The organism is Flagellimonas aurea (assembly GCF_017313785.1).
In the GTDB taxonomy this organism is placed as follows: Bacteria; Bacteroidota; Bacteroidia; order Flavobacteriales; family Flavobacteriaceae; genus Flagellimonas; species Flagellimonas aurea.
In genome coordinates, this window is record NZ_JAFLNL010000004.1 from 230,686 (window position 1) to 286,603 (window position 55,918).

60 protein-coding genes (2 of these 60 running past the window's edge) are annotated in these 55,918 nt (G+C 42.0%); 28 read left to right on the forward strand and 32 right to left on the reverse strand.

All coding sequences use genetic code 11. From position 1 onward, the window contains the following. On the forward strand, nucleotides 1-109 hold the end of the coding sequence (rplI, locus tag J0656_RS09315; RefSeq protein ID WP_207033086.1) for a 50S ribosomal protein L9. 344 nt of this gene lie to the left of the window's left edge; 109 of the gene's 453 nt are visible here — the last part of the coding sequence; its start codon lies off the left edge, out of view; it ends in the stop codon at nucleotides 107-109. 82 nt (nucleotides 110-191) lie between these two features. Here the strand turns inward: rplI and J0656_RS09320 are convergent, their stop codons facing one another. Further along, entirely contained in the window at nucleotides 192-656 is a 465-nt protein-coding gene (locus tag J0656_RS09320) for a DUF4168 domain-containing protein (RefSeq protein ID WP_207033088.1), read from the reverse strand. Between the two features lie 158 nt (nucleotides 657-814). Between J0656_RS09320 and J0656_RS09325 the strand changes: the two genes are divergently transcribed. Continuing rightward, nucleotides 815-1,285, forward strand: a complete 471-nt coding sequence (locus J0656_RS09325; protein ID WP_207033090.1) for a DUF6495 family protein — start codon at nucleotides 815-817, stop codon at nucleotides 1,283-1,285. 42 nt (nucleotides 1,286-1,327) lie between these two features. Here J0656_RS09325 and J0656_RS09330 read toward each other — a convergent pair whose 3' ends face one another. Continuing rightward, complete coding sequence (locus tag J0656_RS09330) at nucleotides 1,328-1,714, reverse strand: hypothetical protein (protein WP_207033092.1); 387 nt, start codon at nucleotides 1,712-1,714, stop codon at nucleotides 1,328-1,330. 5 nt (nucleotides 1,715-1,719) lie between these two features. Further along, nucleotides 1,720-1,929, reverse strand: coding sequence for a hypothetical protein (locus J0656_RS09335; RefSeq protein ID WP_207033094.1), 210 nt, complete (start codon nucleotides 1,927-1,929; stop codon nucleotides 1,720-1,722). Nucleotides 1,930-2,058: 129 nt separating this feature from the next. Between J0656_RS09335 and hisS the strand changes: the two genes are divergently transcribed. Beyond that, complete coding sequence (gene hisS / locus J0656_RS09340; protein ID WP_207033096.1) at nucleotides 2,059-3,447, forward strand: histidine--tRNA ligase; 1,389 nt, start codon at nucleotides 2,059-2,061, stop codon at nucleotides 3,445-3,447. Here hisS and J0656_RS09345 read toward each other — a convergent pair. Then, entirely contained in the window at nucleotides 3,431-3,979 is a 549-nt protein-coding gene (locus J0656_RS09345) for an NUDIX hydrolase (RefSeq protein ID WP_207033098.1), read from the reverse strand. The two genes, hisS and J0656_RS09345, sit on opposite strands and share 17 nt — an antisense overlap. An 82-nt stretch (nucleotides 3,980-4,061) precedes the next feature. Then, entirely contained in the window at nucleotides 4,062-5,150 is a 1,089-nt protein-coding gene (locus J0656_RS09350) for a M42 family metallopeptidase (protein ID WP_207033100.1), read from the reverse strand. A 102-nt stretch (nucleotides 5,151-5,252) separates the two neighbouring features. Between J0656_RS09350 and J0656_RS09355 the strand changes: the two genes are divergently transcribed. Next, nucleotides 5,253-5,972 carry a DUF4294 domain-containing protein gene (locus J0656_RS09355; RefSeq protein WP_207033102.1) on the forward strand — a complete coding sequence of 240 codons (720 nt, stop codon included), beginning with the start codon at nucleotides 5,253-5,255 and terminating at the stop codon, nucleotides 5,970-5,972. Here the strand turns inward: J0656_RS09355 and J0656_RS09360 are convergent. Continuing rightward, complete coding sequence (locus tag J0656_RS09360) at nucleotides 5,969-6,205, reverse strand: DUF6095 family protein (RefSeq protein WP_207033104.1); 237 nt, start codon at nucleotides 6,203-6,205, stop codon at nucleotides 5,969-5,971. The two genes, J0656_RS09355 and J0656_RS09360, sit on opposite strands and share 4 nt — an antisense overlap. Nucleotides 6,206-6,262: 57 nt before the next feature. Here J0656_RS09360 and J0656_RS09365 point away from each other — a divergent pair, with 57 nt between their 5' ends. After that, on the forward strand, nucleotides 6,263-7,582 hold the full coding sequence (locus J0656_RS09365; protein WP_207033106.1) for a GntP family permease: 1,320 nt from the start codon (nucleotides 6,263-6,265) through the stop codon (nucleotides 7,580-7,582). 6 nt (nucleotides 7,583-7,588) lie between these two features. Here J0656_RS09365 and J0656_RS09370 read toward each other — a convergent pair whose 3' ends face one another. From J0656_RS09370 to J0656_RS09405, 8 genes are all read right to left on the reverse strand, one after another. Continuing rightward, on the reverse strand, nucleotides 7,589-8,482 hold the full coding sequence (locus J0656_RS09370) for a DUF4249 family protein (protein WP_207033108.1): 894 nt from the start codon (nucleotides 8,480-8,482) through the stop codon (nucleotides 7,589-7,591). 4 nt (nucleotides 8,483-8,486) lie between these two features. After that, nucleotides 8,487-10,862 (reverse strand): TonB-dependent receptor, encoded by a 2,376-nt coding sequence (locus tag J0656_RS09375; RefSeq protein WP_207033110.1) that lies wholly within the window; start codon nucleotides 10,860-10,862, stop codon nucleotides 8,487-8,489. Nucleotides 10,863-11,008: 146 nt separating this feature from the next. Beyond that, complete coding sequence (locus J0656_RS09380) at nucleotides 11,009-13,228, reverse strand: NADP-dependent isocitrate dehydrogenase (RefSeq protein ID WP_207033113.1); 2,220 nt, start codon at nucleotides 13,226-13,228, stop codon at nucleotides 11,009-11,011. A gap of 621 nt (nucleotides 13,229-13,849) precedes the next feature. Next, nucleotides 13,850-14,200, reverse strand: a complete 351-nt coding sequence (rplS, locus tag J0656_RS09385) for a 50S ribosomal protein L19 (RefSeq protein WP_014031354.1) — start codon at nucleotides 14,198-14,200, stop codon at nucleotides 13,850-13,852. 121 nt (nucleotides 14,201-14,321) lie between these two features. Further along, entirely contained in the window at nucleotides 14,322-14,999 is a 678-nt protein-coding gene (trmD, locus tag J0656_RS09390) for a tRNA (guanosine(37)-N1)-methyltransferase TrmD (RefSeq protein WP_207033115.1), read from the reverse strand. Nucleotides 15,000-15,095: 96 nt separating this feature from the next. Beyond that, nucleotides 15,096-15,701, reverse strand: coding sequence for a tRNA (guanine-N1)-methyltransferase (locus J0656_RS09395; protein WP_176620214.1), 606 nt, complete (start codon nucleotides 15,699-15,701; stop codon nucleotides 15,096-15,098). 107 nt (nucleotides 15,702-15,808) lie between these two features. Then, nucleotides 15,809-17,257 (reverse strand): glyceraldehyde-3-phosphate dehydrogenase, encoded by a 1,449-nt coding sequence (locus J0656_RS09400; RefSeq protein WP_207033117.1) that lies wholly within the window; start codon nucleotides 17,255-17,257, stop codon nucleotides 15,809-15,811. Between the two features lie 129 nt (nucleotides 17,258-17,386). Further along, complete coding sequence (locus J0656_RS09405) at nucleotides 17,387-18,787, reverse strand: S1C family serine protease (RefSeq protein ID WP_207033119.1); 1,401 nt, start codon at nucleotides 18,785-18,787, stop codon at nucleotides 17,387-17,389. 134 nt (nucleotides 18,788-18,921) lie between these two features. Here J0656_RS09405 and dapF point away from each other — a divergent pair, with 134 nt between their 5' ends. The 4 genes from dapF to J0656_RS09425 all read left to right on the forward strand — a co-directional run bounded on the left by dapF (nucleotide 18,922) and on the right by J0656_RS09425 (nucleotide 22,063). Further along, nucleotides 18,922-19,704 (forward strand): diaminopimelate epimerase, encoded by a 783-nt coding sequence (gene dapF, locus J0656_RS09410; RefSeq protein WP_207033121.1) that lies wholly within the window; start codon nucleotides 18,922-18,924, stop codon nucleotides 19,702-19,704. Continuing rightward, on the forward strand, nucleotides 19,692-20,225 hold the full coding sequence (locus J0656_RS09415; protein ID WP_207033123.1) for a GNAT family N-acetyltransferase: 534 nt from the start codon (nucleotides 19,692-19,694) through the stop codon (nucleotides 20,223-20,225). Before dapF ends, J0656_RS09415 begins: the two co-directional genes overlap by 13 nt. Further along, complete coding sequence (mltG, locus tag J0656_RS09420; protein WP_207033125.1) at nucleotides 20,215-21,258, forward strand: endolytic transglycosylase MltG; 1,044 nt, start codon at nucleotides 20,215-20,217, stop codon at nucleotides 21,256-21,258. The genes J0656_RS09415 and mltG overlap by 11 nt, the downstream gene beginning before the upstream one ends. A 160-nt stretch (nucleotides 21,259-21,418) precedes the next feature. After that, nucleotides 21,419-22,063 carry a hypothetical protein gene (locus J0656_RS09425; RefSeq protein WP_207033127.1) on the forward strand — a complete coding sequence of 215 codons (645 nt, stop codon included), beginning with the start codon at nucleotides 21,419-21,421 and terminating at the stop codon, nucleotides 22,061-22,063. A gap of 47 nt (nucleotides 22,064-22,110) precedes the next feature. Here the strand turns inward: J0656_RS09425 and J0656_RS09430 are convergent, their stop codons facing one another. The 3 genes from J0656_RS09430 to dnaA are packed head-to-tail and all read right to left on the reverse strand — an operon-like array spanning nucleotide 22,111 to nucleotide 24,738. Beyond that, entirely contained in the window at nucleotides 22,111-22,839 is a 729-nt protein-coding gene (locus J0656_RS09430; protein ID WP_207033129.1) for an SAM-dependent methyltransferase, read from the reverse strand. A 4-nt stretch (nucleotides 22,840-22,843) separates the two neighbouring features. Next, nucleotides 22,844-23,296, reverse strand: coding sequence for a low molecular weight protein-tyrosine-phosphatase (locus J0656_RS09435; protein WP_207033131.1), 453 nt, complete (start codon nucleotides 23,294-23,296; stop codon nucleotides 22,844-22,846). Nucleotides 23,297-23,313: 17 nt separating this feature from the next. Next, nucleotides 23,314-24,738: a chromosomal replication initiator protein DnaA gene (dnaA, locus tag J0656_RS09440; RefSeq protein WP_108244696.1), complete on the reverse strand. Its 1,425-nt coding sequence runs from the start codon at nucleotides 24,736-24,738 to the stop codon at nucleotides 23,314-23,316. 202 nt (nucleotides 24,739-24,940) lie between these two features. Between dnaA and J0656_RS09445 the strand changes: the two genes are divergently transcribed. After that, nucleotides 24,941-25,339, forward strand: coding sequence for an acyl-CoA thioesterase (locus tag J0656_RS09445; protein ID WP_207033133.1), 399 nt, complete (start codon nucleotides 24,941-24,943; stop codon nucleotides 25,337-25,339). 191 nt (nucleotides 25,340-25,530) lie between these two features. Here J0656_RS09445 and J0656_RS09450 read toward each other — a convergent pair whose 3' ends face one another. Genes J0656_RS09450 through ribD form a run of 4 tightly spaced genes read right to left on the reverse strand, consistent with a single transcriptional unit; the run spans nucleotide 25,531 to nucleotide 28,656 of the window. Continuing rightward, nucleotides 25,531-26,145 (reverse strand): IMPACT family protein, encoded by a 615-nt coding sequence (locus tag J0656_RS09450; RefSeq protein WP_207033135.1) that lies wholly within the window; start codon nucleotides 26,143-26,145, stop codon nucleotides 25,531-25,533. Further along, nucleotides 26,145-27,008 carry an EamA family transporter gene (locus J0656_RS09455; RefSeq protein ID WP_207033137.1) on the reverse strand — a complete coding sequence of 288 codons (864 nt, stop codon included), beginning with the start codon at nucleotides 27,006-27,008 and terminating at the stop codon, nucleotides 26,145-26,147. The genes J0656_RS09450 and J0656_RS09455 overlap by 1 nt, the downstream gene beginning before the upstream one ends. Continuing rightward, on the reverse strand, nucleotides 27,009-27,611 hold the full coding sequence (locus J0656_RS09460) for an HAD family hydrolase (RefSeq protein WP_207033139.1): 603 nt from the start codon (nucleotides 27,609-27,611) through the stop codon (nucleotides 27,009-27,011). After that, a complete protein-coding gene (ribD, locus tag J0656_RS09465; protein WP_207033141.1) occupies nucleotides 27,604-28,656 on the reverse strand; it encodes a bifunctional diaminohydroxyphosphoribosylaminopyrimidine deaminase/5-amino-6-(5-phosphoribosylamino)uracil reductase RibD in 1,053 nt (350 codons plus the stop codon). The genes J0656_RS09460 and ribD overlap by 8 nt, the downstream gene beginning before the upstream one ends. A 31-nt stretch (nucleotides 28,657-28,687) precedes the next feature. Here ribD and J0656_RS09470 point away from each other — a divergent pair, with 31 nt between their 5' ends. The 4 genes from J0656_RS09470 to J0656_RS09485 all read left to right on the forward strand — a co-directional run bounded on the left by J0656_RS09470 (nucleotide 28,688) and on the right by J0656_RS09485 (nucleotide 32,626). After that, on the forward strand, nucleotides 28,688-29,173 hold the full coding sequence (locus tag J0656_RS09470) for a GNAT family N-acetyltransferase (protein ID WP_207033143.1): 486 nt from the start codon (nucleotides 28,688-28,690) through the stop codon (nucleotides 29,171-29,173). Beyond that, nucleotides 29,173-30,069, forward strand: coding sequence for a peptide chain release factor N(5)-glutamine methyltransferase (gene prmC / locus J0656_RS09475; RefSeq protein WP_207033145.1), 897 nt, complete (start codon nucleotides 29,173-29,175; stop codon nucleotides 30,067-30,069). Before J0656_RS09470 ends, prmC begins: the two co-directional genes overlap by 1 nt. Nucleotides 30,070-30,335: 266 nt before the next feature. Then, entirely contained in the window at nucleotides 30,336-32,336 is a 2,001-nt protein-coding gene (gene ligA, locus J0656_RS09480) for an NAD-dependent DNA ligase LigA (RefSeq protein WP_207033147.1), read from the forward strand. Continuing rightward, nucleotides 32,333-32,626 (forward strand): hypothetical protein, encoded by a 294-nt coding sequence (locus tag J0656_RS09485; protein ID WP_207033148.1) that lies wholly within the window; start codon nucleotides 32,333-32,335, stop codon nucleotides 32,624-32,626. The genes ligA and J0656_RS09485 overlap by 4 nt, the downstream gene beginning before the upstream one ends. A 361-nt stretch (nucleotides 32,627-32,987) precedes the next feature. On the opposite strand, the gene J0656_RS09490 is transcribed toward J0656_RS09485, so the two are convergent. Both J0656_RS09490 and J0656_RS09495 read right to left on the reverse strand, forming a co-directional pair. Continuing rightward, nucleotides 32,988-33,899 (reverse strand): metallophosphatase, encoded by a 912-nt coding sequence (locus J0656_RS09490; protein ID WP_207033150.1) that lies wholly within the window; start codon nucleotides 33,897-33,899, stop codon nucleotides 32,988-32,990. Next, nucleotides 33,896-34,612: a 5'-nucleotidase C-terminal domain-containing protein gene (locus J0656_RS09495; RefSeq protein WP_237688903.1), complete on the reverse strand. Its 717-nt coding sequence runs from the start codon at nucleotides 34,610-34,612 to the stop codon at nucleotides 33,896-33,898. The genes J0656_RS09490 and J0656_RS09495 overlap by 4 nt, the downstream gene beginning before the upstream one ends. Nucleotides 34,613-34,727: 115 nt before the next feature. On the opposite strand from J0656_RS09495, the gene J0656_RS09500 reads away from it, so the two are divergent. The 13 genes from J0656_RS09500 to J0656_RS09560 all read left to right on the forward strand — a co-directional run bounded on the left by J0656_RS09500 (nucleotide 34,728) and on the right by J0656_RS09560 (nucleotide 47,117). Next, nucleotides 34,728-35,261, forward strand: a complete 534-nt coding sequence (locus J0656_RS09500) for a DUF6913 domain-containing protein (protein ID WP_207033155.1) — start codon at nucleotides 34,728-34,730, stop codon at nucleotides 35,259-35,261. Between the two features lie 4 nt (nucleotides 35,262-35,265). Further along, nucleotides 35,266-36,156, forward strand: coding sequence for a 4-hydroxy-tetrahydrodipicolinate synthase (gene dapA / locus J0656_RS09505; RefSeq protein WP_207033157.1), 891 nt, complete (start codon nucleotides 35,266-35,268; stop codon nucleotides 36,154-36,156). A 107-nt stretch (nucleotides 36,157-36,263) separates the two neighbouring features. Further along, complete coding sequence (locus tag J0656_RS09510; RefSeq protein WP_207033159.1) at nucleotides 36,264-37,100, forward strand: outer membrane protein assembly factor BamD; 837 nt, start codon at nucleotides 36,264-36,266, stop codon at nucleotides 37,098-37,100. Between the two features lie 25 nt (nucleotides 37,101-37,125). After that, a complete protein-coding gene (locus J0656_RS09515) occupies nucleotides 37,126-37,452 on the forward strand; it encodes a DNA-directed RNA polymerase subunit omega (protein WP_108246241.1) in 327 nt (108 codons plus the stop codon). A 3-nt stretch (nucleotides 37,453-37,455) separates the two neighbouring features. Continuing rightward, nucleotides 37,456-38,661 carry a bifunctional phosphopantothenoylcysteine decarboxylase/phosphopantothenate--cysteine ligase CoaBC gene (coaBC, locus tag J0656_RS09520; protein WP_207033161.1) on the forward strand — a complete coding sequence of 402 codons (1,206 nt, stop codon included), beginning with the start codon at nucleotides 37,456-37,458 and terminating at the stop codon, nucleotides 38,659-38,661. Continuing rightward, complete coding sequence (porD, locus tag J0656_RS09525) at nucleotides 38,654-39,544, forward strand: type IX secretion system protein PorD (RefSeq protein WP_207033163.1); 891 nt, start codon at nucleotides 38,654-38,656, stop codon at nucleotides 39,542-39,544. The genes coaBC and porD overlap by 8 nt, the downstream gene beginning before the upstream one ends. Nucleotides 39,545-39,590: 46 nt before the next feature. Continuing rightward, on the forward strand, nucleotides 39,591-41,243 hold the full coding sequence (recN, locus tag J0656_RS09530) for a DNA repair protein RecN (protein WP_207033165.1): 1,653 nt from the start codon (nucleotides 39,591-39,593) through the stop codon (nucleotides 41,241-41,243). Between the two features lie 73 nt (nucleotides 41,244-41,316). Beyond that, nucleotides 41,317-42,129 (forward strand): enoyl-ACP reductase FabI, encoded by an 813-nt coding sequence (locus J0656_RS09535; protein WP_108246237.1) that lies wholly within the window; start codon nucleotides 41,317-41,319, stop codon nucleotides 42,127-42,129. A 55-nt stretch (nucleotides 42,130-42,184) separates the two neighbouring features. After that, complete coding sequence (locus tag J0656_RS09540; RefSeq protein WP_207033168.1) at nucleotides 42,185-43,192, forward strand: glycosyltransferase family 2 protein; 1,008 nt, start codon at nucleotides 42,185-42,187, stop codon at nucleotides 43,190-43,192. Between the two features lies 1 nt (nucleotide 43,193). Beyond that, nucleotides 43,194-44,150, forward strand: coding sequence for a CdaR family protein (locus tag J0656_RS09545; protein ID WP_207033169.1), 957 nt, complete (start codon nucleotides 43,194-43,196; stop codon nucleotides 44,148-44,150). Beyond that, entirely contained in the window at nucleotides 44,147-44,740 is a 594-nt protein-coding gene (gene coaE / locus J0656_RS09550) for a dephospho-CoA kinase (protein WP_207033172.1), read from the forward strand. The genes J0656_RS09545 and coaE overlap by 4 nt, the downstream gene beginning before the upstream one ends. Before the next feature lie 64 nt (nucleotides 44,741-44,804). Beyond that, a complete protein-coding gene (locus J0656_RS09555) occupies nucleotides 44,805-46,391 on the forward strand; it encodes a sensor histidine kinase (protein WP_207033173.1) in 1,587 nt (528 codons plus the stop codon). Between the two features lie 9 nt (nucleotides 46,392-46,400). Beyond that, nucleotides 46,401-47,117: a response regulator transcription factor gene (locus tag J0656_RS09560; protein ID WP_108246232.1), complete on the forward strand. Its 717-nt coding sequence runs from the start codon at nucleotides 46,401-46,403 to the stop codon at nucleotides 47,115-47,117. Nucleotides 47,118-47,189: 72 nt separating this feature from the next. Here J0656_RS09560 and J0656_RS09565 read toward each other — a convergent pair whose 3' ends face one another. From J0656_RS09565 to J0656_RS09600, 8 genes are all read right to left on the reverse strand, one after another. Next, complete coding sequence (locus J0656_RS09565) at nucleotides 47,190-47,687, reverse strand: gluconokinase (protein ID WP_207033175.1); 498 nt, start codon at nucleotides 47,685-47,687, stop codon at nucleotides 47,190-47,192. After that, nucleotides 47,680-48,603: a tRNA (adenosine(37)-N6)-dimethylallyltransferase MiaA gene (miaA, locus tag J0656_RS09570; protein ID WP_207033177.1), complete on the reverse strand. Its 924-nt coding sequence runs from the start codon at nucleotides 48,601-48,603 to the stop codon at nucleotides 47,680-47,682. The genes J0656_RS09565 and miaA overlap by 8 nt, the downstream gene beginning before the upstream one ends. Further along, nucleotides 48,600-49,448 carry an ion transporter gene (locus J0656_RS09575; RefSeq protein ID WP_207033178.1) on the reverse strand — a complete coding sequence of 283 codons (849 nt, stop codon included), beginning with the start codon at nucleotides 49,446-49,448 and terminating at the stop codon, nucleotides 48,600-48,602. Before J0656_RS09575 ends, miaA begins: the two co-directional genes overlap by 4 nt. A 3-nt stretch (nucleotides 49,449-49,451) precedes the next feature. After that, nucleotides 49,452-50,783, reverse strand: a complete 1,332-nt coding sequence (locus J0656_RS09580; RefSeq protein ID WP_207033180.1) for an exonuclease domain-containing protein — start codon at nucleotides 50,781-50,783, stop codon at nucleotides 49,452-49,454. Between the two features lie 13 nt (nucleotides 50,784-50,796). After that, the gene (locus tag J0656_RS09585) at nucleotides 50,797-51,456 is read right to left on the reverse strand and encodes a YggS family pyridoxal phosphate-dependent enzyme (protein WP_207033183.1); all 660 of its coding nucleotides are present in this window, start codon (nucleotides 51,454-51,456) and stop codon (nucleotides 50,797-50,799) included. A 279-nt stretch (nucleotides 51,457-51,735) separates the two neighbouring features. Next, nucleotides 51,736-52,971 carry a DUF1015 domain-containing protein gene (locus J0656_RS09590; protein ID WP_207033185.1) on the reverse strand — a complete coding sequence of 412 codons (1,236 nt, stop codon included), beginning with the start codon at nucleotides 52,969-52,971 and terminating at the stop codon, nucleotides 51,736-51,738. Between the two features lie 179 nt (nucleotides 52,972-53,150). Beyond that, on the reverse strand, nucleotides 53,151-54,038 hold the full coding sequence (locus J0656_RS09595) for a 3-hydroxyacyl-CoA dehydrogenase family protein (protein WP_207033187.1): 888 nt from the start codon (nucleotides 54,036-54,038) through the stop codon (nucleotides 53,151-53,153). Nucleotides 54,039-54,091: 53 nt separating this feature from the next. Then, nucleotides 54,092-55,057 carry a Gfo/Idh/MocA family protein gene (locus J0656_RS09600; protein ID WP_207033334.1) on the reverse strand — a complete coding sequence of 322 codons (966 nt, stop codon included), beginning with the start codon at nucleotides 55,055-55,057 and terminating at the stop codon, nucleotides 54,092-54,094. A gap of 113 nt (nucleotides 55,058-55,170) precedes the next feature. Here J0656_RS09600 and J0656_RS09605 point away from each other — a divergent pair, with 113 nt between their 5' ends. Beyond that, complete coding sequence (locus J0656_RS09605) at nucleotides 55,171-55,812, forward strand: protein-L-isoaspartate(D-aspartate) O-methyltransferase (RefSeq protein ID WP_207033189.1); 642 nt, start codon at nucleotides 55,171-55,173, stop codon at nucleotides 55,810-55,812. Here the strand turns inward: J0656_RS09605 and smpB are convergent. Further along, nucleotides 55,809-55,918, reverse strand: partial view of an SsrA-binding protein SmpB gene (smpB, locus tag J0656_RS09610; RefSeq protein ID WP_207033336.1) — the end only. It continues 352 nt past the right edge of the window; the window shows 110 of its 462 coding nt (coding positions 353-462); its start codon lies off the right edge, out of view; it ends in the stop codon at nucleotides 55,809-55,811. The two genes, J0656_RS09605 and smpB, sit on opposite strands and share 4 nt — an antisense overlap.

The window sequence follows — 55,918 nt, forward strand, 5'->3', positions numbered from 1 at the left end:
TATTAAGGGTGGAGCTATCAAAAGAACTGGTCCTTACGAGGCTATTATCAGACTGCACAGGGAAGTTGTAGTAGAATTCCCTTTTGAAGTTATTGCGGAAGCAAACTAAACTTCGAAATAAATTGAATAAAAAAATCCCGAGCAAATTGCTCGGGATTTTTTTATTTACGATAATATGAATAGATATTTTCTTATTGTTGCTGTTCCAAAGCAGCTCTTAGTCGACCTTGTAGTTCCGTATCGCTTTGCAATGCCATGGCAATGGTTTGATATCTTTCCATACTCAACCCCTCATTGCTGATGATTTCTTCAATTTGTTGGGTGAAGCCCACTTGCATCTGCTGAATTTCGTTCATTAATTTGCCAAAACGCTCTTTCTCTTCGTCACTGGCATCAACTGTTTTTTCGGGAGAAGCCGCTGCTTGGTACATTTCATTGAACCTATTGGCCTCAAAACCACTTTCTTCAACCGTCTGCATTACTTTTTGCTGTGCTTCCATGTTCACTTTCTGGATATCTTGAAAAGCCGAAGCAATTTTATTCAGTTCTGAATCGCTGACCTCTACTTGTTCTTGTGCATTTATTTGGGAAAAAGCACTTGCACCAACGGCTATAAAACAGACCACCAAAGTTTTAATTGATTTTAAAAATCTCATTCTATGTTCTTTTTAATACATGTTAATTTCCGAAACTAAGGTATTTAAAAGGGGATGCCAAAGAATGGAGGTTAAGATAAACTTAAAGCTGGTGCATCAAACAAATAATTCTTTGCTATAAATTCGGTGCTTATAACAAGCCTTTTTATTTTTGCAGGATGAAATACAAACGTCTGACAAAGGAACAATTGGAGGAACTCCACCCTGAATTCATTAACTTTTTGGCGACCCAATCCATCACAGCTGATGAGTGGGACACTTTAAAAAAGGAAAAACCTGAGGTGGCTGAGGATGAAATTGATGTTTTCAGCGATTTGATATGGGAAGGAGTGTTGAACAAGGTCGAGTATCTTGAAAATGTATCGGAAAAACATATGCATCTTTTCCATCTTACAGAGAAGGAAATGAAGTTGCTCTCTGTCAGGATTTTAAATCCCGAAATCGACTTGAGGACCGAGATAGGTTTTGGCTGGTTCAAACGTAATTACCAATCCGATTTTGTGGAATATCTTACGGCCTCCAAGGCTTATGGGGAAGATAAAAATGTGGACAAGTTTGAAATCATTAAACAAGGTGCCGTTATCACTAAAGGAGAACTGTATCAATGGTTTGAACAGATTGTGGAGTGATTTTTTTTCTACCTTTCTTATAATAAAGGGTTGATATATTTCTCAATCTAATCCAAAATATTTTATCATCTCATCGTAATTTTTAGTATCCACACCCTCATTTTTTAGTGAAGTTTTAAAATCTTCCTGTGTCTTACCTGTCAGGTTGGATATTTCAACAAAAAGAAGGTGTAATTCATTAATCCCTGCATTGGCAATCCAACCTTTTGTTAAATCCGAACCATCAAAATTGGAAACACCTATATAAATTTGAATATCGGTGTAATAAAATAGGAATTTTCGATCCAATTCTTTAACCGCTCCTGGTATAGGAACATAAACGGGTTCATTTACAGCTTTTAAATAAGCGAAAATATAATAGGTTTCTAAAGGTAAATTGGTTGTTGGCAAATCCAAAATTATGTCCGTTGTACCTTCTGTAATATCCATAAGGCTTATGATGAAACGATGAACATTTGCATTTCCGGCCTCCCCTTGTTCACTTTCCGAACCCTCTTCCCCTGGAGGGCTTGTTCACCTTGTGGTCCCTGCAAACCTTGAATTCCTTGCTCGCCTTGAATCCCCTGTTCACCATTTTCACCCGAACAAGAAACCAAAGCTAAATTAATAACCAATCCCAGTAGTAATATCGTTTTTAGTTTCATAAAAAAGAAGAATTGAATATACTTAAGATTTATATTTTTATAATTTTTGGATGAATTGACGGATGCCCCTTTTGATCTGACGGATGACCAATTTGATTGGTGTATATTTGCACGAGAATTTAAAACCACATGGCACAAAAACCATCCATACCTAAAGGAACCCGTGATTTTTCACCTGCAGAGGTCTCCAAACGGAACCATATCATCCAAACCATAAAAAAACATTTTGAAACTTATGGTTTTCAACCAATAGAGACCCCGTCTTTTGAAAATTCAGAAACCCTACTGGGAAAATATGGGGATGAAGGCGACCGTTTGATTTTTAAAATCTTGAACTCGGGTGACTTTATTTCCAAAGTGGATGATGTAACCTACAGTTCAAAGAATTCAGCCTCTTTAACGCCGAAAATTTCAGAAAAGGCCCTGCGCTACGACCTTACCGTCCCATTTGCCCGTTATGTGGTGATGCACCAAAATGAGATTGATTTTCCGTTCAAACGATATCAAATTCAACCTGTTTGGCGTGCGGACCGTCCGCAAAAGGGGCGTTTTCGTGAGTTTTATCAATGTGACGCCGATGTGGTGGGAGCCGATTCTCTGCTTCAAGAAGTTGAATTTGTGCAGTTGTACGACGCCGTTTTTACTGATTTGGGCCTGAAAGGGACCACCATCAAAATCAACAATAGAAAGATATTATCGGGAATCGCTGAAGTGATAGGAGCCAAGCATTTGTTGGTAGATTTTACTGTCGCTCTGGATAAATTGGACAAGATAGGAGAGGAAAAAGTAAAAGCGGAGATGATGGAAAAAGGTATCTCCGAAGCTGCCATTGCCAAGGCACAACCTCTTTTTGAGATGACGGGAACCGCGTCCGAGCAATTGGAAAAGCTGAAATCTATCCTTGCCGATTCCGAAATTGGAATGCTGGGTGTCTCCGAACTGGAAGAGATTATTGCTACTGCCGATATGATCGGACTGCAATCAGCAACCCTTCAATTGGATGTTACCCTAGCTCGCGGGCTCAATTACTATACTGGCGCTATTTTTGAAGTCGCTGCTCCCGAAGGTGTACAAATGGGTTCTATTGGTGGTGGTGGCCGTTACGATGACCTTACAGGTATTTTTGGACTAAAAGATGTGAGCGGCGTAGGTATCAGTTTTGGTTTGGATCGTATTTATTTGGTTTTGGAAGAATTGAACCTGTTCCCTGAAAGTTTGGATTCATCTTTGGATGTGCTTTGCCTCAATTTTGGAAAGAAAGAGGGAAGAGCGGCCTTAAAACTGGTTTCAGGACTACGTAAAGAAGGTCTTAGAGCGGATTTATACCCAACGGATACCAAAGTGCAGAAGCAGTTCAAATATGCCGACAAAAGAGGAGTGCCCTATGTAATTCTTTTGGGAGACCAAGAGTTGACAGACGGTAAATTTGTGGTCAAAAATATGAAGACGGGTGACCAGCATGATTATCAATTGGACTCGCTTCAAGCATTTGCGGAAAAAATCAAGTCCGACTTTTAATTTCTTTAATTATGGTTTTGTAATAGGTGGGGCCATGGGGGACGTATTTGCCCATACTGGCCAAGCCCCAGGTTTCCTCAGCGAACTTGAATAGGGGTACAAGCGCCAAGTCTTCGACCTCACTTTCCTGTTTGGTGAGCAGGTTCAAGGGAACGCTGAGCCGGCACAAAAAGATATGGTGCAGTTCAGCATCAATAAAGTCCTCGGAAATTTTGTGAATGGCCTTGAAAGTGCCCAAAGGTTCCAAATCTGACTCCGAAACGGTAAGTCCAACTTCTTCTGCTACTTCGCGAATGGCAGCAGCAACAATTTCTTCCCCGGCGGAAACATGCCCAGCCACGGAAACATCCCAAAGTAGGGGGTGGGTAGCTTTATCTTTGCCGCGCTGTTGAATCAATACTCGTCCATCGGGTGTGTACAGCCAAATATGTACCGTTGGATGAAGCAGTCCCTTCCGGTGCGCTTCTGATTTTAAACAGGATTTCCCTGTAGGTTTTCCATGTTCGTCCAAAATGTCAACTTGCTCATCCATATCACATAAAGATAAAAAAAAGTCGCCCCGAAGAACTTTCGAGGCGACAAATTTTAATATCGGGATGATGAAAAATAATCAGTTAATCAAAATAACTGAACGTTTCCCCTTCTTTGATGTTCAATAAAGTTTCATAAATCAAACGGATAACGTTCTCCACATCGTCCCTGTGAACCGTTTCCACTGTAGTGTGCATATAGCGCAAGGGCAACGATATTAAAGCGGAAGCAACGCCACCATTGCTATAGGCGAAAGCATCCGTATCAGTTCCGGTGTAGCGTGATGATGCATTGCGTTGGAATGGAATCTTTTTGGATTCCGCAGTTTCCAAAATACGCTCACGTAATTTGTTCTGTACCGCTGGCGCATAAGAAATTACAGGTCCATCACCAATCTTTGTCTCGCCCTCCGTCTTTTTGTTGATCATTGGAGTGGTGGTATCGTGGCAAACATCGGTAACAATAGCAACATTTGGTTTTATGGTCTGTGTGATCATTTCGGCACCACGTAATCCAATTTCTTCTTGCACAGAATTGGTAACGTATAACCCAAAGGGAAGTTCCTTTTTGTTCTCCTTGAGCAGGCGAGCAACCTCGGCGATCATGAAACCACCCATTCTGTTGTCCAAGGCACGGCAAACAAATTTGTCCTTGTTCAAAATATGGAATTGGTCAGGGTAGGTGATTACGCAACCCACATGAACGCCCATCTTCTCCACTTCTTCCTTATCCTTGGCGCCAATGTCGATAAAAATGTTGTCCAATTTTGGAGACTCTTCTTTTTCCTTGTTCCTGGTATGGATAGCTGGCCATCCAAATACACCTTTCACAATACCGTTTTTGGTATGGATGTCTACCCATTTTGATGGGGCGATCTGATGATCACTACCGCCATTTCTGATTACATAAAGCAATCCTTCATCGGTAATATAGTTGACATACCAAGAAATTTCATCGGAATGCCCTTCGATAACCACCCTATATTTTGCATCTGGATTGATGACCCCTACGGCCGTGCCATAAGTATCCGTGATAAACTCGTCCACATAAGGTTTTACGTAGTCCATCCAAATTTTTTGACCTTCCCATTCATAACCCGTCGGTGATGGGTTGTTCAGGTATTTTTCTAAAAACTCAAGGGATTTTTCGTTGATGATTTTCTCTTTTGACATGTATCTGATTTAGAACACAAACTTAAGAATATTCACTTTTATTTAATAGCCAAATCACACCTTTATACTTACTTTTGGCAAGACTTTTGACAAAGAAATATGATGCTACGTATCTGTTTTTTAGTTATTTTCTTATCGATTTATGGCTTCGGATGGGCCCAAGAATCGAAAGGGGACTCTATTAAAACACCAATGGATTCGATTGCCAATGATTCCATAGAGGACTACTATATTAGGTTCGAAAGGGATTCCATTTTGATGAGTTCCATTGAGCTGGAAGAGGTGTATATATTTGGTGAATTGGACTTTGCCAGCCGTGAAGACAAGCTGCGTTACTACATCCTTAGAAGAAAAACCCTGAAGGTTTACCCATATGCTAAATTGGCGGCCGAACGACTTGTGGAACTGAACGATAGTCTCAAGCATATCAAAAAACGGAGACACCAACGGCGCTATACCAGAAAGGTGCAAAAGTATATTGAAGGTGAGTTCTCCGAAGAACTTAAAAAGTTGACTCGCACGGAAGGACAGATTTTGGTGAAATTGATTCATCGTCAAACAGGGACCACCGCTTTTGATCTGGTCAAAGACCTTCGGAACGGATGGCGTGCCTTTTGGTACAATACCACCGCGAGTTTGTTCAAGATCAGTTTAAAGGAGGAGTTCCGTCCTGTAGAAGTGCATGAGGATTATTTGATAGAGGATATTTTGCAAAGGGCCTTTGCGGCAAACCGATTGGAAAGGCAAAAGTCGGTATTGGACTATGATTATGCCCAGCTTTCCAATAAATGGAAAAATGGGCCTCCCGGTACAAGGAACTAATCTTTTGACTTTTTCCCAAAAACAGCATCTATTACGATGCCTACCGAACGAAACCCCAGATAGATTGCGGTTCCTGCACACAATATTCCTAAAATGAGAACGGGCCAATAGAAGGGGTGCCCTTCATTTTTAAATGCTTCATAGATCAAAAAAGGTCCCATGAACATGGCCAGTACTGTAAAGCCAAATGATTTTAATCCTTTTACCAGAAGTTCCTTGTTCGTTCTTCTCATGGGACCAAAGTAGGAATATTAGCTTATATTTAAAGGATATTGCACTAAAAATCAACTATGGAATTACTAGTTCTTGGGGTGGTCGTCCTGTTCATTGTCATTGCCACCGTAAAGTTTAAAATGCATCCCATCTTTTCGCTGACCATAGCAGCAATAGCTTCTGGTTTTTTCTTGGGCATGGCGCCAAAAAGCATAATGTCCACCATGGTGGAGGGTTTTGGAAATACGCTTTCTGGAATCGGATTGGTTATCGCGTTTGGAACGGTCATTGGCATTTACCTTGAAAAAACGGGAAGCACACAAGTATTGGCCAATAGCATCTTGGGGATAATCGGCCTAAAGCGTTCGCCTTTGGCAATGAACTTGGCGGGTTTTGTCATTTCCATTCCAGTGTATTGCGATTCGGGCTACATCATACTTTCCTCATTAAATAAAGCCATCAGTAAAAAAACGGGTATTCCCGTGCTTGTTTTTGCCATTGCTTTGGCCACAGGGTTATATTCCGCTCACGTGTTTGTGCCACCGACACCCGGACCTTTGGCCGCTGCCGCCATTTTGGATGCGGATTTGGGAATGGTGCTGATATTCGGGCTTTTGGTCGCAATACCAGTATCCATTGCAGGCTATTTTTGGGCGAGGTTCATCGGAAAATCATTGCAGGAAGATGAGATTTTGGAAACCGCGGAAACCAAAGAGAAAGTTCCATCTACTGTACAACCTTTTCAAGCCTTTTTGCCCTTATTGGTACCGATAATTTTGATAGCATTGAAGTCCGTTGCAGATTACCCGACCCATCCGTTGGGCGATGGTTGGGCCTTCTCTGTTTTAGGTTTTTTGGGCAGTCCGGTAATCGCATTGTTGATCGGGGTTTTCTTTGCTTTTGCGTTGGGTAGAAAAGTTCCTTCGGAAGAGAAAAAGGAGTGGGTGCCCGAAGCGTTCAAGCAGGCGGGAGCTATTGTACTGATAACAGGAGCAGGAGGGGCATTTGGTGCTATTCTGAGAACTATGGATATTGCATCTATCATTAATTTGGAGTCCAGCACAGGAGTTGGTGGTCTTTTGATAGCTTTTGCGATTTCAACAGTGCTCAAAACGGCCCAGGGGTCATCAACCGTAGCGATAATTACCACATCTGCCATCATTGCACCACTGTTGGAAACCTTTGGTTTGGTTTCCATTACTGATAAGGCCTTGGCTGTTCTTGCAATAGGGGCAGGGGCCATGACGGTGTCACATATCAACGATAGTTATTTTTGGGTAGTTTCACAGTTTTCCCATATGAAGGTTAAAACAGCGTTGCGTGGACATACGTTGGGAACCTTGGTCCAGGGTGTTGTTGGTATTTTGATGATTTTGATGATCTATGCTTTTGTCTAGAAGACGCTATTCAATAATAAGGCTCCGTTTATATTCTTGCACTACGGCAAAGTAACCTAGGGCAAAATCATTGGGATTCTCCACATCATCGATTACGGTAACGTTCTCCGCCCCTGTAATATCAAAAACATTGCCTCGAACCGTTGCGACGGGTGTTTGAAAAGGTCCTCCACCATTTCCCGTTTGCTCCAGCACCAGGTCCATATAATTGTAAAAACCTTGTGTTGCCCCTAAAATACTGACCGTTACGTGGTCACCAGGTTCGGTCTTGTCATCATAGAAAAAGGAAAACTGGAATTGTTGTCCTTGAAAAAATTCGTCCTCAACCGTTTGAAATTCGCCGAACATAAAATCGAACACATAAAAATTATCAGCTTCGCCATCGTCCGTAAAGGTTACGATGATTTCAGTTTGATCTTCATCAAAAAAGACTTCGTCTCCTTGCTCCAGATTATCCAAAGGTACGGTCGGCACATATTCTGTTTGGGCAAAGTAGTACTTATCCTGATAATTGATTTCTAATATAAAAACGGTCCCCAGTTCAGCGGCCGAAGAGGGTATTCGTTGGTCCGTAGGCAAATTCGGGTCTGGGATATAAATTCCGGAGCCAGATGTTTCTTCCACCAAGGATGATGTGGATAGATTGTCAAAGTTGCCTTCACTGTCCAACTGGCCATACGATATCATAACGCTCTCAGCCTGCACGGATTGATTTTCTTCGAAAAAAATACTGCTGGCCTTAAGGCCTATGCGCACATTTATGAACTCCTGTTCCTTATCCACACGCAAAAGTCCATCTACCACTAATTTAGATTCCGTTTCCGACAAATCTACATCAACAACATCTTCACAGGAACCGAATATTAGCGCAATAAATAGATATGCCAATAACTTTTTCATGTCGTTAAAATTTAAAATTATAGGTTACGGAAGGGATGATTCCGAAAATAGATGTCCGAATGGCTTCGTTCCTGCCCGTGTCCTCATTTTCCCTAAAGTTTATGGATGCTGCATTTTTACGGCTGTACGCATTGTAAATACTGAAAACCCACTCGGATTGAATTTTCTTCCGCTTATTTCGTTTTGGGGTCAGAATGGCAGAAATATCCAATCTATGGTAATCAGGTAAACGTTCTTTGTTTCGTAGCCCGTAGTATGGAACGGTCATATCCTCAAATTCAAATTGACCGATCGGATAATTGGTAGGCTGTCCCGTCTGATAGATAAAATTAGCATTGAAACTCCATTTTTCATTGAGCTCAAAACTGCCATAAACAGAAAGATCGTGGGTCTTATCGTACGGGGTGTTGTACCATTGCCCCATATTGATGCCAGTTTCTAAAGTGGTTCTTCCGGGAGTCCTTTGCTCAGATTTCGATAGGGTGTAGGCCAACCAACCTGTAAATCGCCCTTCATTTTTTCGAAACAAAAGCTCTAAACCGTAGGCCCTTGCTTCTCCGCTCAATATAACTTGCTCTATGGCATCATTGGCAATAAGGTTGGCACCGTCAATATAATCTATTCTATTTTGGATGGTCTTATAGAATGTTTCTGCCTCTAAACTGTATGCCCCTTCTTGAATATTCCTGAAATAACCAAAGGCATATTGGTCCAAAAGTTGTGGCTCCACAAAAGGGCCGCTGGGTGTCCACACATCTAAAGGGGTGGGGGAGTTTGTATTGGAAATCAGGTGTAAGTATTGTGCCAATCGGGTGTAACTCGCCTTTATGGAGTTATTTTCCTTAAACGTATAGGACATGGAAATCCTTGGCTCCAGATTAAAAAATGATTTCATGGTTTCGCTACGGCCAGGACTAATGGTGTCTATGGGGTTCGCTTCTCCATAAGTTTGGGTAAAAGGGTCAAAATCCACGGGATTGTCATCGGCATAAACAAAGAACTCGCCCTGACCAAATCTGCTGAACTGACTTGCCCTTAATCCATATTCTATGCTTAGGTTTTCCGTGATTTCATGTTCTATATCAATATAGGCGGCATTTTCGTTGGCGTATTTTTTGGTGAGTTGATCTTCAACGATACCGGAATCGGGGCTGTTGGGCACTATTTTCCCTGGATTGAATACATAATAGATGCTGTTGATTCCGTAATTCAACTGGAGTTTGTTGTTCAAGTAGTGTTTTAGATCGTATTTAAGGTTAAAGTTTTGAATGCCAGAGTTCCACTCAAAACCCACAAAATCAAGCTCTAGGCCATAATAGTAATCGGAATAAATAAGGGAGAGGTTGGAGAAAAGCTTATCGGAAAACAAGTGGTTCCATCTCAAATTGCCCACCGCATTTCCATATTCGTTCACAAAACGGTCGCTTACGTTGAAAAGATCTCGACCAAAGTATCCGGATAGGAAAACACTATTGTTTTCGTTGATTCTATGCGTAATCTTGGTGTTAAGGTCATAGAAATAGGCCTTGTTGTCTATATCGAACAAAGGAAGAAATAGGTGTGCATAGGACGCTCTTCCGCCGGCTAGAAAAGAAGTTTTATCCTTTTGAATGGGACCCTCTATCAATAATCTGCTCGCGACTGCACCAATACCTCCGTTTACTTTAAATTCTTTGCTGTTCCCTTCTTTTTGAAAGATATCGAGCACGGAGGAGACCCTTCCACCGTATCTTGCCGGGATTCCGCCCTTAAAGAGTTTTACATCCTTTATCGCGTCAGGATTGAATACGGAAAAGAAGCCAAAAAGGTGTGAGGAATTGAACACGGTGGCCTCATCCAGTAGGATAAGGTTTTGGTCCGCTGCGCCACCACGAACATTAAATCCAGAAGATGCCTCTCCTGCACTAGTAACACCAGGTAAAAGTAACAGCGATTTTATAACATCGGATTCACCCAGCACAACGGGAATCTCCTTTATGGTGTTAGATGTCAACGAGGTAACGCTCATTTGGGGTTTACGGATATCCAGTTTTTCCACATTGTCCGTTACCACGACCTCTTGAAGTTCTTCCGTTTTTTCGGTCAGATTGAAATCTAGCTTCACATTTTTGTTCAGAGTAATGGTCTGTACAATTTCCTGAAAACCCAGATAGCTCACTATGATTTGATATTCTCCCTCTGGAAGCGTTATGGAATAAAAACCGTATTCGTTGGTAGTTGTCCCGGTTTTTAACTCCGAAACGGCCACCGTAACACCTATCAAAGATTCGTTACTGGATGCTTCGAAGATTGTGCCGCTAAGGGTGTACCTCTCTTGGGCCTGAATTACAAAAAAATGCCCAAACAGGGCTAGCAAAAATGCAAGATAATGTCTGGGCATTCGATTGATTTTTTTAAAAGTAAACATTTATCGGGCAGCGAAAAAACGAATGTAGCTACCTAAGATTATTTTAACATTATTATAGGATAAAACAAAAGGCAGCCAATTCAGGGCCGCCTTTTACTCTACATTTATGTTTATTTTGATTATCCAATGGAATCCAAAATACTGTTCAAGGTTGAACTGGGTCGCATAGCCTTTGAAGCCATTTCTGGGTCTGGTAGATAATATCCTCCGATATCAACTGGCGAACCTTGCGCATCTATCAATTCTTGGGTAATTTTCGCTTCGTTAGCGGACATCGCCTCATAAACTTTGCCGAATATGGTTTTTAGTTCTCCATCCTTGTCTTGTTTGGCCAATTGCTCTGCCCAGTACAGTGCAAGGTAGAAGTGGCTTCCACGGGTATCTATTTCGTTTACCTTTCTGGATGGTGACCTGTCCTGGTTCAAGAATTCTTCGGTTGCCTTGTCCAAAGCATCGGCAAGCACCTGTGCCTTTTGGTTATTGTTCTTTTCTCCAAAGAATTCCAACGAAACGGCCAATGCCAAGAATTCACCTAACGAATCCCATCTCAAGTGACCTTCTTCCAAGAATTGCTCCACGTGTTTTGGGGCTGAACCACCGGCACCTGTTTCAAATAATCCACCACCGTTCATCAAAGGAACAATGGACAACATTTTTGCGCTGGTTCCAACTTCCAAAATAGGAAAGAGGTCGGTCAAGTAATCCCGCAATACGTTACCGGACACGGAGATGGTATCTTTTCCTTCTTTCATGCGCTTCAAGGTGAACTTGGTAGCTTCGATAGGGGAAAGAATCCTAATATCCAATCCAGATGTATCGTGGTCTTTTAGATAAAGATTTACTTTTTTGATCAATTCGGCATCGTGGGCCCTGTTTTCATCCAACCAAAAAACGGCCGGTGTCCCGGTGGCCTTTGCTCTGGAAACGGCCAATTTGACCCAGTCCTGAACAGGTGCATCCTTAACTTGGCACATTCTCCAAATGTCGCCTTCTTCCACGGCATGCTCTATCAATGTTTCGCCAGCAGCATTTACCACTTTTACCGTTCCGGCTTTTTCTATTTCGAAGGTTTTGTCGTGGGAACCATATTCCTCCGCTTTCTGGGCCATCAAACCAACATTGGGAACTGTTCCCATCGTTGTTGGGTCGAAAGCGCCGTGTTCTTTACAAAAATCGATGGTAGCTTGGTATACTCCTGAGTAGCTGCTGTCGGGAATGATAGCTTTTGTGTCTTGAAGCTCTCCGTTCTTGTCCCACATTTTACCGGAGTTCCTGATCATGGCGGGCATGGATGCATCAATGATCACATCACTCGGTACATGAAGGTTTGTAATGCCTTTATCGGAATTCACCATGGCCAAATCTGGTCCATTTTCAATGCTAGCCTTAATGGCCGCCTCGATTTCTTTGTGCTGGTCTTCGGGCAGTTTTCCAATTTTATCGAACAGGGTTTCCAAGCCATCGTTAGGATTGATTCCCAATTTTTCGAAGGTGTCACTATAATTTTTGAACAGTTCGGAAAAGTAGACTTCCAAAGCATGTCCAAAAATGATGGGGTCGGAAACCTTCATCATGGTGGCTTTAAAGTGCAGGGAAAGCAAGATGCCCTTTTCCCTTGCATCTGCAATTTCTTTGGTCAAAAACTCTACCAATGCTCTTTTGCTCATTACTGTAGCATCTATAACCTCACCTTTTAGAAGGGCCAGCTTGTCTTTTAGCACGGTTGTGCTACCGTCTGCACCTACCAATTCGATACGGACCTCATCCGCATTGGATAGGGTCAACGATTTTTCGTTGGATTTAAAGTCGCCATGGGACATGGTGGCCACATGGGTCTTGGAATCCGACGACCATTCACCCATGGTGTGCGGATGTGCCTTTGCATAATTTTTTACAGCTTTTGGAGCGCGTCTGTCCGAGTTGCCTTCACGGAGTACTGGATTTACGGCGCTACCTTTTATCTTATCATATTTCGCCTTGATGGCTTTTTCCTCGTCGGTTTTAGGCTCGTCGGGGTAATTGGGAAGGTTATACCCTTTTTTTTGTAATTCCTCAATGGCTTCTTTCAACTGTGGTATGGAAGCACTGATATTCGGAAGTTTTATAATGTTGGCCTCTGGGGTCTTGGCAAGTTCGCCCAAAATGGACAAATCGTCTGGTATTTGCTGTTCCTTGGTCAACAATTCTGGAAACACGGCAGCAATTCTACCGGCCAAAGAAATGTCCTTGGTCTCTACGGTAATGTTGGCGGTTTCGGTAAATGATTTTACAATGGGTAAGAAGGATAATGTTGCTAAGGCGGGTGCCTCGTCTGTTTTGGTATAATAAAGTTTAGCCATTTATATGTATTTGTTTGAGCGGTTGCAAATATACGATATATGGACAGTGAAGTACGAACGGAAGTGACTAAAAGTGTGGTTTTTTGGTGATAATTTGTTAAAAAACAAAAGCCATTTCCTTGTTTTTACCAAGGAGATGGCTTTCAGAATGGACTCAAGATTTGTTTGGTGGTACCAAAACTGTAACCGATTTGATTACATCTTTTGCCCTTTCGACGTTTGCTCTGCTCTGTTCTTAATTTTTCAACTAATCTACATTTAGCAAAGTATACTGTTACATTCCTAAATTTTATCAAAATGGAAAATTGCTCTTCCATTCGCACATAAAATCTATTATTTTTCATTGGGTTTTGCCAAAGCACCTCCCAAATCAAAATTCCTTTTGTGATCAGTAGTGTTACCAATTAAAAGGGAATCCACAGTTTTAAAGAACGTCAACTTTAAATCGATATGTATGTGATGGTATCACTATCATATCTTAGTCTAAAGTAGAACAGAAAACCAGATTTTGCAAGTTTATAAAGGATTAAAAATCAACACAATATAAACCGAAGTTATTAACAATTGTTCATAAAAAAAGCACCCGTTTTGGGTGCTTTTTCAGTTTGTTCAGGATTTGGGTCATCCTTTAACTTCTTTAATACGGGCCTTTTTACCGGTAAGACCTCTAAAGTAGAAGATTCTGGATCTACGTACTTTACCTTTTTTGTTTACTTCAACTCTTTGCAAAGCTGGCATGTTTACTGGGAAAATTCTTTCCACACCTACAGTACCGGACATTTTGCGAATGGTAAAAGTTTCTGTTGCACCGCTTCCTCTACGTTGTATCACTACACCTTTAAAGAACTGGGTACGAGTTTTTTCACCTTCCTTGATTTCGTAATACACAGTGATGGTGTCACCAGCTGAGAATTTTGGAAATTCTTTTTTTGGAACAAATTCGTCTTCAACAAATTTTATTAAGGATTCCATTTGTATGTTTTTTAATGTTTTTTGCAAGACCAACTTACACGGATTTCGTCAGAGGTTGATTTTGAGATTGCAAAAGTAATCTATTATTTAGAAATTACAAGCTGTTTTTTACCTTTTTGATTTATTTTTCCAAAAGGTCGGGTCTTCTTTCTTGAGTACGTTCCAAGGCTTGTTGCTCCCGCCATTTCTCAATTTTTGGAAAGTTGCCGCTCAACAGGATTTTTGGAACTTCCATTCCTTTATATTCCGCAGGTCGAGTATACACGGGCGGTGCCAATAGATTGTCCTGAAACGTATCGGTCAGGGCAGAGGTTTCATCGTTCAATACTCCTGGGAGCAATCGAATTACCGCATCGCACAAAATAGCAGCGGCGAGTTCACCACCAGAAAGCACATAGTCGCCAATGGAAATTTCACGGGTCACGAACATATCCCTTACCCGTTGGTCGACACCTTTATAATGTCCGCAAAGCACAATAATGTTCTTTTTCATGGAAATTTCATTGGCCATTCCCTGATTTAAGGTATTGCCATCGGGTGTCATATAAATGACTTCGTCATACTTCCTTTCCGCTTTTAATTGGGAAATGCATTTATCGATGGGTTCTATCATCATCACCATTCCGGCTCCACCACCAAATTGGTAGTCGTCCACCTGCTTATAATTTCCGGTGGTGTAATCCCTCAAATTATGAAGGTGCACCTCTACCAAACCCTTTTCTATGGCCCGTTTTAGTATTGATGCTTCGAAAGGGCTTTTTAGAAGTTCGGGAAGTACGGTGATAATGTCTATCCGCATGGACATTGGTGTTGTGTGTTGTTTGCCGCAAAAATAGTGAATGCTGGCAATAACTGCTATATAAAAGAAAGGCTTCCCGAATGGAAGCCTTAATTCTTATTTTTTCTGCTTGTTCAGTTCGTCCTGTAACTGTCTACTTATTTTCTGCTCGCGTTCAAGAGCTCTTCTCCTATGATTTTGATACTCCTCCTCCAACTCGGCAAGTGCAGACTTGGCCTGCTGTGTCAAAAAGTTGCTATTTCTAAATCGATATATAAAGAACAAAAGGAGCAACAACAGTCCAAAAATAATGGACCACAATATAAAGTTGTAGGTTCCTTTGCTGATAAGTATACCGAAGAAAGAAATACTGTCTTTTTCCTCGGTAACACTGTTCAATTTATTGGTCGTTTCTTGCAGTTTGCCATTTAAGCTTTCTATTTCGGCATCATTGGCCGTGATAGTCGCAGATAAGTCCTTGATGGTCTTATTCGCTGTATCGATGGAATCAAAAACGTTATCTTTCGTTTTGTATAGGTCGGTTATCTTGACCACCTCATATTGGATACCATTGGCCCGATAATTGCCCGACTTACGTTCCAATTCTTCAAACTGCCCCCTAAGGGTGTTATCAGTTTCTTCGGTTGATTCATCTTCCTGTGCATGGACGGATAGGGCAGGAATTAGTAAGGCTAAGGCAAATAAAATGCGTAAATGCTTCATGTTCAATAATGTTCTCGTATTAAATTTAGATTAAGGGTGAGGCGAAATTACATCAATATACCTAATTTAAAAAAAGAAAATCAGTTCAAAGAACAATTCGTGCCCCGTTAATAATACGTATAACGCCTAACTTTTGCGATATATTTTGCCAATCGTACAACTTGATGCGAATAACCATACTCGTTATCGTACCAAATATACAATACCACATTTTTTCCGCCGGGAGCAACAATTGTGGCCTTGCTGTCATAAATTGATGGCGCCGTGGTGCCCACAATGTCCGAAGATACCAATTCGTTGCTCAGCGCATACTTTATCTGCTCCACCAAATCACCTTCCAACGCATATTTTTTTATGATGGTGTCTATGCCTTCTTTTGAGGTTTTGTTTTTGACTTCTAAGTTTAAAATGGCAAGTGATCCATTGGGTACGGGAACCCGTATGGCATTAGAAGTCAATTTTCCCTTTAGGGATGGTAGTGCTTTTGCGACCGCAGAACCCGCGCCCGTTTCCGTAATTACCATATTAAGCGCTGCTGCACGGCCGCGACGGTATTTATTGTGCATATTATCCACCAAATTTTGGTCATTGGTGTAGGCGTGTATGGTTTCCAAATGCCCTTTTTTTATGCCCAAAGAATCCTCGATTACCTTTAGGATAGGGGTAATGGCGTTCGTAGTACAAGAGGCGGCAGAGTATATTTTTGTCTTGTCCGGGTCAAAATCTTTGTGGTTTACCCCGTGTACAATATTGGGAACCTCTTTTCCAGGGGCGGTCAACAATACCTTACTGGCACCTTTGGATTTTAGATGTCTAGTCAATTCTTTGTTATCTCTAAAGGCTCCTGTATTATCTATAATCAAAGCATCTGCAATGCCATATTTAGTATAATCGATATCTTCTGGTTGATTGGCATTGATGATTTTTACCGTGGTGCCATTGATAATGAGCGCTTGTTTTTCCACATCCACATCCACAGTTCCGGTAAAAGGTCCGTGAACCGAATCGGTTTTAAGAAGCGCTGCTCTTTTTTCCAAGACTTCCCTGTTCATTTCACCCCGGATTACAATAGCGCGTAGTCTTAACTGACTGCCCCTGCCTGTTTTGGCCATAAGCTCACGTGCTACCAAACGGCCAATACGTCCAAATCCATAGAGTACCACATCTTTTGGTTTAATGGCTTTGGTGGTTTGGGCGCCCTTCAGTTTGTCAATAACAAAAGCCTTTACATTTAAATGGGCGTTTTGGCTGGAATTGTACTCGTAGGTCAGCTTACCGATATCGAGTTTGGCAGGAGGAAGGTTAAGGTCGTTGATGGCCCATAGAATCTCCACGGAATCAAAAATAGACATAGGCTTTTGAACAAATTCACCCGCATATTCGTGTAGGTTGATGATGTCGCTTACATTCTTGTCAATAATTTGATTTTTGAAGAGAACCACCTCTATGGCCTTATCGTACCAAAGGTCGCTTATGATTTTTATGAATTCGGTAGTGGCTTTACGTCTATCTGCCTGAAAGGCAAGCTCTTTTTCGTAAGATAAATTATCATTCATGGATGATGGTTGCGGTTGTGATGATTAATTTCTTGGCTAAATTATATATTTCAAACGTTTTCGTAAAACATAATGGGTATAAAAAAAGCGTCTTTTTAAAGACGCTTTTAAGTGTTTTTTCAGCACTTTTTACTGAAGTATCATGTGTTCCTTTTCTCCATCTTCATTGATCATGGTGAAACTGGTTCGTCCGTATCTGGATATTTGGCCAAAACGTTCTTTGGCATCATCAATATTCTCTATGGGTTCACCATCCAATTCAATAATAACCTTGTTGGTCAAACCATATCTAGAGTAGCCTTGGGGAACATCAATAATCTTAACACCTTTGGATACGCCAAATTTCTTTTTGTCTTCTTTGGTCAAGTTTTTTACCTTAAAAGAAGTCGCAGGAAGAATAACGCTGTTTTGTTTTTTTAACGTGACGTTTCTCACTAAACTTTCTCCACCTCGATCCAATGTAACTTTAACCACATCACCGGGTCTTTTGGCGGAAAGGTATCCTGTAAGTTCTGAGAATTTGCCAATACTGACGTTGTCCACTTTTTTAATAATGTCACCTTGCATTAAACCGGCTTCATCAGCTCCAGAATCCTCTTCCACGCCTTCAACATAAACACCTTCTAGTTCATCAATCCCTTTTTCAATAGCCAATGGAGATCTTGCATTTAACGCCGAAATTCCCAAAAGTCCTTTTTGGACATTGCCGAACTCCATAATATCCTCTACAACCTTTTTGGCAATATTACTCGGAACCGCAAAGGCATACCCAATATAGGAACCTGTCTGGGAAGTGATTGCCGTGTTGATACCAATAAGGTCGCCATTGGTGTTCACTAAAGCCCCACCACTGTTTCCGGGGTTAACGGCAGCATCAGTCTGTATAAAAGATTGAGCACCATTTGGGGAAAGCGATCTAGCCTTGGCACTTACGATACCTGCCGTTACGGTAGAGGTTAGGTTGAATGGGTTACCGACAGCAAGTACCCACTCCCCAATTTTAGCATTGTCGGAATCTCCGAAAGCCAAGTAGGGCAATGCATCTTCGGCATCTATTTTTAAAAGGGCAATGTCAGAGTCTGCATCGGTTCCGATTACTTCCGCTTCATAGGATTTATTGTTGTTCAGGACAACTTCCAATTGGCTCGAGTTGGCTATTACGTGATTATTGGTCACAATGTAGCCATCAGGAGAAATGATTACTCCAGAACCGGTACCCAACTGTGGGGTTGATTTACGTTCATAACCATAAAAGAATTCGGCAATGCTTGAAGGTCCACTTTTACTTAGGGTCATATTTTTAACGTGTACCACGGAATTTACCGTTTTTTCGGCAGCAGAGGTAAAATCAACCTCGTTGATTCCAGCTCCTTTCGCCGATGTATCCAGATTGCTCGTGGTCACAAAAGGTGTTTCCTCCTGTGCAGTGACCCATTTATAGCTTTCTTTCTCGAAAAATAATTTGTAAGCTCCCAGTGTAATTGCTCCCGCAAATACGGAAACAAGGAATAAACTAGCTATTTTCTTCATAATTCATTAACAATTTAACATTAAGCTTTATCAAAATTAAAAGTTTTCAATTTTTGGTTAGGTCGGTTTAACGCTGTTTTAACTACAAAAAAAACCTTAAAGAATCCCATATATTTGTTCCTTTGTAGATGCATATGGAACTACAGTTTTTTAAATATCAAGGAACGGGAAACGATTTTGTAATTATTGACAATCGTCAGGATATATTTCCCAAAAACAATACCAAACTTGTAGCGGAGCTTTGTGACCGAAGATTTGGCATTGGAGCGGACGGTTTGATTCTGCTCGAAAATGACAATGTGTCTGATTTTAAAATGGTTTACTATAACGCAGATGGAGCCGAAAGCACTATGTGCGGTAATGGAGGCCGCTGCTTGGTAGCGTTTGCCCATTATTTGGGAGTTATAGAAAGAAAGACCACTTTTAATGCAGTAGATGGGCTTCATGAAGCTACCGTGGAAGGTGACATCGTCAATTTAAAGATGATTGATGTGGATAGGATACACGAGAAACAAAACCATAGTTTTTTGGATACCGGCTCCCCGCACCACGTACAATTGGTAAAAGAGCTGGAAAAGTTCGATGTACAAAAAGAAGGGAAGAGACTCCGATATGGAATTTACGGTGAGTCCGGGAGCAATATCAATTTTGTGGAACAGACCAGCGACAATGCTTTTGATGTACGAACCTACGAGAGAGGAGTGGAAGGGGAGACCTTCTCATGTGGTACGGGGGTGACTGCCGTGGCCTTGGCCATGCACGAATCAGGTAAAACTGCAGCCAACGAAGTCCATATCCATACCATTGGAGGCGATTTGACCATTTCTTTTGAAAAGAAGGATGGAAAGTACAGCAATATCTTTTTAAAAGGACCTGCCATACAGGTATTTAAAGGAACCGTCGAATGCTCAATCTAAAAGGAAAACAAGTCTATTTACGGGCCTTGGAGCCCACTGACCTCGATTTTCTGTACAAATTGGAAAACGACACATCGGTCTGGGAGGTGAGCGGTACCTTGAAGCCGTATTCAAAAAAAGTACTGCAACTGTATTTGGACAATGCCCACCGGGATATTTATGATGTGAAGCAGTTACGTTTATGTATCAGTAACAATCAAGACGAATGTATAGGGCTTATCGATTTGTTCGATTTTGACCCTAAACACCGTAGGGCGGGAATCGGAATTATAATCGTTGAACCTGGTGATAGAAACAGGGGGGCTGGTGCAGAAGCTTTGTCACTTTTGTGCGATTATGCATTTTCTGCTTTGGACATGCATCAACTCTACGCCAATATTTTGGAGGATAATGAGGCGAGTATCCATTTGTTTCAAAAAATGGGATTCGAAGAAATCGGCGTTAAAAAGGAATGGATAAGAACCAACCAAGGGTTCAAGAACGAAATAATGTATCAAAAGATCAATACAAATGAATCTTAAGAAAGTACTTTGGGCAACGGCTATCCTCGGATTGTTGATCTGCGGTTTTATTGCTTATCAAATTTACAGTGCCATTTTTAGTCCCAATACCCAGTTCAATAACGATGAAGCCTTTGTTTACATTGAAACGGATGCATCGTTCAGTGATGTAAAAACTTCATTGGAACCTTTGTTGCAAGATTTGTCGACTTTTGAGGCCGTCGCCAAACGTAAAGGGTATATCACCAATATAAAAGCAGGCAAATATGCCCTCAAAAGAGGGATGAACAACAACGAAATTATCAATACCCTTCGGAGCGCCAACTTACCTGTTCAAGTATCATTTAATAATCAAGAATCGCTGGCGTTGTTGGCGGGAAGGGTAGCGGAACAGATAGAAGCAGATAGTTTAGAATTGCTTCAAACATTCAATGATCCTGAGTTTTTGAAGGAAACAAAGTTTGATGAGGATACCAAACTGGCGATGTACATTCCAAATACCTACGAATTTTTCTGGAATACTGACGCAACGAGTTTTAGGGACCGAATGCGGACGGAATACGAACGCTTCTGGAACAGTGACCGTTTGCAAAAGGCAAAAAACCTTGGATTGACTCCCAATGAGGTCACTGCTTTAGCAGCCATAGTACAGAAAGAAACCGCCAAGGTAGATGAACGTCCGCGAGTGGCGGGCGTGTACCTGAATCGAATCCGAAAAGGAATGTTGCTTCAGGCCGACCCCACGGTGATCTACGCCATCAAAAAGGAAACGGGCAATTACGACACCATTATTAAAAGGGTCCTTTTTCGTGATTTGGAAATGGATTCACCTTACAATACCTATAAATATGCAGGTGTTCCTCCTGGACCGATAACCATGCCGGATATTACTTCAATCGATGCGGTTTTGAACCCTGAAAAACACGATTATCTTTATTTTGTGGCCGACGTTTCCAACTTCGGATACCACATGTTTGCCAAATCTTTGGCGCAACACAACCGAAATAAGGTACAATACACCCGATGGTTGAATCAACAAAAAGTTTTGAGATAAGGTTCTTTATCGTTGATTTTCATCCATTTAACGTATTTTAAGGCTGATTTAAGAAATCTTTATGAGCTTTAGGATGCCCTTTAACTTATCTCCATCTATATTTGCCGGCCAAATTGATTTTTGATACGTATATAGTATCGAGATCACAAATATGAACATTATGAAAAGATGGATAGGTTTTATACTACATCTTGCCATGATCGTAGTTTTGACAAGTTTTGGTTCCTACACCGTAATGAAAAAGGAAGTTGTTGAAATTCCCGATTCATTGAAGGTAACAACCAATTTGGAAATCTTTGCACCGCAAGATTCCATTGAACTTCTTGACGAGGACGAGGTAACCCCTCCTTTTCTGGGAAAAGCCTACAATGGCTTTAAGGAAGCACTTGCTTTCAAGGAATCCCAGGGCAAATATCAAAGAGTAAATACATTGGGTTATTTGGGCAAATACCAGTTTGGTAGCAGCACATTAAATTTGATGGGAGTTTACAATATGGATGAATTTTTGGAAAATCCAGAACTTCAGGAAAAAGCCTTTATGGCCAATATTGCCCGTAATAAGTGGATTTTAAGAAGGGATATCAAGCGCTTCAACGGAAAAACTATCGGAGGAATCAAGGTAACTGAATCCGGTATTTTGGCTGCGGCCCATTTGGCTGGAGCGGGCAACGTCAAAAAGTATCTACGATCTTATGGACAAAACGATGTAACTGATGCTTACGGAAGTAATATCTCGTACTATATGAAAAAATTTGCGGGCTACGATATTTCCAATATCAAGCAACAGAAAAATGCCAAAGTATAACTACGGCATGATGTAAAACAAGAAAGCCCCGAAATTCGGGGCTTTTTTTATGCTTGGATTATATAGATCGTTGGTCTTTTGTCTAGGTCTATCTCAATTTCGCTCCATTCATGGGCACTTTTAGTGGAGATAAACTCTGTGGGCAACGTAATATCGCACGCAATACAGAGTCGGGTAGACTTCTGTAAAGTTTTTACAAGTTCCTTTACCAATTTATTGTTACGGTAAGGTGTTTCCATAAAAATTTGGGACTGCCCTTTTTCACGGGATAATCGTTCCAAACTTTTTATCATTTTCTTGCGCTCGGCATTATCAATGGGCAAATAACCGTTGAACGCAAAGTTCTGGCCGTTCATACCGCTGCTCATCATGGCCATTAAAATAGAGGAGGGGCCCACCAGCGGTACCACCTGTATTCTTTTTTGATGCGCAACACGAACTACATCGGCTCCTGGGTCGGCAATGCCCGGACACCCAGCTTCGGACAAAATACCAATATCATGTCCATGAATACATGGGTCCAAAAAAGCGGGTATTTCTTCAGGGTTGGTGTATTTATTCAGGGATTGTAAATGTAAATCAGGTTGCGATTTGCTAGGGCTTACCCGTTTTATAAAACGTCTGGCCGTTTTCTCATTCTCCACGATATAGTGGTCAATGCGCTCTATGGTCCCTTTTACCGAAATGGGCAGGACTTCCAAAGGAGCATTGTCTCCTAAAGTTGTGGGAATCAAATAGATTTTACCCACTATTAAACCAGGTTTTACCTCTTCCATGGGTTTAATTTAGCTTTTTCGCAATTTCCTCACAAGCCCTATCAATCATTTGATATACATTTTCAAAGCCATTGTCGCCACCGTAATAGGGGTCTGGAACTTCTTTAATGCCCAGTTCAACCTCGCTCAGTAACAACTTTACCTTGCTGGCTTGCTCTTGGTTGGCGGCGAGACTGGCTACATCTGAATAATTACTTCGGTCCATAACGTAGATATGATCGAACTCCGAAAAATCGGCTTTAGAAAATTTTCTACACTTCTGATGGTTAATATTTAGACCATGTTTTTTGGCCACCGCAACAGAACGTTTATCGGGAGGATTGCCAACGTGATAACCGGCAGTACCTGCAGAATCCACAAATACTTTGTCGGGGTCCACTTTGGATTGCAAAATGCCTTCGGCCAAAGGTGACCTGCATATGTTTCCCAAGCAGACCATCAAAACTTTGGTTTTCATAGATATGTTGTGAAAAATTAAGAGAACTTTTTGCTCAAATCCTCAATGTACTTTCTGAATTGCTTATCGGTCTCGGCAAGGTTGTCCACCGTTTTGCATGCATGGAGTACGGTTGCGTGATCACGTTTTCCGATTTGGGAACCGATGCTGGCCAAAGATGCCTTGGTGAATTTTTTTGCAAAGAACATGGCCAATTGCCTAGCCTGTACAATGTGGCGCTTTCTTGTTTTGGATTGAAGCGTGGCCACATCCATTTCAAAGTAATCAGAGACCACTTTTTGAATATAATCGATGGATACTTCGCGCTTGGTGTTCTTGACGAACTTTTCCACAACCTGCTGGGCCAGTTCCAAGGTAACTTCGCGTTTGTTGAAAGATGATTGTGCAATCAATGAAATGATGGCTCCTTCCAGTTCACGAATGTTGGTCTTGATGTTCTTGGCCACGTGATCGATAATATCTTCCGGCATTTCCACACCGTCACGGTACAACTTGTTCTTCAAGATAGATACTCGGGTCTCGTAATCAGGACTTTGCAATTCCGCAGACAGACCCCATTTGAAACGGGAGAGCAAACGCTGTTCAATATCCTGCATGTCCACCGGAGCTTTGTCCGAAGTCAAGATTACCTGCTTGCCATTTTGGTGCAAGTGGTTGAAAATATGGAAGAAAACGTCCTGTGTACCAGATTTTCCGGATAGAAATTGTACATCGTCAATGATAAGCACGTCTATCAACTGGTAAAAGTGGATGAAATCGTTTCGAGTGTTCTTTTTTACTGACTCTATATATTGTTGAGTGAATTTCTCCGCTGATATGTAGAGTACCGTCTTTTCTGGGTACTTATCTTTTATTTCAACTCCAATGGCATGGGCCAAGTGAGTTTTTCCCAAACCAACCCCACCAAAAACCAATAATGGGTTAAAGGATGTTCCTCCAGGTTTGTTGGCAACGGCCATTCCGGCCGACCTTGCCAAACGGTTGGAGTCGCCCTCCAGAAAATTGTCAAAATTATAGTTAGGATTTAATTGGGATTCGATTTTGATGTTTCGAATTCCAGGGATGACAAATGGATTTTTAAGCTCGGGACTTTTGGAGGTAATCGGCACATCCAATTCCTGTGGTCCCACAGCTGTACGGTTAGAACTTGGAATCTGTTCCGTAAAAGGTTCCTTGTTACCGTACTTGTTTTCCATTTTTATAACGTAAATCAACTTAGCATTGCTTCCCAATTCACGGGTCATGGCAACTTTAAGGAGCTTTACATAATGTTCTTCGAGCCATTCGTAGAAAAACTTGCTGGGCACTTGAATGCTCAGCGCCTTATCTGTCAATTTTATAGGCTTAATGGGTTCAAACCATGTTTTGAATGCCTGCGGTTGGATGTTATCTTGGATAAAAGCCAAACAGTTGTTCCATACGGAATTAGCAGTAGCACTCATAGAAGTTTTTCCTTGTTTTAATGGTTAGCTTTAATACTTAAGAGCAAGCATCTAAAGGGTTACAAGATGCTCATTGGATGCGACAAATATGTGAACAATTCTTTTAAAAAAAAAATCAATTTGTCATTGAAAGTTTTGTTTTTTTTTCGCATGTTACCCTCAAAATAAGCAAGCCTCTAAATATATAATTTTTCAGTTAAAAATGGGTCTAAATTCATATTCTTTTCGGGTTCGGTATGCAGAAACCGACCAAATGGGGGTTGTTTACCACGGTAATTATGCGCAGTATTTTGAAATGGGTCGAGTGGAGTGGTTAAGGGCCATGGGAATCACTTACAAAAGCATGGAGGATAACGGGGTGATATTGCCCGTAATTTCTTTACACATTGACTACAAAAAGTCTGCGGTTTATGATGATTTGTTGACCGTGCGTACCCAATTGAAATCAAAGCCCATGGTCAAGATTGAGTTCGACTATGACCTTTTGAACGAAGCAGGGGAGTTATTGGCCACCGCGAACACCGTTTTGGCCTTTATGGACAAAAAAACGGGACGCCCCATAAAATGTCCTGATTATATCTTGGAAAAATTGGAAGATTGATTTTTTAGGAGTCAGGAGTCAGGAGTCAGGAGTCAGGAGTCAGGAGTCAGGAGTCAGGAGTCAGGAGTCAGGAGTCAGGAGTCTTTGTTCTTATGTCTAGCAGCGCAGCGTTCTTTTGTCCAATATCGTAGCGGTCCTGAGTCTAACAGCGCAGCGTTCTTTTATCCAACAGCAAAGCGGTCTTGTTTCAATCAATCCATCATAATCACATCGACAGCGTGCATTTCATCGAAAAGTTGAAAAACTTCTTCAGATTCACTTAATCGAACGGAAATCACCAGTTCACAATCCAACTCCATTTTTTGGGAAACAATTTCCAAATCTTTCTGTTTGATGGTCCGCATCACAATATCCATAACTGGATACTCAAATTGTAAACGCATTTGCGCTTTAATGGTTTTTTGCACGATTTTGGCACTTTCCAACGCCATTTGGGCAGCCGTTTTATAGGCCTGTATCAATCCGCCGACCCCAAGTTTGGTGCCCCCGAAGATTCTGGTGACGGTAATCAATACATTGGTCACATCAAAAGATTGTATTTGTCCGTAAATGGGCATCCCAGCGGAATTGTTCGGTTCGCCATCATCGTTGGCCCTGTACGTGGGGTTTTCCGTGCCCAATTGCCAGGCATAGCAAACGTGATTGGCCGTATGGTATTTTTTACGGAGTTCTTCCACAATCGGTTTTACATCATCTTCAGAAGTAATGGGATGGACCTCAGCATAAAATTTGCTCTTTCGGTCCTTATATAAAATCTCTGGTGAAGGTTTGGTGACGGTCCTGTAAACATCTTCTTTTTTCTCCATCAGAACAAAGCTACCAATATTATGCTCAAAACGGCCAACAGGACACCGCTCCAATTTTTAAGACTGAGCTTCTCTTTAAACAATAATATTCCGACGAGCGTGGAGACCATTACAATCGCAACGTTGTTTAAGGTAAAGATGGCGGCGCTGCTCAAAATGCCCTCACGCAGGGCACGAAGCAAAAAATAAATGGAAAAATAATTAGGCACGCCAAGCGCAATGCCACCCAAAATATTTTTCAAGTTGACTTTCAACGGAGTTTTTACCGCTTTCACTCCAATAAATATAAATCCAGTTAAGGCTGCAAAGCCAAAGACCATGGAAGAGAACACGGGAATCTCCTCATCGGTCAAATGGATTTCCTCAAAATACTGAATGCTGGTATCGATTACACCCGATCCCAAAAACACCAGTAAAGGAAGCATAAGTGCCTTTCGGGCAATCTTGATGCTTTTCTCTTTTATGGAGGCCAAATACACGGCGACCAGGGCCAAAACAATCCCGATGATCTGTATAGCACTTAAACGTTCGCCGTACAGCAAAACACCCATGATGACAGGAATGGCCAACGACATCTTGGTGGCCACCGAGGCTACGGAAACCCCAGAGACCTGTGCTGTATGGGCCATCAGATTAAATATCACAATGAAAAGTACTCCTAATAATATAGGTCCTATCAACCAAGGTTTATTGGCGAGATCGCTCACACCAACGGGGCCATCATATAAAAAGAAGCCAACTGCGCACGCAACCACATAATTGGTAATGATGGCATAAAGTGTCTGAATTTTAAAGACATCGAACAATTTAAAGGCCACAAAAATCAAAGTAGAGCTCAGAACACTTAGAAGCAGGTATACCATTTACAGTCTTGATTTTAGTTGGGTTATATCCTCTTTGCCCACCTGTAGATTCCAAGTGTGTATTCCCAAAGAGGCTGCGGAATCTGTATTTTCCTTAACATCGTCCACAAAAAAGGTCTCTTCGGGCGTTAGCTGGTTCTCTTCCAAAACAAAGTTGAAAATCTCGGCATCTGGTTTGCGCATTCCCATTTCGTAACTTAGATAAAACACATCAAAAGCATTTTTGAACCTGTTGAACCGTTCCGTGCCCATTTGTTCCTTAACACAATCCATGTGCAGTTCGTTGGTGTTGCTCAACAATAGCATCTTATATTTATTTTCCGCTGCAAGCTGTTCAATAAATTGTAAACGTTCTTCGGGAAAATCCAATAAAATCGAATTCCACGCTTTCGTCAAATAGTCCCTGCTGGCGTTGGGAAAGTGTTCTGACACTTCATCCAAAAAATCCGAAGAAGCTATAAGTCCTTTCTCATAATTCTGAAACAAACTCTCCAAGTTCGGGGTCACTTCGGTAAATCCGTGCTGCACCATTGCCTTTGCCGTGGCAGGTTTGTCCAAGTTGATGAGCACATCGCCAAAATCAAGGATAATATTTTTAATCATTCCTATAAAAAGATAAGGTATCGGTCAGTATTTGGGTTTGATGTTGTAAAGTACCCTGTAATTTGGGTGCTGGCAATCCATTTTTGAAAGAAATAGCACCCTTAAATATCCGAGCTTCGTCCCATAAGTTTTCATCGATAAAAGTTTGAAGCGTTCTGGCACCACCTTCAACAATCGCGCTGGTAATGTTTTTTTGATGTAGCACATCACAGATTTGTTGAGCTGTATGCTGAGAAAAATCGATTACAGCATAATCAATACCTCTTATATATTTTGATGTATCTTCAATTTCCGTCAGAATTATGGTCTGTACAGATTTGTCCAAAACGTGGTAGCCTGAATCAACTTTCAAACGTCTGTCCAAAACCACACGGATAGGGTCTTTGCCCACCCAGTTTCGGGTCGTCAACTTGGGATTGTCCTCCAAAACGGTGTTGGTTCCGACCAAAATGGCCTGTTCTTCGCTTCGCCATTGGTGCACCAATTGTTTGGAATGGGCATTGGTAATCCAGAAAGGTTCGGGGCTATCACCTCGTAGGGAGGGGTCAGGTGCCAAAAAGCCATCATCCGACTCTGCCCACTTTAAAATAATATAGGGCCGTTTCTTTTCTTGGAATGTCAAAAAACGTTTGTGGTGTTTGCGGCATTCATCCTCCAGGACCTCCACCGTTACCTTGCAGCCCGCATCCTCCAATTTTTTGATGCCCTTGCCAGCTACCTTATCGTGTGGATCCTGCAAGCCAATAAAAACTTCTTTAAGCTGATGTTTGGCAATCAAATCCGCGCACGGCGGTGTTTTTCCAAAATGGGAACAAGGTTCTAAGGTCACATAAAGGGATGCTTCTTTGAGCAAACCCGTATCCTTTACGGAATTAATGGCATTTACCTCGGCATGAGGCCCTCCGTAGGGACTTGTAAAACCTTCACCAATAATTTTGTTGTTATGAACGATAACACATCCCACCATAGGGTTTGGGGCCGTGGTTCCCAGTCCTTTTTTGGCCAGTTCAATGCAGCGAAGGATGTATTTTTGATGTATATTCACCCCGCAAAAATAGAACAATAAAAACACAAAAATGGGAGATACGGTGATTCGTGAAATAACCCCCGAAGACAACGCACAGGTGGCCCAAGTAATACGAAAGGTTTTTGAGGATATGGGCGTTCCCAAGGTGGGCACTGCATATGCCGACAAAGCGTTGGACGATATGTATTCCAATTACAACGTGCCCAAAGCAGCCTATTTTGTGGTGGAGCACGAAGGCAAGGTAATAGGATGCGCAGGCGTGGCAAAATTGGACAACTACGACGGCAATGTCTGCGAGCTTCAAAAAATGTACTTTTTGGAAGAAGCTAGGGGAAAAGGCCTTGGCGCCAAAATGATCGAGGACTGTTTGGACAAGGCGAAGGAGTTCGGTTTTGAGGCCTGCTACCTCGAAACCATGCCCTATATGGAGGCGGCCCAAAAACTCTACAAAAAGAACGGTTTTGACTACATCGACGCCCCCATGGGAAACACGGGACATTATTCCTGTCCTGTTTGGATGCTTAAAAAACTGTAATGCTCCTCAAAGAAATCAAAGATATTTTCCATACGGAATTGGGTGCAATCTATCCCAAAGAAGAAATTGATTCTTTTTTCTACTCCTGTATTGAACATTACTTGAATCTGGAACGGTTTATTCTCGCCATTCAGCCTGGATACACGTTGAACAAAGACGAAGAACAGCCTCTTTTTGAAGCACTGTCCGAACTGAAATTGGAAAAACCCCTTCAGTATATTTTGGGAACGGCCCATTTTATGGATTTGGAGCTTCGCGTAGATGAAAACGTGTTGATTCCGCGCCCCGAGACGGAAGAGTTGGTGCAATGGATTTTGTTGGACGCTGAGCGCCCGCCTGCCAGACGGGTAGGGAGCAGAATGGTCATTGAGCGGAGTCGAAATGACCATTCTTTACGGATTTTAGACATCGGAACGGGAAGCGGTTGCATTGCCATTGCTTTGGCAAAACACCTGCCCGATGCGAAAATATATGCATTGGATGTTTCGGAAGGTGCATTGAGCGTAGCCAAGGAAAATGCCGCGTCAAATGGAGTGGATGTCACGTTTCTGCATCAGGATATCCTTAATCCCGAGATTAATCTGGAGTTTGATGTAATCGTGTCCAATCCTCCCTACGTCAGGGAGTTGGAGAAAAATGAAATCCAAAGAAATGTAAAGGATTTTGAACCTGACACCGCCTTGTTTGTATCTGACGAAGACCCGTTGCTGTTTTACAGGGCGATTCTGGGTTTTGCTGAAAATCATCTCTCAGAAAACGGAAAGTTGTATTTTGAAATCAATCAATATTTGGCAGAAGAAACCAAAGCGCTTTTCAATACCCGTAATTTTTCAGAAATTGAACTGCGAAAAGATATGTTTGGCAACTATAGAATGTTAAAGGCGATTATGCAATGAATAGATACATTATTCCATTATTCATTTTAGCAATTACTATTTCATGTAATGAGAAAAGAACTGAGATCAAAATAAATAGTGAGGATATCCATTCAATAAAATTTGATAGTAGGGAGCCATCTTTGATGGTGGAAAAGGATTCTAATTTTATTAAATATGGTTTCGATACGGTTGTTCGTGTGACTAGAAATCGAATAGATACAACTGTAATGTTAAATTTGAAAGACTCAACTATTATTTTAAAGGACTCAGCCCAACAATAACATATGAACATTGAGCAACAAATACAATCGCTAAGGGAAGAGCTAAGAGAACACAACTATAAATACTATGTGCTCGATGAGCCGTCTATTTCCGATTACGAGTTTGACACGAAACTCAAGGAGCTTCAGAAACTGGAAGCCGAACATCCCGAATTTAAGGACCCGACGTCGCCAACCTTGCGCGTGGGAGGGATGGTCACCAAAAATTTTGAGACGGTTGTTCACGACCATCGGATGTATTCGTTGGACAATTCGTACTCCAAGGAGGACTTGGAGGATTGGGAGAAGCGGATTCAGCGTATTTTGGGAGATGCCGAAGTGGAGTTTACTTGTGAATTAAAGTATGATGGGGCTTCCATCAGTCTTACCTACGAAAATGGGCTTTTGGTCAAAGCAGTGACCCGTGGTGATGGTTTTCAGGGGGATGATGTGACCAATAACATCAAGACCATAAAATCGGTTCCCTTGCAATTGAAGGGAGACTATCCACCGAAGTTTGATATTCGAGGGGAAATCATACTCACCCTCGAGGGCTTTGCCAAAATGAACGCAGAGCGTGTTGAAGCGGGGGAAGATGCTTACATGAATCCGAGGAACACGGCATCAGGCAGTTTAAAACTTCAAGATAGTGCCTTGGTGGCCCAACGCCCCTTGGAATGTTTGTTGTACAGCATAGCTGGCGACAATTTAGGCGTTTCATCCCAGTTTGAAGTACTGGAAAAAGCGCGCTCTTGGGGATTCAAAGTGCCGACTGTCGCCAAATTGTGTAAATCCACCGCAGAGGTTATGCAGTTTGCGGATTATTGGGAGGTACACCGTCACGATTTGCCCTACGAAACCGATGGCGTAGTGGTGAAGGTGAACAGCATTCAACAGCAAGAGGAGCTGGGGTATACCGCAAAATCCCCGCGCTGGGCCATGGCCTATAAATTTAAGGCGGAACAGGCCACTACCATTTTAAACAAGATTACGTATCAAGTTGGGCGTACTGGGGCGATTACCCCTGTGGCCAACTTGGAACCTGTATTGTTGGCGGGAACTACGGTGAAACGAGCTTCGTTGCACAATGCCGACCAAATTGCCAAACTCGATGTGCGCGAAGGTGACACTGTTTTTGTGGAAAAGGGAGGAGAAATCATCCCCAAGATCGTAAAGGTAGATTTTACCAAGCGGTCAGTTGATTCCGAACCCACAAAATACATTGAAAATTGTCCCGAATGTGGCACGGAGCTTATCAGAAAGGAAGGAGAGGCACAGCATTTTTGCCCGAATGACATCGGGTGTCCACCTCAGATTACGGGTCGAATCCAACACTTTATCTCTAGAAAGGCCATGGATATTGAAGGATTAGGAGGCGAAACCGTAGAATTACTGTTCAAGGAAGGCCTTATTGGTAACTACGCCGATCTGTACACCTTGACCAAAGAACAAATATTGCCGTTGGAGCGGATGGCTGACAAATCTGCCGAAAACTTAGTGAACGGAGTACAGGCATCCAAAGCCATTCCGTTTGAACGGGTGCTTTTTGCCCTGGGGATAAGATATGTTGGGGAGACGGTGGCCAAAAAACTGGCCAAAGCTTTCAAGAATATTGATGCTTTAATGGCAGCTTCACAAGAGCAATTGGTGGCGGTAGACGAGATAGGGGAACGGATTGCCGAAAGTGTGGTCAGCTTTTTCTCGGAGCCCGCGAATGTGGAAACTATCGACCGATTAAAATCATATGGACTACAATTCTCGTTGTCCGAAGCGCAGTTGGAAAATCAAACGGAACTTTTGAAAGGAAATACGTTTGTGATTTCGGGTGTGTTCGAGACCATCAGCCGTAACGACCTAAAGAAATTGATTGAAGATAACGGAGGTAAAGTGTCTTCCTCCATTTCATCAAAAACCAGCTTCTTGGTGGCAGGAGACAATATGGGCCCAAGTAAACGTACCAAGGCGGAAGGTTTGGGAGTACCCATCATATCAGAACAGGAATTTTTGGAAAAATTGGAACCATGAAACCAAAAACGTACGAAGAATTTGAAGCTACTTTAGACCAATACGCACTTCCATCCGATTGGTCGGAGCCTTTAAAATCCCTTTGGTTCGATGCAAAGGGCGATTGGGAATCCTCCCATGACATCGCGCAGGAAATAGGCTCTCCAATGGGCAGTTGGATACATGCTTATCTGCACCGCAAAGAAGGGGATAAGTGGAATGCGAAATATTGGTACGGCAGAGCGGGCAAGCCTTTTCCCGAGTATAGCTTGGAAGAGGAACTGAAAGTATTGGTAGGGGCCAACCTTTGATCAATTTACAATCAACAATGGACAAATGTCAGTTCGAGCGCAGTCGAGAACCCTTTTGCCCTTTACCATTTGCCCTTAAGTAATCACCTAGAAGCTTCACCACCCTTCGGCTACGCTCAGGGTCCGGTTTAGAATGACAATATTCAGTATGCAGTATGCAGTATTCAGTAAGCAGTTAACAATTAGCAATTGCCAGTAGTGTAGGAATCAGATATAAGATTCAAGATCCAAGACATAAGACATAAAAGTGAAAGTCAATGGGCAGTGGGCAGTTTACGATTAACATTAGACGTCGCTTGTCAGTTCGAGCGCAGTCAAGAACTTTTTAACCATTAACCATTAACCATTAACCAATAACCAACTAAACCGTAATGCTCACTCCGTTGGCCGATGCCTTTTTAGCGCTATCAAAATAGAAGTCTATCCTACCTAGATTGATCCCGTAGCATCCCACTTGGTTCACAAGAACCGAATTGCCGTTTTGGTTGGTGCGCACATCGGGCTTGTCCAAAAAAGTATGTGTATGCCCACCAATGATCAAATCGGTGTGGAAAGTTTTTTGTGCCAATTGGGTATCGCAGGGTTTTTCCGGGTAATCGTAATCATAACCCAAATGCGATAAGCAAACAATCAAATCGCACTGTTCTTCCTCTTTGAGTTGCTTTTCTATGTCCAGGGCAATCTCGTAGGGGTCCAAATACTGGGTTTCCTTATAGAGTTTTTTGGTCACCAATCCGTCCAGTTCAATGCCAAGGCCATAGACCCCGATTTTAATGCCATCCACCGTATATATTTTATATGGTTTTACATAGCCGTCCATCACCGTGTTGGTAAAATCATAGTTGGCGTTGATCATTTCAAAAGTGGCATTGGGCATTTGAGCGAGAAGGCCGTCAATACCGTTGTCAAAATCGTGGTTGCCTATGGTTGCCGCATCATATTTGAGCTTGCTCATCAACTTAAATTCCAGTTCGCCACCATAAAAATTAAAGTAGGGGGTTCCTTGGAAAATATCACCGGCATCAAAAAGTAGGGTGTTCGGGTTTTCATTACGGATTTGCCCTACCAAAGTGGCTCGCCTTGCCACCCCGCCCAAATTAGGGTGTCTGGAGTGGGTAGGGGGGAAGGTGTCGATATGGCTGTGCACATCGTTGGTGTGCAATATGGTAATCTGTTTTTTGCCCAAATTGGAACATGAGCTTAAACTGAGCCCGCCCAATCCAATTAAAGTGGATGCAGCGGTGGTATTGGTGATAAAGTCCCTTCGTTTCATTGATCCATTTGTTTTATACGGTCGTCTGCAACCGCCTGTAAAGTGTCCACTTTTTTAAAGTAATCTATAAGAGCATTGCGCAATAGGTAATCCGTTGCCGTTCTGGAAACAATTTGATCAAAAAAGCCAACGCTTGGCCCTCCGTTAATCAAATAATCGGAAGATGCAACGTAGTAATTTCGGTTTTCATCAAAAGGTCGACCTTGAATGTTCACAGATTCCAGAGCGCCGTTTTTGTCCGTAACAATCTCGATTCCGGCAACAGGATGTCTCCGTGAGGACTTAGCCACAAAATTGATGAGTTCCCGGGTAGCGGAGCCGTTGAGCTCTACCACTTCAATGTAATTTTCAAAAGGCATTACTTCGTAGGCGTTTCTGGCACTTACATTGCCCTCGGAAATAATGGAGCGTACACCACCGGCGTTCAATACCACAAAATCCAAGGTGTTGCCGGACCTGGAATTGAAGATGGGGGAGGCCTGCTCAAAAACAATGTCCGCCATTAAGTTTCCCATGGATGAGGTACGTTCGCCATCGTTCAGCAATAGCGGTTTTGGAGCGTATGCCAAGGTGCTGTCCAATACTTCGTTGATTCTTTTTCGGTACGGTTCCACAAACGTTTCAATGGAATCGGTCTGCGTTAAAGTAGAGTCGATTGGGAGTTGTTTGCCCTGAATTTCCGTTAGGTTTACAGTATCATTTTTACAGGACATTAAAAAACAAAAAGTTGTAAATACAACAAATTGTTTAAATTTTAGATTGTTCACGTGCGTATCTTTGTTAAGTCGTCTTGGTAGATTATTTACCTTTGTAAAAATCATCAAAAATATGTTTTTGAAAGGACTCCAGGACAAATTTAAGGTTAAATCGGGGCAGAAATATTTAAGGGAGGAATTGGAAAGGTCTCCCAAGACTGTTGCCAGGGACAAGGGGATTACCAGCGTGGGCTGTATTGTCGATGTTGATAATTTTCAGAAAGCAGAGGCCTTTTACGAACTTATTGAGGAGTTTTCGCTGAGACCGAATGCCATAAAAATCATTGGATATAAGCGAGAGTTCGATAAAAATTCCCCTTACGCCATCCAAATGTTCTCGGATAAGGACCTTGGATGGAAAGGACAGATAGAAAACAGTTACGTTCTGGAATTTTTGAGCAGGGAGTACGATATGTTGATCAATTATTATGAAGATGATAATTTAATGATGAAGTTGTTATCGGTAAAAACCCTTGCCCGTCTCAAAGTTGGCTTGGCCGCCCAAGACCCCAATATCAACGATTTGATCTTAAATACACCCTTGAGCGACTTTAAGTTGTTCAAAAGTGAACTGAAAAAATATTTAAAGGTCTTAAAAGAAATTTGAAGTGATGGAACAATTGATCGGAACAGGAGTGGCTTTGATAACCCCGTTCAGAGAAGATTTATCGGTGGATGTGGAAGCCTTGGAAAGAGTGGTGGAGCATAACATTCAAGGAGGTGTGGATTATTTGGTGGTCTTGGGAACAACGGCCGAATCCGCAACCCTTTCGCAAGCGGAAAAACAGTTGGTGGTAGATGTAGTGGTGCGTGCCAATGCAGGGAGACTCCCGTTGGTCCTTGGTGTAGGGGGCAACAATACCATGGCGGTGGTACATGAGCTAAAAACGCTGGATTTATCGGATTTTGATGCGATACTTTCCGTATCTCCTTATTATAACAAGCCAACACAAGAAGGAATTTACCAGCACTTTAAAATGATAGCCGAATCATCTCCGATTCCGATCATACTTTACAATGTACCCTCCAGAACGGGCAGCAATATGTTGCCGGCGACCACGCTAAGGTTGGCGCACGACTTCACCAATATTATTGCGATCAAAGAAGCTTGCGGTGATGCCGTTCAAATTGATAAAATTATTAAAGATAAACCGGAAGGTTTTTTGGTCATCTCCGGTGACGATTCAACGGCTTTGGCCACGGTGTTGTCAGGCGGAGCAGGGGTTATCTCGGTTTTGGGCCAAGGATTGCCATCTCTTTTTTCCGATATGATAAAATTTGGTTTGGAAGGCAACGTAAAGGAAGCATACGCTATCCACCACAAATTATCCCCCTTAATGTCCCAAATTTTTGAAGAAGGGAACCCGGCCGGTATAAAAAGTATTTTTGAAAAAAAAGGGATTACACGTGCTACAGTGCGATTGCCATTAGTGGAAGCGACATCGGTTTTGAAGAATAAAATCGTAGCCTCTTTGGGTCAGTTGGACAAGGCCCATGTTTAAAATTCGTTAAATGTTGCCCAAATGATTGGGGATTACCCTTGCTACCTTTTACATTTGAGTGGTAAAAAATCTTTTTTATATCCGTTCAATATCACTAATTTTGCAAAATGTTTTTGAAAATGAGGTCAATACTCCTTTTTTGTTGTGCAGCAGCACTTCTCGTATCCTGTAGTGAGTATCAAAAGGTACTTAAGGAAACAGACGTGAAGGCCAAATACGATATGGCCGAAAAGCTGTACGAGGAAGGTGATTATAAAAGAGCGGTTCGCTTGTTCGAGCAGATTGCGCCCCAGTATGTTGGAAAGCCACAGGGGGAACGCGTGATGTTCTTCTTTGCCGATAGCTACTTCAAAAATGAGGAATATTACTTGGCCGGTTATCAGTTTGAGCGTTTTATTAAGTCCTACCCACGTAGCGACAAGATTCAAGAAGCCAGTTTTTTGGGAGCTAAAAGTTATTATATGCTGTCCCCAAGGTACTCTTTAGATCAAACCGAAACTGACAAGGCGCTTTTGAAATTGCAGACTTTTATCAATAATTATTCCGAGTCTGAGTTTTTTGAGGAAGCCAACACAATGGCCAGGGAGCTGACCACCAAAAAGGAGAAGAAAGAAATAGAGATAGCAAAGCAATTCAACAAGTTGGGAGAATTCAATTTGCCCGTTTTGATTTCTGCAATCACTGCTTTTGATAATTTCATTACAGACAATCCAGGTTCAATCTATCGTGAGGAAGCCATGTTTTATAGAATAGAATCGGCCACGAGATTAGCCCTGAACAGTACATTGGACAAAAAACAAGAACGATTGGAAGACGCACTTGAATCTTACAATACGTTGATGCGTTATTTTCCTGAAACGGAATTCAAGAAAAAGGCTGACGACTATGCAGAAACAATCCGTGAGGAGTTGAGTGCATATGACACTGCTTCTTTATCAAAATAAAAAATTAGCTTTTAAACCATTGCACATGCAAGATTTGAAAAACACCAAGGCCCCGGTTTCCACAAAAACTCTTAATAGAAACGAGTTTGACGAAAAAACCGAAAATATTTACGAAGCTATCTCCATAGCTTCCAAAAGAGCTATCCAAATCAATTCTGAGATCAAAAAGGAATTGTTGGAAAAGCTAGAAGAATTTGCTACCTATAGCGATAGTTTGGAGGAAGTTTTTGAAAACAAAGAACAAATCGAGGTTTCCAAATTCTACGAAAAATTGCCAAAACCACATGCTTTGGCGGTGCAAGAGTGGTTGGAAGATAAAATCTACTACAGGAATACAGAGAAAGACGCATAAGAAATGCTCAGCGGTAAAAATATTCTTTTGGGAGTTTCCGGGGGAATTGCCGCCTACAAGACAACATTTCTTGTTCGTTTACTGATTAAAGCTGGCGCCCAGGTCAAAGTTATTATGACCCAGAGCGCCAGCTCTTTTGTTTCTCCACTTACGCTTTCCACACTTTCCAAAAATCCAGTGTTGATGGATTTTATCAACGAGGAGGATGGAAGCCTGTCCTGGAACAACCATGTCGAACTTGGACTTTGGGCCGATGTGATGCTGATTGCACCAGCCACCGCCAACACCCTTTCCAAAATGGCCAATGGAACCTGCGACAATCTGCTTTTGGCCACCTATTTATCGGCCAAATGCCCTGTTTATTTTGCTCCGGCCATGGATTTGGATATGTACCAGCACCCATCCACCAAAAATTCTTTGGATAAGTTGGAGTCTTTTGGCAATACCCTAATTCCTGCAGAATCGGGAGAGCTGGCAAGTGGATTGCATGGCGAGGGACGTATGGCAGAGCCTGAGAACATCGTAGCCTTCATCCAAGAAGATTTGAAAAAGGGATTGCACCTTTCTGGAAAAAAAGTACTCATTACAGCCGGGCCTACACAAGAGGCCATTGACCCCGTTCGTTTTTTGGGAAACCGTTCCACGGGCACTATGGGGTTTGAACTGGCCAAAAAGGCTGCAAACCTTGGCGCAAATGTAATTTTGGTCTCAGGCCCCACACATTTGAACATCGAACATTATAATATTCAACTCATTCGAGTGACGTCCGCACAGGAAATGTACGAAGCCTGCCATGAACATTACCCGGATACCCATATCGCCATATGTGCAGCTGCGGTAGCAGATTATCGTCCTAAAATAATAGCTTCTGAAAAAGTGAAGAAGCAGGAAGGTGACATGAAGATTGAGCTGGAACGTACCCCGGATATTTTAATGTCACTTGGTGAGGCCAAACAAAATCAATTCTTGGTCGGATTTGCCTTGGAAACCCAAAATGAACTGGAGAATGCCAAAGGCAAGCTCAAAAGAAAACATTTGGACGGCATTGTTCTCAATTCCCTTAAAGATGATGGGGCTGGGTTCGGGGGCAGCACAAATAAAATTACTTTCATAGATAAGAATTCGGAGATAAAAACGTTTGATTTGAAGACGAAGCCCGAAGTAGCTTCCGATATTTGGAAAGAAATCATCTCCAGGATTCATGCGTAACATAGTTTTTTCTGTTTTCTTATTGTTGGTGACCATCGGAACTTCTGCACAAGAGCTGAGCTGCTCCGTAACCGTTAACTCGGACCAAGTAGGGCAGACCAATCAACAGATTTTTAGGACTTTGGAGCGTTCGCTGAACGATTTCGTGAACAAAACAAAATGGACGAACAGGACCTATCGTGAAAATGAACGTGTCAATGCACGGATGTTCATTACGGTAACCCAGTACGAATCGGACCGTTTTGAAGCCAATATTCAGATACAATCCACGCGACCGGTTTTTAACACCACATACGAAAGTCCAGTATTCAACTACAAGGACAATTCGTTTAACTTTCAATATCAGGAGTTTCAGCCTTTGGTCTACAACCCAAACAATTTTGATTCCAATTTGGTAGGGGTGATTTCCTACTACGTCTACATTATGTTGGGATTGGATGCCGATACATTTTCTTTGGAAGGAGGCAACGATTTTTACCGTCAGGCCCAGAATATTGTCACCCAGGCCCAAAGTTCCGGTTACGCCGGCTGGAGCCAAGAAACGGGAGACCGAAGCCGTTTCGAATTGGTCGATAACTTATTGAGCAACTCGTTCAGGGAATACAGGATTGCCATGTACAACTACCATAGAAAAGGGCTCGATATATTGGCAGACAACAATAGCACGGGCAAGCAAATTATTGCGGGAAGCCTTCGTTTGTTCGAAACACTCATTAGTCGCAGACCCAATGCTTTCCTGATTCAGACCTTTTTCGATGCCAAGTCCGAAGAAATCCAGAATATCTTCTCTGACGGCCCCAAGGTGGACATTGTAAAACTCAAGGAAACCTTAAACAAAGTGGCTCCATTTTATTCCAGCACATGGAATGAAATAAATTACTAGTGCAGTTCTATAAAGAAATTTATCTTTACGGGTAAATTCTTCAATATTGCTAGCAAATCTATCCATCCAAAATTATGCACTCATTGATGACGTAAGTGTGTCTTTTTCCAACGGATTCACTACCATAACAGGTGAAACCGGCGCTGGAAAATCCATACTTTTAGGGGGACTTTCCATGGTTCTGGGAAAGCGAGCCGATTTATCGTCGTTAAAAAACACAGCACAAAAATGTGTGATAGAGGCCGAGTTCGATGTTTCCAAATATCAGCTCAGGCCGTTTTTTGAAGAAAACGAACTGGATTACGAGGACACTACTATTCTGCGGAGGGAAATTTTGCCGAGCGGTAAATCGAGGGCATTTGTAAACGATTCCCCTGTTACTTTGGATGTAATGCGTGCCTTGGGCGACCAATTGGTGGATGTGCATTCGCAGCACCAGACCATGCAGCTCACCGACAACGATTTTCAGATGAAAGTGTTGGATGCATTGGCCGATAACTCGGAAAATCTTACGGGATATACGGAGGAGCTTGAAAAGCTGCGGACAGCGTCCAAAGAGCTTCAAAAGTTGGAAGATTTCCAGGCTGATGCCGATAAGGAACACGATTACAATAGTTTTTTGTTGAAGGAACTGGAAGATGCCAAGCTCAAGGAAGGCATGCAGGAAGAACTCGAAGAAGAGTATGAGCAATTGAGCAACGTGGAGCAGATTATGGAACAGTTGTCCGCCGGACATCAGTTGTTGAATGACGAGCAATTGGGTATTGTAGGCCGACTTACCGATTTAAAACGCGCATTCCAGGGCTTGACTGATTTCGGGGCTGACTATAAATCTTTGTACGATAGGATTCAATCAGTTTTGATTGAAACCGATGATATTGCATCCGAACTGGAACAAATGCAGGAAGGTGTGGAGGCTGATCCTGAACGTTTGGAAGTAGTCAATGGAAAATTACAGCAGCTATACGACCTTCAGAAAAAACATCATACGGATTCCGTTACGGATTTAATAGTCATTAGAGAGGAACTGGCACAAAAAGTAGACGCGGTTGCCAATATTGAATCCAAAATCAAGGAAAAACAACAAGAGGTTGACACTATCACCAAAAAGGTAGAAGCTTGGGCCAAAAAAATAAGTGAGGGCAGAAAGGCTGTCATTCCCAAATTGAATAAAAGGCTTCAAGCCAACCTATCATCTTTGGGAATGTCGGCAGCGACATTTAAGATAGAGGTAAATCCATCTAAATCATTTAAGACCAACGGTAAAGATGATTTGGTGTTCTTGTTTTCTGCAAACAAGGGCTCCAATTACGGAGAACTTAAAAAAGTGGCATCTGGAGGTGAACTTTCCCGGATTATGCTCACTATAAAATCCATTTTGGCGGAGTATGAAAACCTGCCGACCATGATGTTCGATGAGATCGATACCGGGGTGTCAGGTGAAATATCCAACCGTATGGGCGAGATCATGCAGCAAATGAGCGGTACCATGCAGGTGTTCTCCATTACACATTTGCCGCAAGTGGCCTCAAAAGGAAAGTATCAGTTCAAAGTTTATAAGGAAGAGGGAGCGGAAGGAACCAGTACGCACATTAAACAATTGACTATGGACGAACGTATTCGGGAGTTGGCGGAAATGTTGGGGGGCAAGTCATTGTCCGAATCCGCTTTGGCGCATGCCAGGGAGCTGTTACAATAAAACCACAAAGCTGCTTCCCAAACTTCAAATAGTTTAAATATCTTTGTGACACAATCAACAATAGCAATAAACTATGGCATACAATCTTTTAAAAGGTAAAAAAGGAATCATTTTTGGCGCATTGGACCCTAACTCCATTGCTTGGAAAACCGCTGAACGCGTTCACGAAGAAGGTGGCGAGTTTGTTCTGACCAACGCACCTATCGCCATGCGAATGGGGCAAATCAATGAACTGGCGGAAAAAACCAATTCAGAAATTATTCCTGCAGATGCCACTAACGAGGAGGACTTGAAAAACTTGGTGGAGAAATCCATGGAGATTTTGGGAGGAAAACTGGATTTTGTGCTCCATTCCATCGGAATGTCCGTAAACGTTAGAAAAGGAAGACATTACACAGATGAAAACTATAGCTTTACGGAAAAAGGCTGGGACGTATCGGCATTATCTTTCCATAAAGTTATGCAGTCACTTTATAAAGCTGAAGCGATGAACCAATGGGGAAGTATAGTTGCTCTGACCTACATGGCTGCGCAGAGAACATTCCCAGATTATAATGATATGGCGGACAACAAGGCTTATTTGGAGTCCGTGGCAAGAAGCTTTGGTTATTTCTTTGGAAAAGAACACAAGGTGAGAGTGAACACAATTTCCCAATCTCCGACCCCGACCACAGCCGGACAGGGTGTAAAAGGGTTTGATGGATTCATCAACTACGCGGAAAAAATGTCGCCATTGGGCAACGCGACCGCTGATGATTGTGCCAACTATACGGTATCACTTTTCTCAGATTTGACCAAAAAAGTGACCATGCAGAACCTGTTCCACGATGGTGGTTTTTCCAATACCGGGGTAAGTCAAGAAGTAATCGATGAGTTTTCGAAATAAACTTTAAAAAAATATATGGGAAGCCACTCTTTTTAGGGTGGCTTTTCTGTTCGAGATGAACACATTTTTTTCCATAGTGGTACCGGTGTACAACCGGCCCGAAGAAATTAGGGAACTTCTGGAAAGTCTTCAAGAACAAGACTTCCAGAAAGATTTTGAGGTGGTTATTGTTGAGGACGGGTCTTCACAAAGTTCGGAGGAAGTGGTAAAAAGGTTTCAGGGCAAGTTGAACATTTCCTACTACTTCAAGGAAAACTCAGGCCCGGGGGATTCCAGAAATTTTGGAATGCAACACGCCAAAGGAAATTACTTCATCATTCTGGATTCGGACTGTATCCTGCCAAAGCAATATTTGTCCGAAGTGGACAAGGAACTAACAAGGGAGTTTGTGCACTGTTTTGGTGGACCCGATGCCGCAGATGAATCCTTTACCACCATTCAGAAAGCCATCAATTATGTAATGACATCTTTTTTGACCACCGGAGGTATCCGCGGAGGTAAAAAGGGCGTAGGTAAATTTCAACCCCGTAGTTTTAATATGGGGATATCCAAAGAAGCATTTGAAAAGGCGGGAGGTTTCGGCCGAATTCATCCTGGGGAAGATCCGGACCTGACTTTTCGCATATGGAAAGCGGGTTTTGAAACTAGATTGTTCCCCGAGGCATTTGTGTATCATAAAAGGCGTATCGATTGGAACAAATTTTATATTCAAGTCAATAAATTTGGGATGGTTCGCCCCATACTCAACAAGTGGCACCCTGGAACAGCGAAGCCGACATACTGGTTTCCGACATTGTTCATGTTGGGCCTCATAGTAGCCTTGGCCTTGTTTTTTGTAGGGTTAGGACTGCCCTTGATGCTCTATGCGTTCTATTTTTTGGTACTATTTTTGGACGCTTTAATAAAGAGTAAAAGCCTCATTGTCGCCTTGTTGTCCATTTTTGCACTTATGATTCAGTTTACGGGATATGGAATAGGTTTCTTCAAGTCCACAATGTTGCTTAACTTTAGTAATAAGAAGCCAGAGGAGTTGTTTCCAAAACTATTTTTCAAGAAGAAGTAAAGTGTTTAAAAAGGTATTGCACGGTCTCAACCAGAAGAAAGCGAAAGTATTTTTGCTATTTCTGATATGCTCTTTTTTTGCATGGTTTATCAGTAATTTGTCTGAAACTTATGAATCCAGGGCTTATTTTACCTTAAATTACCGTAATCTTCCCGATTCTTTGTTGTTGGGGGAGAACTCAAACAATCAGATTGAAGCAAAACTCAGAACAAGTGGGTTTCAATTTTTGTACTATAAGATTTTTAGAAGTCGAGTAGATATTGATGTATCCCAAGTAACGTACCAAGATGGGAAATATGTTCTTGACGAGCAGGTCTTGATTCGACAAATGGACCAACAACTGTCTCAAAACATATCCTTGTTGGATTTGGACCCGAACGTGCTGGATGTGGATCTATACAAAGTCGACTCCAAGAAGATACCTATTCAGGCGAACCTGAACCTTCAACTACAACAAAATTATATATTGGACGGAAAGGTTAACATATCTCCTGATTCAGTTGTGGTGAAAGGACCAAAAAGTGAAATAGATACCATAAAGGTCATTAAAACCTCACCTGTACAACTCAGCAATGTCAGCGAAGATTTTTCTAGTGATGTCTCGTTGCTTTTCCCGAAAGGGCTGGACAATAGCATATTCTCTGTGGGGCGTGCAACGGTTTTTGGCAAGGTGTCCAAATTCTCGGAAAAAGTTTTTGAAGTTTCGGTTCAGGTGCGCAATATTCCTGAAGGTTACCAAGTAAAAACATTTCCCAACTCGGTTACCATTCTTTGCAAGGCCACGATAGAACGATTGAAAGAGATATCTGCGTCGGATTTTGAGGTTGTGGCGGATTATGGTCAGTTGGATGGCTCCGAAAGCAGCAAATTGTTTTTGGAAATTACAGAGAGCCCTCAAAAAGTATACGACGTAAAGTTGGAAAAAAGGACCGTAAACTTTGTTTTGGAACAGCAATGATGATAGTAGGGCTTACAGGGGGGATTGGAAGTGGAAAGAGTACCGTAGCAAAAATGTTCTCGGACTTAGGGATTCCGGTGTATGATTCTGACAAGGAGGCCAAGGACTTGATGATAACTTCCAAGGAAATTAAAAAAGCAATTATAAAATTGTTGGGGGACGGGGCTTATAATAGCAAAGGTCTTAACAGGGCATACATAGCGGATAAAGTCTTTAAGGATTCCGATTTGCTCGAAAAACTTAACGGAATTGTACATCCAGCGGTCAGAGAGCATTTTTTAGAGTGGACCAAAAGCCAAGAATCACCTTACGTTATCCAAGAAACCGCATTGATTTTTGAGAACCAAGTACAAGATAAATATGATTGCACCATACTTGTAACTGCGCCAGAGGACATCAGGATAAACAGGGTTGTTCGCAGGGATGGCACGAACGAACAAGCAATAAAAGACCGCATACATAACCAATTGGAAGACGGGCAAAAAAAGAAATTGGCCCATTACGTTATAGAAAACCTAGACTTGGGCAAAACCAAAGAAAAGGTTAAAGAACTACACCTCAAACTTTTAGCGATAGCACCTAAATTTTAACATTTATGTTAAGTTTTGGTTAAACGCTAAAATTACTAAATGTTAAATTTTTAATTTTACACCAATGAACAAGAAGCTATTCGTTCTTCTGGTTGTTCTTATGAGCTTATCTCTTTTGGGGATAATTTTCGTGCAGGTTTACTGGATCAGAACATCCGTAAACGACAAAGAAGAACAATTCTCGAGGACAGTTACGGACATTCTGGATAAAGTGGCGAGTAGGGTGGAGAAGCGCGAGATGAAGGAATACTCGGATCGTTTAGCATCTCTTGCAGACAGTATTGGCGAGCCCAAGAGCACGCAGTACAAGAATTTTTTGTTCGTGGATCGGGATTTGAATTCCGATGAAATTCTATTTTATTCACACGGAATTCTTGAAGAAGATTACAATATAACCTCTGCGTTCTTTGATATTAATACAGGTGGTAATGAAGATACGACCACAATTAAAAATTTCACCAGCAAGCGTACTAAGGCCGTGTTCAAAGAAGAATATGGACTGGATGGAAAGAGTTATAGCTTGACTCCCATACAGCGCGCGGAGAAAATTGGTGGATTGAGCAGTATTGACAAAGCGGCTTGGGAAGATGTTTTTATGGAGGCGGCCAAAGCAAAGCCGATTCATAAAAGGGTGTCCAAACAAGAACTGGAATTGTTGCTCAGTCAAGAGTTGAGTAACCGGAATATTGACACCGATTACGAATATGGGGTGTACAGTCAAGGTTACCCTACCAAGGTGCGCTCCAGAAAGTTCAAGTTTTCTGGCACCAAAATGTACAAGGCACCTATATTTAAGGATAGTGAAGGGAGGTCAAATTTTTCGCTGTTGCTCACGTTTCCAAGCATGAAAAAGTACATTTTCAGCTCAGTGATGGGAATGGCCCTGTTATCCTTGGTGTTCACTTTAGTAATAATGTTGGCCTATTCCAGTGCAATTTACCAGCTAATAAAGCAAAAACGTATTTCAGAAATCAAGTCAGATTTCATCAATAATATGACGCACGAGTTCAAAACGCCCATAGCGACCATTAATTTGGCAGTGGAAGCTATCCGAAATCCGAAATCCATAGAGGACAAGGAGAAGGTGTTGCGTTATCTAGGCATGATTCGTGATGAAAATAAACGTATGCACGCGCAGGTGGAAAACGTATTGAGGATATCCAAATTGGAGAAAAATCAATTGGACATCAGTAAAGACCGTGTAAATATGCACGATATTATTACAGATGCCATTGCACATATAGAGCTTATTGTACAGGATAGGGGCGGCTATGTAAATTCCCATCTTGACGCAGAACGTTCTGAAGTATTGGCCAATGATATGCACATGACGAATGTTATGGTAAATATTTTGGACAATGCCGTAAAGTATTCCCCGGAAACACCTAAAATAGATGTATTTACCGAAGTGGTAAAAAATAGCATCATTATTAAAGTACAGGACCATGGTGCTGGAATGAGCAAAGCGGTCCTGAAAAAAGTATTTGAAAAATTTTACCGGGAACATACCGGCGACATACATAACGTTAAAGGCCATGGATTAGGATTGGCCTACGTAAAACGAATTATAGATGATCATCAGGGCGAGGTTTATGCAGAAAGCGAAAAGGGAAAAGGAAGTACCTTTTTTATAAAACTCCCTTTAATTTAAAAACGAACTATGGAAACAGAGAAAAAAAAGATACTATTGGTAGAGGACGATCCCAATTTTGGAATTGTTCTTAAGGACTATTTAACCATGAACGACTTTGATGTTGTTTTGGCCAAAAACGGAATGGAAGGTTTTGAAAAGTTCAAAAAGGACAATTATGATGTTTGTATTTTGGACGTAATGATGCCTTATAAAGATGGATTTACCTTGGCAAAGGAAATCCGTGAAAAGAATGAGAACGTTCCGATCATCTTTCTGACCGCCAAAACAATGAAAGAAGATGTGCTCAAAGGATATAAGGCCGGTGCAGATGATTATTTGAACAAACCTTTTGATTCCGAAGTGCTTTTAATGAAACTAAAAGCGATTCTCCAGAGAAAAGCATCCAGTTCTTTGGCCGATAGTAAGCAGTTTGAGTTTGAGATTGGAAATTTCCATTTAAACTCAAAACTACGCTTCTTGAAATATAAGGAAGAAGAACCTATAAAACTGTCTCCAAAAGAAAACGAACTATTACGTTTGTTGGCGCTTCATGAAAACGATTTGATGCCAAGAGAACTGGCATTGACCAAAATCTGGAGGGATGACAATTATTTCACTTCCAGAAGTATGGATGTTTATATCGCCAAACTGAGGAAATATCTGAAAAAAGATGACTTAGTTGAAATATTGAATATACACGGGGAAGGATTTAGGCTTGTTGTAAAAGCTGAAAACGAGCAATAAACCAATATCCCATATCATATAAAAAAGCCACCTTTAAAGGTGGCTTTTTTCTGCCGAAAATTCGGGGGATTTTTAATCGTTGAGTTTTTTAATTATGCTTTTCACAACCTTGGCAGGAGTTTCATCTATGGAAACCGTTATCGCCTTGGAAGGTGGTTCCAGCGTGTCAAATTGGGATTTCAACAAGTTCAAGGGCATAAAATGTCCTTTCCTTTGTTCCAATCGAGACTTTATCAATTCAAAGGAACCATCTAAATATACAAATTCCATACAATTGCCCATTCCGGCCCTCAAAAGGCTTCTATAGTTCTTTTTTAAAGCCGAACAAGCAATTATTGCACCTTTGTCCTTATGTTCTACGGCCAATTTATTTAGGGCAACCAACCATCCTTTTCGGTCTTCATCATTCAACGGAGAGCCTGCGCTCATTTTTTTAACGTTCGCTTCAGGATGAAAATCATCACCATCAAAAAAGGGTCTGGATAGTTTTTCCGATAGTAGCTTTCCGATTCTTGATTTACCGGAACCACTGACTCCCATAACTATTAGTACAGTTTTACCGTTAGGCATAAAGGTTGGTTTTAAGTCGGTCTGTGACCATTCTAAGTACCTCTTCTGGTTCAGCATTATAGGGTACCCACAAAATGGCATCATTTTTTCGCAGCCAGGTAAGTTGCCGTTTTGCAAATCGCCTAGTATTCTTTTTGATTTCGGAAATAGCAAATTCCAAGCTGCAATTCCCCTCAATATATTCAAAAAGTTCTTTGTAACCAACTGTTTGCAATGCGTTCAGGTCCTTATTTGTATAAAGGTTTTCAGCTTCCTTCAACAGGCCAGCTTCCATCATGAGGTCAACACGTGTGTTTATGCGTTCGTAGATGGTTTCCCTAGGGGCATCAATGCCTATATAAAAAGACTTGAATGGCCTTGCGGCCCTTGGTTTGTCCAGAAAGGAGGAAAAAGGTTTACCGGATGCTACACAGACTTCCAACGCCCTTATGAGCCTGTGTGGGTTTTCTAAATCCACGCTTTTGTAATATTCTGGGTCTTTTTGTTCTAATTCTTTTTGAAGACTTTCTAAGCCTTCATCTTCCAATCGCCGGTTTAATTTGGAGCGTATCTCGGGATCAACCTCTGGGAATTCATCAAGGCCGGATATAACAGCATCCACGTAAAGACCGCTACCGCCGACCATAACCACCACATCTTTTTTTTGGAACAAATCCTCCAGCAGGGAAAGTGCTTCCTTCTCAAAGTCACCCACAGAATAAGGTTCAAAAATACTTTTGTGTTGAATAAAATGATGGGGTGCTTGCTCCAGTTCCTCTTTTGATGGAACAGCGGTCCCAATTTCCATTTCCTTGAAAAACTGTCTGGAATCTGCGGAAACAATCTCGGTGTTGAAGTGTTTCGCCAGTTGGATTCCCAAAGCGGTCTTTCCAATGCCCGTGGGGCCAACCACTGCAAGTAATGCTTTTTCGCTCATAACGGGTGTCCACAATTATAACAATGGGTAGCGTCGTCCCTGTGGCCTTCAACCGAGCAGTTGGGACAGGCTTGCGTATTTACATGCACCAGAAATCCATCATCATCTCTTGTATTATCTTTCGTGTTTTTGGTGAATTCTGCTGTAACAATGCCTGTGGGCACTGCAATTATTCCATAACCCAAAACCATGATCACCGTTGCTAAAAATTGTCCCAAATTGGTCTGGGGAGCAATATCGCCATAGCCCACTGTGGTAAGTGTAACAATGGTCCAATAGATACTTTTGGGAATACTTGTAAACCCAGAATCATCCCCTTCCACGATGTACATTAATGTGCCCATGATAACAGATAGAATCAACACCACATAAATGAACACGGCTATCTTGGCGCGACTTGCCCTTAACGCCGATTGTAGCTGTGAAGCTTCGCCCATAAACTTAACGAGCTTTAATATTCTGAAAATCCGAAGCAATCGGAAAGCCCTTACGGCCAACAAAACTTGGGAGCCTGCCAGAATATAGGAAAGGTAAAGAGGTATTGTGGACAGGAAGTCGATGATGCCATAGAAGCTAAAAACGTATTTCAATGGTTTTTTAATGCTGATCAGGCGTGCAATGTACTCTAAGGTGAAAAAGATGGTGACCACCCATTCGAGGGTCAATAGTTCACTGTGATAACGCGCATCAAACTCATCAATGCTCTCCAACATCACCAAAATAACACTGATGATAATCAATATGAACAGAAGAATATCAAAAGACTTGCCTGCTGGTGTATCGGCCTCATAAATGACTTCATGAAGCTTGCTTTTCCATTTGGCTTGTGGTTTGAATTCTTTCAATGATCAAGAAGTTAGTGGTATGGTTTTGAGTCGGTTGTTTTTTCTTAAAAAAGTTTCTATGATGAAGGTCGTATTTTCATCGCTCCGCATCGGGGTCATTATGGATTCTAAGATATGAATATTATTGATTTGATGGTTGAGTTCCACAAATCCAAACCCTTGGAGTCTACCATTTTTTATTAAAATAAAACTTCGCTCCCCAACATGTCTGCCCTGATCGGTCAGGGCCACGTTTTTATCCTGGATGCTGTACTTTTCAAACGCGGACAGTACTTTTTCGTTACATTCCAAAGCACCTGGAGCATTAATTGCCTTCGGGCATTTATTGTCCGTTTCCAATGAGGCCGGGCAGAAATCAAACTCTTCGGAAACCTTTTTTACAAAGCTTCGCGCCGATTCGATTCCATTAAAGGCCAACTTTTTATGTTCGAGCGACCGGTTCTTTTCCGGCGCCAACATGATATGCTCGGTTCCGTTTTGACTAAAATCTATGGTGTGCGTAAAGAGTTTTCCTTTGGAAACGTGATTGTATCTGGGTCTGTTCTTTTTCTGTTCCAAATACGCCTTTAAAATGGCAATGAGTTCGCTTCCTGTTTTTTCGTAGGTAACTTTCTTGGTTTCCTTTTGAAGTTTGCGCGCGACCTTCCCCACATTGGTAAAATGTTGGTTCACCCGCTTTTTAATGTCCTTGGTCTTCCCTATAAAGATGATCTGTCCATCTTTGTCGTGCATGTAGTAGACCCCAGTTTCCGATGGCAGGTCAAAGACCATATCCAACTGGGTGGGGGAAAGTTCCCCGTGGGTCTCTTCGCGGATGACCTCGGTAATGATTTTCTTGTCCGAATCCTTGTCCAATAATAATTTGAAAAGCTTCAAGGTGGCAAGTGCATCACCATTGGCACGGTGCCTATCGCTCATCGGTATGCCGAGCGAACGGGCCAATTTTCCCAAGCTGTGCGACTCCGCGTCAGGGATAAGCTGCTTGGAAAGGTCTACCGTACAAAGCGTCTTGCGCTGAAAATCGTATCCCAAACGCCGAAACTCGGTTCTCAGGATCCTATAATCGAACTGGGCATTGTGCGCCACTAAAACGGCATCTTCGGTAATTTCTACAATTCGTTTGGCCACTTCGTGAAACTTGGGTGCCGAACGTAACATTTTATTGTTGATGCCCGTGAGTTTGGCCACAAAAGGCTGTATTTCCCGTTCTGGATTGACCAAACAAATGAATTTGTCGACCACCTGGTGCCCATCAAACCTGTGGATGGCAATTTCGGTGATGCCTTCCTCATTGTATTTTCCTCCCGTGCTTTCAATGTCAAGTATCGCGTACATGGAAAATTACTGGTTATGAATAGTTTCTAGCTCCAAATATACTGCTTCCAATTCGTACCATGTTGCTGCCTTCCTCAATGGCAATCTGGTAATCTCCGCTCATTCCCATGGAAAGTATGGTGATATCGTCCAATTTTGTTTTGAGGTTCCCGAACATGGATTTGAGTTGGGCGAACTCCTTGCGTACCTGGTTTTCGTCATCCGTAAATGTGGCCATGCCCATCAAACCGACAATTTTTATGTTTTCCATCGCCTTAAATGCATCAGACTCGATAAGCTCCTCCAGTTCTGCTTTATCCAGACCAAATTTGGTGTCCTCTTCGGCGATATGGATTTGTAGCAAACATGGAATCACACGATTGTACTTTTTTGCCTGCTTGTTGATTTCTTTTAATAATCGAGGGCTGTCGACCCCATGAATCAAAGAAACAAATTCGGCCATGTATTTGACCTTGTTCCGTTGTACGTGGCCGATCATATGCCAATCGATGTCCTTGGGCAAATCTTCCCATTTCTGGACCATCTCCTGCACTTTGTTCTCTCCAAATACGCGTTGCCCCGCTTCGTAAGCCTCTAAAATATCCTCGTTGGGCTTGGTTTTGGAAACGGCGACCAGAGTAACTCTCTCGGGGAGCTCTGATTTTATTTGATTGAGATTATCTTTTATGGACATAGTTTAATTAATGTCATTCCGCTCCCGATAACTATCGGGATGATGCGGAGTCTTTTAAATTAATGGATTCCTGCTATTTTGCCCATTGATGAACGTATGGCAGAAACGATAAAAAATTCGTCATTTCGAGTGATTTTTTGAACCAAAGTTCAAAAAAATGTATCGAGAAAAGAATTTTCTCAGTTACAAACCTTGTTCTCGATACTTTTTCTTTCTGAAAAAACTCGAACTGACGGTTTTCAGTCATAAATATCATCAAAATGAACAATTGATTAAAATTTACAATTCATAAATGGCAAGCCCACTACGGAGCTTAGGCTCAATATACGTGCTTTTTGGGGGCATTACCAAACCTGCGTCGGCAATTGCCTTGATTTCTTCAACTGTTGTAGGAACCAGACTGAAACCTACCGCATAACTTCCCGAATCTACTAAATCCTTCATTTTGATCAGGTTGTTTTTGCCATAACCATAGCAAATCCGCTTATCGTTCCTGAGGTCTGTGATGCCCAAAATAGGCTCTAAAATGGTTTTGTACAGGATTTGCGTGTCCAATTTGCTCAACGCATCGGTAAACTCATGATTGGTTTTCCTAAAATGCAGCGTATAGAATTCTCCTTCCAAATACATACTGAATTCATGCTTTTTGGATGGTTTGCACAGTCCGTCCTCCCTTTTTTCTATTCTGAAATGCTCGTCCAGCTGGATCAGAAACTCCTTTTTTGAGTAGCCGTTCAAATCTTTGACCATTCGGTTGAACTCTGAAATCCGCATTTGGGATTCAGGAATCAGGTAGGCCATAAAATAGTTGTAGGCCTCTTCACCTGTGTGATTCTCATTTTCGGACTTCTTTACATCGGCCAACAAACTGGAGGATGCACTACGGTGGTGTCCATCCGCAATATAAAGCGCGTTGAGTTCGCCGAAGGCCTTTTCCAGTTTCTCAATCCCTTCGGGATACGAGATTTTCCAAAGTTTATGGTTCACTCTGTCCGTAGTGGTGAAATCGTATTCGGGTGTCCGTTCAATTTTACGCTGAAAGATTTCATCCACCGTTTTATTATCCTCATAGGTCATTAAAACAGGCTCCGCATTAAAGCCAACGATATGCAGGTAGTCGGCAAAAAGCTCCTCACGGTCTTGAATGGTGTCCTCGTGTTTTTTGATGACATTCCTCCTGTAATCATCCACACTACAGGCGCAAAAGAAACCCAAACTCTTAAAATCATCTTTTTCAATTTGATACAGATAAAAGCTGGGTTCCTCATCTTTTTGAAAGATATTCTCCTCCAAAAACTCCAAATATCGATTGTGAACCAAACCAAACCGTTCTTTTCCTTTGATAGTCTTTTCAAACTTGAAACCTGGGTTGATGATGTGCAAAAACGAGAACGGGTTATATTGCAATATCGCTTTCAGCTCCTCTTTGGAATATTCTTCGTAGGAGCGCGATGCTACAAAAAAAGCTTTGTCCTTTGTGGGGCGAATGGCCTTAAAAGGTTTTACAATGGCCATGAAATTCGTTATCTGGTTAGAAGGGATGGTTGCCCTTATGATTAATTATTGCTACTTAAATTTAGAACACTTAGTGTCTTTTGTCATTTCGAACATAGTGAGAAATCTCATTATAGATTTAAAGTTAAAAGATTCCTCGTCGCATGCTTTGTCGGAATGACGACCACGTCCTTTGAATCCTATTTGAATTGTGCAGAAACGTTTTCCGCTTTTCTGGATTCGGAATAATCGTAAAAACCTTCGCCCGATTTCACGCCCAATTTACCTGCCATAACCATATTGACGAGTAGGGGGCACGGAGCGTATTTAGGATTCTTGAATCCATCGTACATCACATTTAAAATGGAAAGGCATACATCCAATCCAATAAAATCGGCCAATTGGAGCGGCCCCATGGGGTGTGCCATGCCCAATTTCATTACGGTGTCGATTTCTTCAACGCCAGCCACGCCATTGTACAAGGTTTCTATGGATTCGTTGATCATCGGCATCAAAATACGATTGGCCACAAATCCTGGGTAATCGTTTACCTCGGTCGGGGTTTTCCCCAATTTTTTGGATAGCCCCATGATGGTTTCCGTGACTTCGTCCGAAGTGCTGTACCCACGAATGATTTCCACCAATTTCATAATGGGTACGGGGTTCATAAAGTGCATTCCGATCACTTTTTCGGGACGATTGGTGGCAGCACCGATTTGTGTGATGGAAATAGAGGAGGTATTGGTGGCCAAAATGGCTTCTGCTTTGCAGACTTCGTCCAAGTCCTTGAAAATCTTCAGTTTGATATCCAAGTTCTCTGTTGCGGCTTCAACTACTAAATCTGAATCAGAAACACCTTCTTTAAGGTTGGTATAGGTGGTAATATTGGACAACGTAGCTTCCTTTTTGGCCCCATCAATGACCTCTTTGGAAATCATTCGGTCTAAATTCTTGGTAATGGTCGCCATTCCTTTGTCCAAAGAGGCCTGAGAAATATCCACCAGATTTACTTTATATCCGTTTTGGGCAAAAACATGGGCAATTCCGTTACCCATGGTTCCAGCACCGATTACTGCTATTTGTTCCATAGTATAGTATTTAAAACTGTTGTCAGTTCAAAAAAATTAGAGAAGGACAACGATTATTGATCAAAAGATTCTATTATCTGAAGGGCCACGCGTAGGGCGTTGGTGCCTTGTTCCAAACTTACGATTGGGGTGGTATCGTTGTTGATGGCATCTGCAAAGGTTTCCAGCTCATCCAAAATGGCGTTGTTTACGTCTATTTCAGGGTTTTCAAAATAGATCTGCTTTTTCTCGCCTTCCGCATTTTGAAGGATCATATCAAAATCCCCAGGCTTTTCTGGAGCGTCCTTCATCTTTACCACTTCCACTTTTTTCTCCAAGAAATCCACCGAGATATAGGCATCACGCTGAAAGAAGCGGGACTTTCGCATATTTTTCAAAGAGATTCTGCTGGCGGTAAGGTTGGCCACGCAACCATTTTTGAACTGTATGCGCGCGTTGGCGATATCTGGAGACTGACTTATCACGGAGACCCCGCTCGCATTGATTTTATCCACTTCCGAAGGAACAACGCTCAATATGGCATCGATGTCGTGTATCATCAAATCCAAGACCACGGGTACATCGGTTCCGCGGGGATTAAATTCCGCCAGACGATGCGTTTCGATGAACATGGGGTTCTCAATTTTGTTCTTTACCGCCAAAAATGCAGGGTTAAAGCGCTCCACATGTCCAACTTGGCCTTTTACACCATGTTTTTTGGACAATTCCAATAATTGCTCCGCTTCTTCCAGCGTATTGGTAATGGGTTTTTCTATGAAGATGTGTTTGCCTTTTTCGATGGCCTTTTTGGCACAATCAAAATGGGACAAGGTGGGTGTTACAATGTCGACAACGTCCACGGCATCCATCAAATTGTTGATGTTATCGTAGTGGGTGTATCCAAATTCTGCCGCTACTTTTTTTGCATTGATCTCATCAGGATCGTAGAATCCAACGAGTTCGTATTTATCCGATTGGTTTAAGAGCCTTAGGTGTATTTTTCCTAAATGTCCTGCTCCCAGGACACCAACTTTTAGCATAATACCTGTTTTCGTCAAAAATACGGATATGAGGGCAGTTTCCATAAAAAATTGTAGTATACTGCGGTGATATTTTTGGGAACTTTTTAAATTCGTGCACCAGACCAGAGACCATGAAGGATACGCTAAAACATAGGGGAATGCGCAACAACTTGGCAGAAATAGTCGCTGCTAAGGGTGTTACGGACAAAAAGGTGCTCGAAGCCATTAAAACCATACCAAGACATTTGTTTCTGGATAGTGGTTTTGAAGACCATGCCTATCAGGATAAGGCGTTCCCAATAGGTGCCGACCAGACCATTTCGCAGCCCTATACCGTGGCTTTTCAAACAGAATTGTTGGAGGTGAAGCCCAATGCCAAAATTTTGGAGATTGGGACGGGCAGTGGCTATCAAACAGCAGTTTTATTGCATTTACGGGCCAAGGTGTACACCATTGAACGGCAATTGGAGCTGTTCAAAACAACCCGATTGTTCTTCAATAAGATGCATTATCGCCCAAAAAAAATGATTTTTGGTGACGGTTACAAAGGATTGCCCGAAGAGGCTCCTTTTGATGGTATTATCGTGACCGCTGGCGCACCCGAAGTACCCAGAGCGCTGATGTCCCAATTAAAAGTAGGGGGAAGGTTGGTGATTCCCGTAGGGGTTGATGAACAAATCATGACTTTGTTCGTACGAAAGTCCGAAAAGGAATTTGAAAAGAAGGAATTCGGTTCGTTCCGTTTTGTACCCTTGTTGGAAGACAAGAACTAGTTGTTGAAACTTTTTTTGATTCGGTCCAAGTTCCGTTTGCTATCACGGCTTTTGATGGTTTCCCGTTTGTCGTACAACTTTTTACCCTTGGCCAGGCCAATGTTCA

What these genes read in the sequence shown, in the direction of transcription:
- J0656_RS09320 (WP_207033088.1), bottom strand. Translation starts at nt 656, where the DNA reads ATGAGATTTTTAAAATCAATTAAAACTTTGGTGGTCTGTTTTATAGCC.
- J0656_RS09325 (WP_207033090.1), top strand. Translation starts at nt 815, where the DNA reads ATGAAATACAAACGTCTGACAAAGGAACAATTGGAGGAACTCCACCCT.
- J0656_RS09330 (WP_207033092.1), bottom strand. Translation starts at nt 1,714, where the DNA reads ATGGATATTACAGAAGGTACAACGGACATAATTTTGGATTTGCCAACA.
- J0656_RS09335 (WP_207033094.1), bottom strand. Translation starts at nt 1,929, where the DNA reads ATGAAACTAAAAACGATATTACTACTGGGATTGGTTATTAATTTAGCT.
- hisS (WP_207033096.1), top strand. Translation starts at nt 2,059, where the DNA reads ATGGCACAAAAACCATCCATACCTAAAGGAACCCGTGATTTTTCACCT.
- J0656_RS09345 (WP_207033098.1), bottom strand. Translation starts at nt 3,979, where the DNA reads ATGGATGAGCAAGTTGACATTTTGGACGAACATGGAAAACCTACAGGG.
- J0656_RS09350 (WP_207033100.1), bottom strand. Translation starts at nt 5,150, where the DNA reads ATGTCAAAAGAGAAAATCATCAACGAAAAATCCCTTGAGTTTTTAGAA.
- J0656_RS09355 (WP_207033102.1), top strand. Translation starts at nt 5,253, where the DNA reads ATGCTACGTATCTGTTTTTTAGTTATTTTCTTATCGATTTATGGCTTC.
- J0656_RS09360 (WP_207033104.1), bottom strand. Translation starts at nt 6,205, where the DNA reads ATGAGAAGAACGAACAAGGAACTTCTGGTAAAAGGATTAAAATCATTT.
- J0656_RS09365 (WP_207033106.1), top strand. Translation starts at nt 6,263, where the DNA reads ATGGAATTACTAGTTCTTGGGGTGGTCGTCCTGTTCATTGTCATTGCC.
- J0656_RS09370 (WP_207033108.1), bottom strand. Translation starts at nt 8,482, where the DNA reads ATGAAAAAGTTATTGGCATATCTATTTATTGCGCTAATATTCGGTTCC.
- J0656_RS09375 (WP_207033110.1), bottom strand. Translation starts at nt 10,862, where the DNA reads ATGCCCAGACATTATCTTGCATTTTTGCTAGCCCTGTTTGGGCATTTT.
- J0656_RS09380 (WP_207033113.1), bottom strand. Translation starts at nt 13,228, where the DNA reads ATGGCTAAACTTTATTATACCAAAACAGACGAGGCACCCGCCTTAGCA.
- rplS (WP_014031354.1), bottom strand. Translation starts at nt 14,200, where the DNA reads ATGGAATCCTTAATAAAATTTGTTGAAGACGAATTTGTTCCAAAAAAA.
- trmD (WP_207033115.1), bottom strand. Translation starts at nt 14,999, where the DNA reads ATGCGGATAGACATTATCACCGTACTTCCCGAACTTCTAAAAAGCCCT.
- J0656_RS09395 (WP_176620214.1), bottom strand. Translation starts at nt 15,701, where the DNA reads ATGAAGCATTTACGCATTTTATTTGCCTTAGCCTTACTAATTCCTGCC.
- J0656_RS09400 (WP_207033117.1), bottom strand. Translation starts at nt 17,257, where the DNA reads ATGAATGATAATTTATCTTACGAAAAAGAGCTTGCCTTTCAGGCAGAT.
- J0656_RS09405 (WP_207033119.1), bottom strand. Translation starts at nt 18,787, where the DNA reads ATGAAGAAAATAGCTAGTTTATTCCTTGTTTCCGTATTTGCGGGAGCA.
- dapF (WP_207033121.1), top strand. Translation starts at nt 18,922, where the DNA reads ATGGAACTACAGTTTTTTAAATATCAAGGAACGGGAAACGATTTTGTA.
- J0656_RS09415 (WP_207033123.1), top strand. Translation starts at nt 19,692, where the DNA reads ATGCTCAATCTAAAAGGAAAACAAGTCTATTTACGGGCCTTGGAGCCC.
- mltG (WP_207033125.1), top strand. Translation starts at nt 20,215, where the DNA reads ATGAATCTTAAGAAAGTACTTTGGGCAACGGCTATCCTCGGATTGTTG.
- J0656_RS09425 (WP_207033127.1), top strand. Translation starts at nt 21,419, where the DNA reads ATGAAAAGATGGATAGGTTTTATACTACATCTTGCCATGATCGTAGTT.
- J0656_RS09430 (WP_207033129.1), bottom strand. Translation starts at nt 22,839, where the DNA reads ATGGAAGAGGTAAAACCTGGTTTAATAGTGGGTAAAATCTATTTGATT.
- J0656_RS09435 (WP_207033131.1), bottom strand. Translation starts at nt 23,296, where the DNA reads ATGAAAACCAAAGTTTTGATGGTCTGCTTGGGAAACATATGCAGGTCA.
- dnaA (WP_108244696.1), bottom strand. Translation starts at nt 24,738, where the DNA reads ATGAGTGCTACTGCTAATTCCGTATGGAACAACTGTTTGGCTTTTATC.
- J0656_RS09445 (WP_207033133.1), top strand. Translation starts at nt 24,941, where the DNA reads ATGGGTCTAAATTCATATTCTTTTCGGGTTCGGTATGCAGAAACCGAC.
- J0656_RS09450 (WP_207033135.1), bottom strand. Translation starts at nt 26,145, where the DNA reads ATGGAGAAAAAAGAAGATGTTTACAGGACCGTCACCAAACCTTCACCA.
- J0656_RS09455 (WP_207033137.1), bottom strand. Translation starts at nt 27,008, where the DNA reads ATGGTATACCTGCTTCTAAGTGTTCTGAGCTCTACTTTGATTTTTGTG.
- J0656_RS09460 (WP_207033139.1), bottom strand. Translation starts at nt 27,611, where the DNA reads ATGATTAAAAATATTATCCTTGATTTTGGCGATGTGCTCATCAACTTG.
- J0656_RS09470 (WP_207033143.1), top strand. Translation starts at nt 28,688, where the DNA reads ATGGGAGATACGGTGATTCGTGAAATAACCCCCGAAGACAACGCACAG.
- prmC (WP_207033145.1), top strand. Translation starts at nt 29,173, where the DNA reads ATGCTCCTCAAAGAAATCAAAGATATTTTCCATACGGAATTGGGTGCA.
- ligA (WP_207033147.1), top strand. Translation starts at nt 30,336, where the DNA reads ATGAACATTGAGCAACAAATACAATCGCTAAGGGAAGAGCTAAGAGAA.
- J0656_RS09485 (WP_207033148.1), top strand. Translation starts at nt 32,333, where the DNA reads ATGAAACCAAAAACGTACGAAGAATTTGAAGCTACTTTAGACCAATAC.
- J0656_RS09490 (WP_207033150.1), bottom strand. Translation starts at nt 33,899, where the DNA reads ATGAAACGAAGGGACTTTATCACCAATACCACCGCTGCATCCACTTTA.
- J0656_RS09495 (WP_237688903.1), bottom strand. Translation starts at nt 34,612, where the DNA reads ATGTCCTGTAAAAATGATACTGTAAACCTAACGGAAATTCAGGGCAAA.
- J0656_RS09500 (WP_207033155.1), top strand. Translation starts at nt 34,728, where the DNA reads ATGTTTTTGAAAGGACTCCAGGACAAATTTAAGGTTAAATCGGGGCAG.
- dapA (WP_207033157.1), top strand. Translation starts at nt 35,266, where the DNA reads ATGGAACAATTGATCGGAACAGGAGTGGCTTTGATAACCCCGTTCAGA.
- J0656_RS09510 (WP_207033159.1), top strand. Translation starts at nt 36,264, where the DNA reads ATGTTTTTGAAAATGAGGTCAATACTCCTTTTTTGTTGTGCAGCAGCA.
- J0656_RS09515 (WP_108246241.1), top strand. Translation starts at nt 37,126, where the DNA reads ATGCAAGATTTGAAAAACACCAAGGCCCCGGTTTCCACAAAAACTCTT.
- coaBC (WP_207033161.1), top strand. Translation starts at nt 37,456, where the DNA reads ATGCTCAGCGGTAAAAATATTCTTTTGGGAGTTTCCGGGGGAATTGCC.
- porD (WP_207033163.1), top strand. Translation starts at nt 38,654, where the DNA reads ATGCGTAACATAGTTTTTTCTGTTTTCTTATTGTTGGTGACCATCGGA.
- J0656_RS09535 (WP_108246237.1), top strand. Translation starts at nt 41,317, where the DNA reads ATGGCATACAATCTTTTAAAAGGTAAAAAAGGAATCATTTTTGGCGCA.
- J0656_RS09540 (WP_207033168.1), top strand. Translation starts at nt 42,185, where the DNA reads ATGAACACATTTTTTTCCATAGTGGTACCGGTGTACAACCGGCCCGAA.
- coaE (WP_207033172.1), top strand. Translation starts at nt 44,147, where the DNA reads ATGATGATAGTAGGGCTTACAGGGGGGATTGGAAGTGGAAAGAGTACC.
- J0656_RS09555 (WP_207033173.1), top strand. Translation starts at nt 44,805, where the DNA reads ATGAACAAGAAGCTATTCGTTCTTCTGGTTGTTCTTATGAGCTTATCT.
- J0656_RS09560 (WP_108246232.1), top strand. Translation starts at nt 46,401, where the DNA reads ATGGAAACAGAGAAAAAAAAGATACTATTGGTAGAGGACGATCCCAAT.
- J0656_RS09565 (WP_207033175.1), bottom strand. Translation starts at nt 47,687, where the DNA reads ATGCCTAACGGTAAAACTGTACTAATAGTTATGGGAGTCAGTGGTTCC.
- miaA (WP_207033177.1), bottom strand. Translation starts at nt 48,603, where the DNA reads ATGAGCGAAAAAGCATTACTTGCAGTGGTTGGCCCCACGGGCATTGGA.
- J0656_RS09580 (WP_207033180.1), bottom strand. Translation starts at nt 50,783, where the DNA reads ATGTACGCGATACTTGACATTGAAAGCACGGGAGGAAAATACAATGAG.
- J0656_RS09585 (WP_207033183.1), bottom strand. Translation starts at nt 51,456, where the DNA reads ATGTCCATAAAAGATAATCTCAATCAAATAAAATCAGAGCTCCCCGAG.
- J0656_RS09590 (WP_207033185.1), bottom strand. Translation starts at nt 52,971, where the DNA reads ATGGCCATTGTAAAACCTTTTAAGGCCATTCGCCCCACAAAGGACAAA.
- J0656_RS09595 (WP_207033187.1), bottom strand. Translation starts at nt 54,038, where the DNA reads ATGGAACAAATAGCAGTAATCGGTGCTGGAACCATGGGTAACGGAATT.
- J0656_RS09600 (WP_207033334.1), bottom strand. Translation starts at nt 55,057, where the DNA reads ATGCTAAAAGTTGGTGTCCTGGGAGCAGGACATTTAGGAAAAATACAC.
- J0656_RS09605 (WP_207033189.1), top strand. Translation starts at nt 55,171, where the DNA reads ATGAAGGATACGCTAAAACATAGGGGAATGCGCAACAACTTGGCAGAA.